Raw genomic sequence first — 50,449 nt, 5'->3', positions numbered from 1 at the left:
TTTGGTACATCGAAGGCTTTTACAACCGCCAACGGCGGCATTCGGCGATCAGTTATCAGTCGCCGGACAACTACGAGCCGCTCTTCTTCAAAAGGGCTACTTAGGGAATAAAACGTGTCCGCTATTGCGAAGACAGGTCATGCAACTCATTCATCACCTTCTACCCTAAAACTATTTGCCCAAGCAATCAGCAATGCAGCCAAGGTTAGATCATCCATCACGCCAATCACCGGCAGCCATTCAGGGATAATATCCCAAGGTGAGACGATATAAACCAAGCCAAGTCCCAAGATCAGCTTGACATAACGCGGGGTTTCCTTGGCACGAAACACAGCCCAAGCGTGTTTTGCCATCAGAACGGCGCGAGTAAAAGGATTAAGCTGTTTGATTGCCATCAGCGCACCGCCTTGGCGATAATGTCCTTGTCGAAATAGTTGAAGCTCATGCCTGCGTCCACCACGAGAGTCTGGCCGTTGATGCCTGATGAGCGCGGCGAAAGCAAGAAGGCGGCGGCATCGGCCACCTCCTCGGTGCGCAAAGCCTGTTTGCGCGGAATGGCCTGCTCGGCGAAGATGTAGGAATCAATGTAGCCGGGAATGCCTGCTGAGGCCGAGGTTTTGAGCAGGCTTGCTCCGACCGCGTTGAAGCGCACCCGTGAAAAGGCGGAGAAAGATTTGGCAAGAAAGCAGAGTGAGGAATCTAAGGCCGCTTTGACCGGAGCCATGTAACCGTAGTTCTCCGAAGCCATGCGGGTGGTGGAAATGGAGATCGTGACCATTGCGCCGTCCACGTCGAGCAGCTCTTTGAAGTGATTGGCAATGGCGATGAAGGAGAAACAGGAGATGTCTATGGCTTGCAGGAAGTCGCGCTTCACCGTGCCATGAAAGGGCTGCATTCCTTCGGAGTAATTGGCAAAGGCGATGGAATGCACAATGCCCGCAATCGGCCCGCCCACCTGCGCGGCGATTTCATCCCGCACCCGGATGATGTTCGCCTCGTCCTCTACATCGCAGCAGAACACCGGACTGGCCGGAAAGAGCTTGCGGCAAGTTGCGGCCCGCTCCTCGCTGCGCACCACATGAATCACTTCGGCTCCGGCTTCAAGCAGTGCCTTACCGACCGCGCAGGCCACCGACTTCTTGTTTGCCAGACCAAAGATGACAACCTTTTTGCCTGCCAGCTTGAGAAAATCCATCACGCACCTCTCCCTTTCAAGGCGCAGGCGAATTCCACCTGCACGGCAGTCTTGCCGCCAACCTGTACACCGCCTTTGAGAAACCAAGCCGGGCCGATTTGCTCTTTCAAGGCCGCTGTGATTTCAATCAAATCGCCGGGCCGCACCTCGCGCTTGAACTTTGCGCCAAGAATGCGGGTCAACACCGGTATGCCCTGCAAATCCTGCTTGCCGCGCAGCGTTTCGGCAATCAGCAGCGCACCGGCCTGAAAGACCGCCTCGCAAAGTAACACACCCGGCATGATGGGATAGTCAGGATAATGGCCTTTGAAGATGTCCAACTCCGCAGAGATCGTTATTTCCGCCCGGATTGCGCTTTCGGTCAGCTCCAGCACCCGGTCAAGCCAGAGAAAAGGCGGGCGGTGCGGAATCCGCGCCATGATAAAGTCCCTGTCCATCACAAGCCTCCGGTTATTTCCAAAACCGAGCCGTTGATGTAGGCGGCGTTCTTTCCGGCGAGGAAAAGCACTGCGTCTGCGACTTCTTCCGGTGTGCCGAAGCGGTTTGCAGGCACTAATTTCTTGTATTCCTTCACCTGTTCTTCAGAAAGGTCGTCAATAAAATCTGTGCTGATGAAACCGGGAGAGACGCAGTTGACGGTGATCTTCCGCTTCGCTACTTCTTTCGACAGTGACTTCATCAGCGCGACCTGTCCGGCCTTGGAGGCGGCGTAGTTCGCCTGTCCGGCAAAGCCAAGACGACCCATTGGCGAGGTAATGAAGATGATCCGCCCGTATTTCTGCTTCAGCATCAGCGGCAGGGTGAAGCGGCACATGTTATAGCCGCCGGTGAGGTTGACATCTAGCACCCGCTGCCAGTCTTCCTGCCGCATCATGGCTAAAACCGCGTCGCGGCGGATGCCCGCGTTGTTGACAAGAATGTCAATGGTGTCGAATTGCTCCTCGGTCTCGCGGCAGAAGGCTTCCACGGCCTTGCAGTCGCTGACATCCACTTTATACAGGCGCAGATGACGCTCGCCCACATCGGAATGCGCAGCAGCAAAGGCGGACGCTGCGGCCTCATCGCCGCTGTAGAGGCCAAGCACAGTTGCGCCTTGAGCGAGCAAGGCCTCGGTAATTGCTTTGCCTATGCCTTTGGTCGCGCCGGTGACAATGGCTTTTTGATTGGTGAAGGTGTTCAAGGGTGATTCTCGTAGTTGTTTTTCAGCAATGAGTTAGTTAAGCAACTGAGTGAGCTGCTTCAAAAGCACTGGAATATCTTTTTGAATCGAATCCCACACGATTTCATTTTCGACAACATCGTAACCGTGGGCGATCACGTTTCTGAAGCCGATGATTTCCCGCCAGTTGTCAATTTTGGCAAGCAGTTCGGCATCAATATTCTTGATTCGGTTTAAGGCTTCGCCGATGATTTCAAATTGCCGTTCGACCGCAGATTGCGTTTTTATATCTGCTGCGTATTCGGCTTAGGCCATGTTTTTAGTGAACTGTAGAATCAGCCGACAGGCATTGGCAGCATCTTCAAGGCAGACAGCAGGATCATGAGGTATAAACAGTTTTTATGTTTGAAAAAATGTATTCTTTGATGCGGCTATTTTTGAGGGCTTTTAGCATGACAAGATCAACAGGCCGTGAAAATAACTCTTCAAGCTCGAATTTTACGTTCATATATCGTTTGATTCCATTGGCTGCGCCCTCAAGTTCAATGAGGAAATCAACATCGCTGCTCTCGTTAAAATGCTCAGTGAGTGCGCTGCCAAAGATGCTCAGGCTTTTGACTTGGTATTTCTGGCAGATGCTGATAATTTTTCGATGATAATTTTCGATGACTAGCATGTTGTTATCTTGCAAGAGACGCTTGATTGCCGCGCCATAAAGATCATAATTTGCTCAGGTTCATCCGTAGCAGTGAATGCCGCATTTGCAACTGCAAACAGCTTGTTGCCGATGCGGAACAGGGCAGGTTCGCCCGCCCTTGAAGGATTATACGTTGACTGCTCCACACGGACTGCTTTGAAGAAAGCATATCCCTGTTTCGTTCATTTGTTACAGGTTAGATCTGCGTGCCGCATCGCCTTCTCTGCAATTTCAATTCCTGTTCGGCATATCTTCTCGTCCGGCTCGTAATCGGCGAGAATACTGCCCAGAGGATACTTTGATGGAAGATAAATAGAATTCAGAAAATCGCACTCATCGTCAGGCAGGTCAATCTCAACGCCATTTTCAAGGAGCATCTTTTTGATCTCTAAAATATCATGCGTCTTTCTGATATGGGAGGATGTTTCGACGAGAATTGCTTTCAATGCTTTTTCAACCGCCTGCTGAACATTTTGCAAACAAGGATTATACAGGCAGCTGTCCAATAGGATTTTAGCGGATTCAAAGTTCTCAGCCGCGTATTTCAGCCAAATTCTCGTTTCATTTTTCATAAATTGTCTCTCCCAACTCAATTTCATCAAGAAACAGGCCGGTTGCAGAGGTCTTCAGCGGAATCACATCAACCGGCAGCATGTTCGCTATCTCCCGCATGAGCTTTCGATATTTCAAAGCAAGCGACAGATAGCTTTCCGTGCTGTTTTGGAAGATAGCGACATCAATATCATTTGGCTCGTTTGAGCGGATAAATGAACCAAACAGAACAATTTTCTGAATTTCTTGTTCGTTGGAGAGTTGTTCTCTGATTTTGTTTTTGATCAGCTCTTTTTCTGCTCTCGATATAACCATTTTATATCTTATTCATGGAATGATTAACAATAACCTCAGCTGCGGAAGTGATAGCCGAAAAGAGCCGTTTAATATCTTTTGGAGTAATTTGGATTACATCATCTTTAAGAACACACTCATGCTTTAGTTGTCTCAATTTATTGTTTATTTTTCCTCCTTCATGAGCGAGTGAATTTCTAATCTCACGTAATATAAAAACTTCCCCATCATTCCATACTAATTTCCCTGCCTCCTCTCCAAAAACACGTTTTATATCGTTAGAAAATTTTGCACCTCTTCTGTACTCATCAAGTTTAAGCTCATTTTTTACAATTTTTACTATGAAATTATCATAAGAACTGAATCCTGAAAGATATGACACACGTTGATTGCTCCATAACGCATAGCTAAATATAGGTTTTGGCATCTTCAAAAGATTGTCCCAAATGCCATAGCTATCAATAATTATGGGTACTTTTTTGTTTATATCAAAATAATCCTGCGACATAACTACAAGCCGATCTTTAATTTTACGCGAAAGTCTGTTGCTTTTAGTTAGCTGCGGAACCTCACTGCTCAATCTTTTCATGATGGCAGACGCAAATTCAAGAAGGGTGCTCCTTGGATTTATCGACTGTACATATCCAGCATAAAACGTCTCCAACATGGTAGGCATGAGATAAGGCAATGAAGCATTATATGCTATACCTCTAAGCTCCATAAGGAGGATAAAAAAATGCTTACCAATAATCGACTCTTTGTTTAATTGATTGGCTATGTTCCCTATTCGCTCATCATCTAAATAATTTCTGTAAGAATCTAACTGGCTGTCTATATAGATCGTTCCAGCAAATTGATTATTATCGTCATTCATGGCGGTCTCAATTTAACCTGTCGTCATTAACAAAAGCTGTCCCACGCCGAAACGTGGGAACAAACTCCTCATCCCCTCACATACGCATCCGCATCATTGGCGACAATCACGCCGTAGTTGATTGCGCCCAGCCAGCCGCTCATGATGATGCCGACCGAGCCGACATGGAACAGCCCGCCCACTTCCTTGAATAAGGTGCGCGAGATGTCCAGCCCCTCGAACTTAGTGCCGAAAGAACTGCCCTTGGTGTGCAGGGTATAGCGGTGGAAAGTCTTAGGCGTGGCTGTCTCCACGGTGTCGATTTTTTCGCGGATGCCGGGAAGATAGCGTTCCAGATCAAGCAAGCTGCGTTCCGCCATCGCCACCTTGGCCTGCTTGTAGGCCGCTTCGTTAAGTCCCGCCCAATCGTCATAGTTGGCATTCATTGAAGCAACAACTGTATAATCAGGATGCTCAGGCCGGGTCTTCGGATAATACACCGAAAAGGTGCGGCTTTTGGTGTCCATCTGCCGCATTTCCTCAGAGGAGAAAACCGCAGCCGTGGAGGTGAAAAGCAGGTCGCCCACATCCGGGAAGGACTCGCCCTTGCGGATGCCGAAATACACCTGGCAGGAGGAGTTGTTCACCACCACCTTGTCGAAACGGCTGAGGAAATCGCTGCTGAATGCCTCGCGGCCCGCAAGCTGATCAATGGTGTTGGTGATGCCGGAGTTGGAAACCACGGCTTTGGCCGCAATCTCTTGCCCTTTCACCAGCACGCCGCGCACCTTACCCTTTTCGACCAAAACCCGCTCAACTTGCGCGCTGGTGCAGATGGTCACGCCGTTGGCTTGCAGATCGTCCGCCATCATCGCAATCAGTTTGTCCGTGCCGCCTTCAAAGGTGAACACGCCTTTGCTCATAAAATTCGAGAACACAATGCCATAGGTGATGGCTGGCTCATTGAGCGTGGAGCCGTTGGCGTAGGCAATCGGTTCCATTAGCAGGCGGTGGACATCAGAGCGGCCTGGAAAGAATTGCTCAAACAATTCCCGCGTGGTCATGCTCTGATCGTCATAAAAATTCATCGCTCGGACGGTGTTGAAGAAATCATCCACCACGCTGCGCTCGATCTTGAAATCCTCATGCAGAATGCGGACAAAATCGTCTTTCGAGAACGTAGTAGTGAGCGAGAACTGCGGGTTGTCAAAGACGATGTTTTTCAGCTGAACGATGGAGTCTTTGATTGCTTTCGACCAATATTTGCTGCATGTTTTTACCATGCCGTAAGGAAAGCCATGCAGCGAGACATCAAAGATATGGCCGCCGCGCTTGAACCAAGCCGCCAAACCGCCAAGCTGGAAATGCTGCTCCAGCAGCAGCACGCTGTGGCCAGCTTTCGCCAAACGGTTAGCGCAAGTCAGGCCGCCAAGGCCAGAGCCGATGACGATGATGTCGTAGCTGTTTGCAACTTTGTCAAAGGGAGTGAATTTCATGGCAGATTAAATTATGTTGTTAAATATTGTTCGAGCAGAAAAGAGGATGTGCGCTTACATCTCCTGATCATCCTTCTCAGCCCTGAATATGTCCATTTCACGTTGGAAGCAGTCCGGGCAGTAATTGTGCGAGCAGTCTATGTCCCAATGATTCTTGAAATACGATTCAACCCGCATCCACGTTTTCTTTTCGTCCTGCATCTTGCCGCAGACCGGACAAAGAAAAATCATTCGGTATAAGGCGGCTATCTCACTGATATCCTCAATCACCAGTAGGGCATGAGGATTTTCATTAAAATAAAAAGGAGAAGCCGTAACAAGCGCGAAGAGTTCCACCTTGCGCCCATCCCGGATATATTCTATTCGTGCCTTGCGGCGGACAACGCGATTGCCCAAGAATGCTTTTACAACAGAGCTTCTGATGATACAGTCCTTGCATGCAGGAGACCAGCCGCAGCCCTCCGGGACTTCGGTTGAATGAATGCAATGCAGGATTTCGCCAGCCCGCCGCCGCAAGACAGTCTCCCGCTCGGCCATGATCAACTCGGCAGCAGCCGCGTTGTAGTCATGAATCCGCACATCTCGGTCAACAACAAAGACCAGCGAGGGCAGTGCGTCAAACACTGCCCGAAGCAGAGTGCGTTCATTCATAAGCGCGAGTTGCGGATGACGAAAACGAGTTGCGTGTTAAGGCTGCCAAAGCTGGCTGTCTTGGCTTTCAGGGCGGCATTGTTCAAAGCCAGTTTACCCTCTGATGAGGCGGCTGGCAAAACGAAACTGGCAACGATTCAAGAGTTGCTCACATTCCTATAGAAGTAGGTCTGCTTGAGTGCAACGAAAGCGGACAACTCATTTCTCAAATTGTCTGATTTCGTTCTACTCAATCAGACCTACGCAAGCTGGCAAAACGAAACTGGGTAGCGATTCAAGAGTTGCTCACATTCCCATAGAAGTAGGTCTGCTTGAGTGCAACGAAAGCGGACTACTCATTTCTCAAATTGTCTGATTTCGTTCTACTCAATCAGACCTACGCAAGCTGGCAACGATTCAAGAGTTGCTCACATTCCCATAGCCTTTTTCAAACATTCCGCCGCCACATCAGTGCCGATAGTCTTTGCGCAATCTAAGGCAAATTTTCCGACGTTCTTCAGGTTTTTCAGATGCTGGAGCATGGCAGACTCATTCTGCTCGCTGGCGGCCTGCGCTGCTTTAGCAACATTCTCGGCAGCGGTTCGTTGTTCCGGGGTTTTCGCGCTGCGCTGCATCTCCTCGTGCAGGAGGGAAAGGTCTGCGGTGATTTGCTGAAAGGTGTTGCCGGAAGCAGATGCGCTTTGCCCGACCGCGCCGATTTGTCCGCCGCTGATGTAGTAATTATCTCCCATTGCCAGTCCTCTCGATGATGGAATTTTGTCGATCAGTTTGCTTTGATTCTCAATCAAACCCAGAACAGCGGCCATAAGCTGCTCCTGCCGTTCCGGCGCAATTCTGTTTTCCTCATAGCCAGCCGCAATCTGCTGCTTTGCCTTTTCCACGTGCTCAAGATGACAAACCGTGAACGTGGCGTGCGGCTGGCCGCGTTTGTCGAAACTGACCAGCTCCAGCGAAAACTCTTTATTCCGCTCATTGATGGCTTGCACCACTCGATCCATGATCAGCGGGTCAAGCGGCGTGAAACCCTGCTCGAAGATGTACTCGAAGGTGGGAAGCTGTTTGTGTAATTCCTCAAATTCTCCAGGGCGGAAATCGCGGTCAGGTGGGGTGCGCTGCTCTCCGGCTTCATCCCAATAAACATAATCGCAGCGGATGCCGTCAATAATCCAGTTTTCCCGTGCGGTGTTGTAAAGTTTTGTGCCAGTAATGTCAGCTCGGCTGAGATTGGCTTGTCGAAAATCGATTTCACGTAAGTCTAATCCGCGCAGATCAAAAGTAACAAGAATTGCACCCTTAAGATTTTTACGTTTCAAAATCTTACGTACAATTGAATCACCAAAAATAGTTTCATAGTCTTTACGGTCATAATGCCAATTCAATTCATTAATATTCAGAAAAGAAGAACCTGTCAAGATTGCACAATAAAAACGAGAATTGCCAATGTATGCTTTGTTAAATATTGCATTAGTCAAGTCTGATCCAGAAAAGTTTGTTGCAAAATTGAATTTCGAGCCTATATATTTTATATCATCCAGAAGAGCCTCTCTAAAATTAACCATTACAAGTATAGCATTTCTGAAGCTCGCTCCACGAATATCCGCTTTGCTAAAATTCGCCCCGCTTAAATTCTGCCCGTCCAGTTTGGCCCAGCGTAAATCAATATCCGCATCAGGGTTCTCCTCACGCCACTTGTTCCACGCCGCCACGCCCTGCTTGAGTATCGCCAACTGTTCTTTGTTTGCCATTTTGCACCCCAGGTGTATGGGCAAAAAATCTTTCACCCCTGCAAAATTGCCCCAGAAGTAGGTCTGCTTGAGTGCAACGAAAGCGGACAACTCATTTCTCAAATTGTCTGATTTCGTTCTACTCAATCAGACCTACGCAAGCTGCGCAATCTTTCGCACCTACCAAATTCCCCGCTTCAATCGCCTCAATTCACACTTAAATCAAGGCGATTTCAATTGAAATTGCCACGATTCACACTTGAATTGCCCTGTTTCCGCCGGAATCGGCCTGGTTTCAATTTAAATCACCTTGGTTCACACTTGAATTACCCCAATTTCAATTGAATTTGACACGATTCACGCTTCAATCGGGACGATTTCAATTGAAATCGGCTTGATTTAAACGTAACTCACCCTGATTTAAGTGTGAAACACCCTAATTTCAATTTGAATCGGAGCGATTCAAGCGTGAAACGAGGCGTTATAAATGCAATCTGCCTCGATTTAATTGCATAAAACTACAAAGAAAAATTCAAAAGATACGCTGGAAACCGCGTCGTTCATGGTCGGAACGAGCAAAAGACTGCCGCAGCTTTGCGCCGCTTATTTTAACTGCTCAAACTTGCACATCGCCATGCTCGTCAAACAAAAAGTAAACAGACAAGCAGGCCGCAATTTAACAGCACGGTCAGATAAAAAACAAAACGAAATGGCTGTTTCTTTGATTTATGCCGCAAGACCTGCTGGGCAAGCAAAGCACCTGGCCAGCCGCCAATCAGGGCAAGAAAATGCAAGGTATTTTCTGGGATCCGCCAGGAGCCTTTTGCTGCGGCTGATTTATCCTTGGCGTAGATAACAAAGGTAAGCAGACTAATAAGAAGATACCAGCCAAAGATTGCAAGAGCCATTCTGTTTAGCTCAACAAATGCTGATTAACAATCGTTACACCACTTAACATTGAACCAACTATACCGAGATAGCCTTGATCAGTGCCCGCAATAAAGAGATTCGGCCAAGGAGTTTTGCCGCTCTTAATCTTAACCGGGCTGCCATAAACAGCCCCGGCGCATTTGCCAGTGAAGCGTTCAATGGTCAGGGGCGTAAAGCTGTCTTGAAAGACCGCATCGCGGCTGTAATCACCGAGAAGCTGTTGGACCGCTGCTGCGGACTGCTGGCCACATTGCTCCTTGAGCTGGCGATATTGCTCTTCATCCGCTTGCCGCCAGAGGTCGTAATTCGCCGCATTAGTCACGCGCACCTGCACTGGACTGCCTTGTTGTTTCAAGTTCTGAAAGTTGCCAGGGAAGCAAATTACGCCCCAAGAGGGATCAATGGGTGTGATGGGCCGGTGATAGGCCAGCCGCTGATTGAGACTATAGAAAAGGATGGTCTTGCCGCTGCGTTCCGGCGGCAAGCGTAGCTCTGGCAGCAGGGTAATGCTCTCCATGAAACTCATCTTGCCGACATAGCTGTCTGTTTCTAGCGGCCAACCGCTCATCTCGACAGTGCCAGGAATGCCGACCGTGGAAAGCACCGCATCAGCAGTGATTTCTTCGCCGTTTTGCAGATGAATACCCCGCACCCGCTCGCCATCCATAAGAATACGATTTACCGGAGCGCGAAAACGGATTTCACCGCCAAAGGCTTTGTATTGCGCCAGCAGCATCTCCAGCAAATCCTTAATCGTGCCTGCGGGCCGAAAAAAACCTTCCAGAAAGACCGCCCGGAACATGATGGCAAACTGGCCGAGATCCATGTCATCTTCCTCAGCATTACCATAAACCATCAGCGGCAGCAGGAGCATGTCTTCCAGAAGTGGTTCGGCCAGCCGCTCGTGCAGGAAAGCTCGTGCCGATTGCCACGGCACTTCGGCAAAAGGATCGTAGGCCTCAATCTCCTTGATCATCACCCGAAAATGATCAGCCACTAGCGGGAAATGGGAAGCCACTTCCTCGATGAGCAAATTGAGATCGTTGGAAAAGCGGAGTGATACACCCGGAAAGATGACCTCGGATTCTAGTTGCTCGTGGACAATGAAGTCTTTGCGGGAAAGCTGAAGCTGGCGGAAGAGCCGGTTCAGCGGCGCATGTTTCACCCCTGGCGGGGCAAAGTTGGTCATGGCGTGCAGGCCGGTTTCCAGCAGATGCCCTTGGCGGCAATAATACGAATTAAGGCCGCCGGGCAGGCTGTGCTGCTCGATGATAAGGGTTTTTAGCCCGAACCGGGCCGCACGAATGCCGGAGGCCAAGCCAGACAGCCCGCCGCCGATGATGATAAGCTGCCAGTCAGCCATGATGGAGAGATGTGCAGCCGAATTGAGGGGTTTGCTGAAAAGACAGGGCTGGTCAGCCCTGCCCGCGCTCAGACATTCACATCCTTCAGCTTCGGCTCAAGGTAATTGACGCAGCTCGTCAGAGTGGCCAGTTGGGGATAATCCTCCTCCGGGATTTGGAGCTTGTGGCGCTTGCGCAGCTCCATCACGATGTCGAGAAAATCCATGGAATCCAAGTCCAACTGATCGCGCAGAGGCTTATCCTCGTCCAGATCGTCAAACTCGGCATCTTCGTCTATATTTTGAATAATATCAAGAATCAAATACTTGATTTCATCACGGGTCATGCTTCTTGCTCCTCAAAAAAAAATGCGTTAGTCGTTGTCATGGATAAAGGAAATGTGATCTTTTATTCTCTTTAACGGCTGGAAGTTACATTCAACCAATCGTTCCACCAGAATATTTTTTCAACCGTACAGATGACTGCGCCAGTTCAAGCAGATAACGGAGAGCCTTGTTCACCGCTTCGTCATTGGGAAAAGCCTGCGCTACATCAGGTTCGAGCAGGACGACGTTAGATTCTTCTTTGATTCTATGCGCGTATTTTCCCCGCACAATCTCACCAAAATCCGACCGCTTGTATTCGGGCCGCAATTCATCTACCGATTCAGCTTTCTTCATAGATTTGCCTCTCTGAATTCGTTGCCAGCCGTGCTGAAATGATGCGGATTGCATTTCCCCTGTCCGTATGCGCCACCGCAAGCAAACGGTCTTTTGAGGAAATCCCAAAAGTTATGAACCGTTCCTCGTGTTCTGAATGAGCAGGATCATGAACGGTGGCGGAAAAGGAATCACGCAATGCGCTGGATGCCTCCTCGAATGTGACACCATGCTTGCGCCGGTTTGCTGCCGCCTTATTCGGATCCCATTCAAAGTGCATTCAACCTATAATACGATATTTTTTGCAGCAGCACCGGAAAAACAAAAGGCAGGCAAGCGGCCTGCCTCCTCTGCGCATCTCCAAAGAAAAGACCTGACGCTGGTCAAAAAAACAAAAAATTTACCACAGCCCACCCTATTTTGCCACCACTCTCTTGACGATCACCACGGAATTTATCCCCACCATGCCAAAGGAGTTGTTGAGGATGGTTTCGGCGCGCGGCAGCTTCTGCGGCTCGCCAGCGACCAAACCCGGCAGGGCGCATTCCGGGTCCAGCTCATCAAGATTGATGGTCGGATGGGCCAAGCCGTCTTCAAAGGCGGGCAGATTGGCAGCCAGCTCCAGCACTCCGGCGGCCCCCATCGCATGGCCGATGATGGACTTGGTGTTGTTCACCCGTAACTTTTCACAGCCTGCAAAGACCTCGGCGATTGCCCGGCATTCCTCAATGTCGCCCTGCTTGGTACCGGTAGCGTGAGTGTTGATTAGGTCAATGTCCGCCGGGGTCATGCCAGCGCGGTCAAGGGCCAAGCGGATGCACTCGGCCTGACGCGGGCCGTAGGGCAGGACAAAATCGCGGGCATCAGAGTTCATCGCATAGCCGACAATCTCACCGTAAATCTTCGCGCCCCGCGCCTGCGCCTTGTCTAATCGCTCCAAGGTGAAAACGCAGCCACCCTCGGAAATGACAATGCCGTTTCGCTCTTGATCAAAGGGACGACTAGCCTTGGTCGGGTCGCTGTGTTCCGCCAGAGCACCTTGGGCACGGAAGCTGGCGAAGATGCCAAACGAGCCGGTGCATTCGGACAGCCCGCCGCAGAGAGCCAAGTCAATCTCGCCCAGCCGCAGCATCTGGCAGCCCTGAATCAAGGCCGCGTTGCCTGCGGCGCAAGCCGCGCCCACCGAGTAATGCGGCCCGGTGATGCCGAACTGCATGGTGATTTCCCCTGCCGGGTTGTTGAGCACGGTGCGCGGGTTGTGGTGGTGCGTCCAGTAGTCCACATTATAGCCGTACTGACCGATATTATAGACCTCGTTTTCGGTTTCCACTGTGCCGTGCTCGGTCAGGCCCATGTACACGCCGGTGCGGTCGAGACGGTATTCGGCAAAATCAATCCTGGCATCGGCCAAGGCCTCGCCCGCGCAATATACACCGAGACAGCCAGCCCGTGTGCCGCGTTTGTTGTCGCGCTTCTTTCGGTATTTCGTGTCCGGGAAATCGCAGAGTCCGGCAGGATGTACCCCCATATAGCGCAATTCCAAGGTGGAAATACCGCTACGCCCGGCCAAGACCTGTTGGCGGAACTCAACCAAGGTGCTGGCCCCGCCTGGGGCGGCCAAACCTACGCCGGTGATCACTATCCGCTGCTGCTGGAAGTTTGATATCATCGGCACGCCTCCAGCAACCGAGCCACAATGCTTGGCATCGCCCGTATTGCCTCTGGCAGCTTGTCAGCCATCGGGCCGCCTGCCTGGGCCATGTCTGGCCTGCCGCCGCCCTTGCCGCCAACTATGACCGCTGCCGCGCTAACGATCTCACCGGCCTTGATTCTGCCGGTCAAGTCCTTGCTGACCAAGGCGAGCAAGGCAACCTTGCCATCAAACTCGCCGCCGAGCAGAGCCGCGCCACTGCCCATCTTGTCGCGCACCTTATCGCCCACCTCGCGCAGAGTCTTGGGTGAATCCAACTTAAGCAAACCGCTGATTACTTTTATGCCGCCCACTTCCACTGCTCCGGCTAAAAGGCTGTCCAGATCAGCTGCCGCTGCCGACGCGCTCAATGCCGAGATTTCTTTTTCCAGCTCTTTCTGCCGCTTGAGCAAAGCCGGAACTTTGACCAGCGCATCCTCAAAAGAACCGGAAAGCAGCTTGCCCAGCTCATCTGCTTGGGCCGCCAGCTTTTGTAGCCAGTCTAAGGCCGCCTGACCGGTCACAGCCTCAATCCGGCGTACCCCGGCAGCAATGCCGGTTTCCGAGATAATCTTGAATAGACCGATGTCGCCAGTGGCGGCAGTATGGGTGCCGCCGCAGAGTTCCTTGGAAAAGCCGGGAACACTTACCACCCGCACCTCTTCGCCGTATTTCTCGCCGAAAAGGGCTGTGGCACCTTCGGCAATAGCGGCCTCCTTGGCGAGAACTGCTGTCTGCACAGGGGTGTTGCGGCGGATTTCTTTATTCACCAACTGCTCGATAGCCCGGATTTCCTCCGGCGTAACCGGCGAAAAATGGGTGAAGTCAAAGCGCAAGCGGTCGGGCCGCACTAAGGAGCCTGCCTGCTTGACATGGCTGCCGAGCAGCTCCTTCATGGCCGCGTGGAGCAGATGCGTGGCGGTGTGATTGAGGGCTGTGGCAGCGCGGCGATCATCCACCTGCAAGCTGACCTGCTGCCCAACCGTGAGTGTGCCCGCTGTGATCGTGCCGCTGTGCAAAACCAGCCCTTCAGCAGCGGCCTTGGTGAATTGCACGGCCAATGAACCGCCCGGCCAGGTGATGATACCGGTGTCGCCAACCTGACCGCCCGATTCGGCATAGAAGGGGGTCTGCGGGCAGAAAACCTGCACCTGCGCCCCAATCGTTGCCCGGCTGATTAAGCTGCCCTGATTGTCCAAAATTGCTTCAGCAACCGATTCAGCAGCGTAGGTGCCGTAGTAACCAACAAACTCGCTCTTCTTGCCCTGCTCCAGCAGGCTGATCAACCCGGCAGAGAAGTGATCCACATCCTTGCCTTTCCAGGAACGGCGGGACTGCTCGCGCTGCTCCTGCATCGCTGCCTCGAAGCCTGCGTCGTCAATCCCCAGGCCTTGCTCTAAAGCTGCATCGCGAACAATGTCTTTCGGGAAGCCATAGGTGTCATAGAGCTTGAAGATGAAATCGCCGCTGATCAGCTGCGACGCAGGCTGCTCCTCCAGCAGGCGGGCAATCTCCGCATCGAGCATAGCCAAGCCCTTATCCAAGGTCTCGCCGAAGCGACTTTCCTCATGGTCAGTCACTTTCTGTAAAAGCTGGACAGAATCGCTCAGATGCGGATAGGTATCCCGCATTGTCCGCACTATTTCGCGGCAGACCTCGCCGAAAAACAGCCCGGTCAGGCCCAGTGTCCGGCCAAAGCGGATGGCCCGGCGCATAACCCGGCGCAAGACATAGCCGCGCCCCTCGTTGGAGGGCAACACCCCGTCCGCAACGAGAAAAGCCGTGGCGCGGGCGTGGTCGGCAATGACCCGCATAGCTGCGTCGTCGCTGCGATTGGCGTGATACGTCCTGCCAGAGAGTCGCTCCACCTTGGCGATCAATGGGGCAAAGAGATCGCCGTCAAAGTTGTTGAATTTGCCTTGTAGCACCGCCGCCACCCGCTCCACACCCATTCCAGTATCAATGGAAGGCTTGGGCAGCTTGGTCAGCGTGCCGTCTGCGTCGCGGTAGAACTGCATGAAAACCAAGTTCCACAGCTCCAAGAAGCGGTCGCAGTCGCAGCCAAGGGCACAATCCGGCCTGCCGCAGCCGTGCTCCGCACCTTGGTCAATGTGAATCTCCGAGCAGGGGCCGCAGGGGCCGGTGTCGCCCATCGCCCAGAAGTTATCCTTCTCGCCTAAGCGGACAATCCGGCCTTTGGGCAGGTTGTCGATTTGTTCCCAGAGCGCCTGGGCCTCGTCATCCTCGCGGAAGATCGTCACCCAGAGCCGCTCAGGGCTGATAGCCAGCTCCTTGGTCAGAAATTCCCAGGCAAAATCGATGGCCTCTTTCTTGAAATAATCGCCAAAGGAGAAGTTGCCGAGCATCTCAAAGAAGGTATGATGCCGGGCCGTGTGGCCAACGTTTTCGAGATCGTTGTGCTTGCCGCCAGCCCGCACGCAACGCTGACAGGACACCGCGCGGCTGTAGTCGCGGTGCTCCTCGCCCATGAAAACCCGCTTGAACTGGAACATGCCCGCGTTGGTAAAGAGCAGAGTGGGGTCGTCGTGCGGCACAAGGGAGGAGGATTCGACGATAGTATGCCCTTTGCTGGCAAAATAGGAGAGAAATTTTTCTCGCAGCTGATTTCCGGTCATTCTCGTGGCGGATTGATGTATTGAAATGATTTGTAGGGGCAACCCCCTGTGGTTGCCCTGGAATATCCTGGACAACCGTCAAAACCAAAGGACAGGCACAGGGGCCTGCCCCTACTTTAAATACGGCACCATAGCCTTGAAAGCGGGTGTGCCTGCTTTCTGAAGAAAATCGTAGATGATCATCTCTGCTGGGGCCAACACCACGCCGATTTCGCGCAGCCGCTGCTGGCCATAGGCATGATTTTCCGGCGTGCGCGAGGAGATGGCATCCGCCACAACCTGCACCTCATAGCCTTCCTGGATAGCTCCAACCGCTGTTTGCCAGACGCAAATGTGGCTTTCCACCCCGCAAAGCAGCAGCGTGTGCACCGAAGCGGGTAATTCACTGAGTAACCGTTTTGTCCCCGGATTGGCTACCGCGTTGAATTCGGTTTTATCCGCGCAAGGACAGTCAGCCAGCAGCGGGGCTAGCTCTGGCACAAAAGGCCCGATACCCTTCTTGTATTGAGTGCAGGCAAGTACCGGGATATTCAAGACCGTGGCGAGACGAATCATCAGGCCAATGTTTCTACTCACCCGCGCAGCCTCGTGGATATGGGCCATCAGGCGTTCCTGGGGATCAATCACGAATAGGCAGCACTGCTGGGGCAGGAGTTTTCCGATATCCATAACGAGACTCAGGGTAAATAAATTGACTGCGCGGCCCTCTTCTTTTAGTAGGCGGCGGCAGAATTTGCAACAGAAAAACGAACAGCTGCGGCAGAGCGGGCATTTCAGCCCGCAGAATACACTATTTTTGGCAAAAGCGGAAGAGGGCAAAAAAAGCAGTTCTAGCCTGCTAGCTGCCACATCTCTGCTGGATATTTTTTACTCAGGCAAACCTGTGAGTCGGGTAAAAAGTATCCAGTTGCGGACGAAAAGGGAAAAATTCTCATTTACAACAAGAGGATAAAAACCACGGCGGAATATTCTGTTGCGGATAAGCTTAGGTAGCTCTGTGAGAACATGGCATGACATTTGCATAACGTATCCCAGTACCTCTGCCTGCCCTCAACCGAGCGACCTGCTGCCAACAACCAGTTTCGAGCCTTACGCCAATGCGTTTTTTTCATTTTCAACCAACTGTATTGCCTGAGAATACAGACTGACAGCATTTTTTGCTGCAAGGAGGAAAAATGCTCTGAAGCATCCAGCCTGTCAATCAGCCTCGAAAAGGGGATGGATGAAATGACAGATAAAAAAAGATATGTCGGCATTATATTTAGAGAAAGCCCCATGAAAGCCTACCAACTGACCGTCGAAGCCATCGCGAAAAAAACTTTGATTCCAGCTGGAGAGATCGAACAGATCCTCAGCGAAATGGCGCAGGAGATGAATATCTCGCCAATCAGTATGCTCAAAACCGTGCGCTTCCTCGGCGTGATCGATGGTCTCTGTTTAAATATTATCTCCAGGTATCATCTCAAACAGCCCAAGAAGGAGGCGCAAAACTCCTTGTCTCTGCCGCTGCTTGGGCCTTGGGAAGAAACCCACCGCCCGGACAGTGCACAGGTTGTAGAGGCGGTGCAACCTGTAGTTTTGCAACGGCACCGGGAAAGGCCAGAGTCTCCGTTGCCCACGCCGGTCGTTGCGCTGGCCAAGTCGGAGGAACGGCTTGCGCCCGCCCTGAGTTGCGGGGCACGCTTTGCCGCCACCTTGAAAAAGAATCGCCCAGGCGCGGAGAAAAAGGGGAAAAAGGCTGCGTTCAGAAAGCTACCAAGGATATCTCCTGTTGCTGCGCTGGTCACGCAGGAGGAGCAGCTTGATGCAGCATTAAGTTGCGGGGCACGCTTCGCCGCCCTTTTGCAAAAAAAGTCCCCAGGAGCAGAGAGAAAGGGTGTTGAGAAAAAGGCGACACACCTGCGCGGGCTGTATTCGGGAAAAACACTGCGTTTGCGCCACGCTTGCATGAAAACGTACCCCCTCACCCAGGATGCTGGCTCGGTAAGCAAGGAGTTTGGCTAAACCGAAAAGGAGTTGAAGTCGGCAGGAAAGGAGTTTTGCCGAATACCAAAGGAGTTCTGGTTGGCCGGAAAGGAGTCTTGCCAAGCCGGAAAGGAGTTTTGGTCGGCCAAACTCCTTTACAAGTCGGCAAGCAAGAAGTTTGGCTCGGCAACAAAGGAGTTCTGCTTGGCAGAAAAGGAGTTTTGCCGAGTAACAAAGGAGTCTGGCCAAGCCAGCAAGGAGTTTTGCCGACCTGTACAGCTTGCATACCAGGTGGCAACAGCCTGCAAGCAGGTTGCCCAGGTTGACAATTTACTTTTTTATCGAGGCAATTCAGTGGAGATACGGGCGCAGATGCTGCTGAATAAGTTGGGCTGCCAGCTGATTGCCGGCAATGTTCCAATGCGTGTCGCGCAGTCGGTAGAGCTGCTTTGTTTGCGACGCTTGGGCAAAAGCCGGGTACAGGTCAAGGAAGTTGATGTGCATTTTTTGCAAGCCAAGCGCGAGCCGTTCATTTGGCAGTAGGGTGTGCCAGCTACGTCCCTGGCCTGGCAGCTGTGCCCGCACTTGCTGCTGAAGCTGGGCATTGATCTGCACCTCATCAGGGATAACCACCACGGTTAAGGCAATACCTTTTTCCTGACAGATCTCCTGAATCTGGCCCAAAGAGTCAAGGGCCTTGTCAAACAGCGGCAGGACATCGACATTATCTGTCAGATAAACAGCACTGCGCTCCTTTTCAAGCTGCAAATAGGCTGCCGGGGCCAAGGAAGGGCAGTCGTCACAGTATGTACCTGTGCCATGCACAATCTGACCTTCATATTTGGGCTTTATTTTCCAGAAAAAATGGAACAGAGAGGCCAGATAGGAATATTCATGCCATTTTTTCTTTCTGATGTTTTCTGTAATGTCATTGCCAATAAAGAGTGAGAGCAGTACCAGGTCAGGCTGCAACTTCAGGCCTTCCTGGCGCAGCAAGGCAAGGTAGTCCTGCGGGCCTGTGCTGGGGATGCCCATGTTCAAAACCTCCACTGCCAGCCCTTCATCTTGGAGTTGAGCTTCCAGCAGGGTGAGGTAATTGTTTTTATACGGCACCGCACCGTAGGCAAAGGAGTCACCAAGGCCCAGAATACGGAAGTTTTTCTTCTTTCTCCGAGGAAACTCCGTATCTTTGAAGCCCTGCGAGTTCAGTATGAAATCAAAATCCGGGGCAAAGGGCCTGCCGCGAAAGCGATTGTACGAATCATCATAAAAAAGAAAGAGCGGTTTGAAATAATGAAAGACCCGAACCGTTGCTTCTCCGGCAAGCAGGGTGATCAGCAGCATGATCAGCAGCGAAGAGACGGTGCGGAGTAGAGGCGGTTGCATTTGTTTTTATCCAATCAGGCAGGGTAAACCTGCACGCTACTGCACCTGCTCCAAGTAATCGCCAAATTCGGCTAACACCGTCTCAATAGGGATGGCAAAGCCCAGCCCTTCAAAATCTCTGGTCAGTAATTTCATGGTATTGACCCCGATCACCTGGCCTTGCTCATTGATCAGCGGGCCACCGCTGTTGCCAGGATAAATTTGGGCATTAGTCTGGATGAAATTCTCCCGGAAGCCAGACAAAACTCCAGAGGTCACGGTATTTTTCAGGCTAAGATCAACCGGACTGCCCAAAGCAAAGACCCGCTGGCCCAGTGCCAGCTCGCTGCGGCTGCCTGGTTCGAGACGGGGTGTTCTGTATCCCTTGAGCTTGAGGAGGGCCAGATCATGGTTCTCGCTGATCTTGCTGAGTGTGGCGTAGAGCTTGGTTTCATCCGCGAGAATAACTTCAAAACTTTCCTGCTGACCCTGGAGCCGCTGCCCATCCCGGAACTGTTCAGCCTTTCTATCAACACCTTCTTTGACGCGAGAATATTCTTGCTGCGCCTGACTGTATCTTTTTTCCTCTTTCTGGAGATAACTCTCAAATTCTGCCATTTCTCTCTTTCTCAAAGCAATTTGCGGCGCGTTTCCTTGCCCGCTCCGCTCTATTTCCCGCAACAGCTTCTGATGCCGCTTAAGATCTTGCCGCTGCTGTTCATTGCTTTTTCGCCATTGTTCAAGTTCCCGCTCACGTTTGCCGATCTGCTGGTTGGCCTGGTCAAATTGTTCGCCAATTTCTTTAAAGTCTTCCTCGCTCCCTCGCACCACATGCTTGTTGGTGACAATATAGCCATCGCTGCTCAGGAGAAAACCAGAGCCAAAGCCGGTTACAGTCTTCACAGCCAGCGTGCGCAGGCTGGCTTCTTCCACTGGATTCTTTGGATTCAGCTTGTCTCGGAGTTGCGCGAACAAATCGCTGCCTGCTGGGACGGATTCCGCTGCTGTTGGGTCTTTGACATATACGATCTCTTGCACCTGACTGTCAGGAATAGAGATCGTACCGCCGTATTTTTCATAGAGAACCGTATTGCCCTCTTTCCAAACATTGTCGCTCTCTATGGTTTTGCCGTCTTTCAGATGAATTTGATGCGCGTGCAGGGATGCAGCGCAGAGCAGCATGAATGCTGCAAGAGCAGTATGCAGTTTCATCGTGGCCTCCTTCCTCCTGTTGTAGTAAGAGAGCAGTATAAAAAAAAGCGAAAACCTTGCGGCTCTCGCTTTTTTTGCTGCATCATGATCCTGAAAGAAACTCAGTTCACGCCTTCCTTGCCCTCTTCATTCTTGATCCGCGAAGGAATCGCATACATGGTCGTAGAACCGGAAGACCAGAACATCAGCTTCCCTTTCTTCGTCAGGTCATTGGCGATATTCTTAATCTCGCGCGGTTTGCGCTCTGGATCGCACTCGTAGAAGTCCTTGATGTAGAGCTGCGGCTTTGGTGCCTTAGTTGCTTTTTCAATAATTGCCGCTTCTACTTCTTCAACACTCATTGCCATGATTTCATCCCCGTTGGCAGAGTTTTTAGCAGAAACACCCGGCCTCAAACTGACCGGGTGTATGCAGTGTAAAGTCTTACTTCTTGGTGTAAGCGTCTGTTGCCTTGGTGTACTTGAACTGCGTGGTGGTTCGCCACGTGTCATAGGCCAGACGATAGTCGTCAATGGACTTGTCGGTGAACGGAATATCGCATTTCTCGAAGAACTTCTCCCAGCCAATGCGCTCTGCCCACTCGCCAATGCGCTCATACTTGCGCGCATCCTTGGCATAGACCTCGACGATCTTGCGGATCACCGAAACAGTCTCTGGCCAACGCGGCGGGGTGTTGGGCAGGAAGGGCACAACCAGCTTGGAGAACTTCGGTGCGGACTTGGAGTTGGACACCTTGCCACCAACCAGAATGGCAATGCCGTCGCCATCCGGGTCAGCCAGCGGCATGGCCGGACACATGGTGTAGCAGTTACCGCAGAACATGCAGCGCTCGGCATTAACCTGCACGGTCTTGACTTCCTGGCCGTTGACCTGGGCCTTGGCCGGCTTAATCGCGCCCAGCGGGCAGGCAGAAATGGCCAGCGGGATCTCGCAGACACCGGTGATGCGACCGTGGTCGATCATCGGCGGCTTCCGATGGATACCAAGGATGGCGATATCAGAAGCATGGACAGCACCACACATGTTCAGGCAGCAAGCCAGCGCGATACGCACCTGCGCAGGCAGGGTCATCGAGCCGAAATACTCGAACAGGTCATCCATCACGGCCTTAACCGGGCCAGAAGCGTCGGTAGCCGGGGTGTGGCAGTGTACCCAGCCTTGGGTATGGACGATATTGGTGATGGAAGCCCCGGTACCGCCGATGGGGAACTTGGTGGTGCGGCCTTTAAGGTCAGCAATCAGCGCATCACAGGCATCCTTGGAGTCAGTCATGAACTCCACGTTGTTGCGGGTGGTGAAACGCAGGAAGCCACCGCAGTACTTGTCAGCGATGTCGCACAGCTCGCGGATGTACTCGATGGAAATCAAACGCGGGGAGCCAACACGGACAGTGAAGCACTTGTCGCCGCTCTCAGCCACGTGTACTAGCACGCCCGGAGCGAGGATTTCATGGTAATCCCACTTGCCTTTGTTGGCCGCAATGACTGGCGGCAACATCTCGCTGTAGTGACGCGGCCCCAGATCGGTGATCCGGCCTTCCATGGGATTATTTGGATCGTAACCCATTTGCAGTCTCCTTATATATAAAATTTTAGATGAAATCGTTTGACTGCCCGCTTATGCGGCATGTTTATTGCGGAAGGCCACAACATCGCGCTCCCAGCCACCTTCAACCTCCTCCTCACGCCAGAAGACGTAAGGGTTGGAACGCGGCTCACGGATATGCTGCGGCATGGCCTCAACCTCCATAACCCTCAGGAAGGTGGGTAAACCAATGCGCTGCATGGTCTCGCCAACGCGCTCGCGGTTTTTGCCGACTTCCATCCACCAGTCCCAGACCTGCTCGATCACGTCAATGACGTTCTCGTACTCGTTTTCCTTGGACACCTCGATGAAAGGGATGACCATGGTGGCAAACTGCGCGCCGTCGAGGATCGGAGCCTTAGCACCAATGCAGACGGTTGCGCCCTTCTCTTTGCCGGGCTTGAGGGCGCGGGGCATAACGTTGATGCAGTGCATACAACGGGTGCATTCGGCGTTATCGATCTTCAGCTCACTGCCTTCCATCCACATGCAGCCGGTCGGGCAGAGGTCGATCACCTCTTTTCTTATGTCAAACTTGCCCCAGTCGCGGCCAGCGTGTGCGCCAGCGTTGGAGGGATAGTTGCCAGCGATGTACTCTTTCACCGCAGCCTGGTTGATGCGGATGTCATCTTTCCAAGTGCCGATCAGAGCAAAGTCGGAACGGGCAATGGAGGCCACGCAGTCGTTCGGGCAGGCGGAGAATTTGAACTTGAACTTGTAGGGGAAGGCCGGACGATGGATCTCGTCCTGATAATGCATGGTCAAGTGATGGCAGACATCCTGCGCATCGTAGCAAGCCCACTCGCAGCGTGACTCACCCAGGCAGCAGGACGGGGTACGCAGGTTAGAGCCAGAGCCACCCAGATCCTGCTCCAGATCATGGGTGAGATCCCAGAACAGCGGCTCCAAATTCTCGGTGCGGGTGCCCAAGAAAATCATGTCGCCGGTGGAGCCGTGCATGTTGGTCATGCCAGAGCCGTACTTGTCCCACAGATCCATCAAGGCGCGCAGGTTTTTGGTCGAATAATACAGACCAGAAGGCTGGGCAATGCGGACGGTGTGGAAATGCTCAACACCAGGAAAACGCTGCGGTACATCTGAATAGCGGCCAACAATACCACCACCGTAGCCAAACACGCCAACAATGCCGCCGTGCTTCCAATGGGTGATTTTGTCTTTGTAGGAAAGCTCCAGTTGGCCGAGAATATCCCAGCACTCCGGGTGTGTCTCTGCCTGGCGCTTCATGTCAGTGACGAAACTCGGCCACGGGCCTTTTTCCAGTTCGTCCAACAAAGGCGTAGCATGCTTTGCCATCAGGTGTTCCTCCTCTAATGAGAATGAGATTGAATAAAACCAAAACGGTAACTGCTATAAATTCAACAAGCGCGGCTTGCCCTTTGCCACGGGGTTGCGCATCGCCTGTGTAACGGCTGTTTTCTTGCAAGGGAACTTAAACGCATCACCTGTATTTGTCAATCAAAAAGAGCGGTGGAGCGGTCGAATCCGTTGCCTCGGCAAAACCGTTCCTGTGCGTCTCCCCTGCTTCCTTTTGTCTCCTTTTAAATGAGGTCATAACACCGGAATGGAGGAATGTCAAAAAATAAATCTTTTTTTCTCCAGATCATCGTGTTAATACAACGGGCAGGCATTCCGGCCCTTGCTGCCGGAAAGGAACTGACATGCGGAAGAAGAGAAAAGCGATAAACACTGGCGTACTTCGTGCTCCCATTGGGCAAAATAAGAGCCTATGGCAGCGGCATCTGTTGGTTGTGCTCGGCGGTCTCTGCCTACTGCTGGCCGGGCTGTTGCTCATTCTGCTTCATTTCAGACTGCTGCCACTGGATTTAGGAGTAGTCAGCAGCGAAATCCTGCTCCTGCTCGGCCTCGGGCTGATGGCTTGGAACGTTGTCCGTAGAGAAAAGGTTCAGCCAGATGTTGTGGAGCAGCTGGCCGCCGTACTCGTTGCGCCGCTGCGGGGAGAATTGGCGGTTGAACAGGAGCAACTCAAGAAGCTGGCGGAAGCAATTGCCGCGTTGCGCCAGGCTGATGTCCCGGCTCAACAGATCAATCAGGCTGTCCAGGCCTTAGCTCAGGGTAACGCGGCCCCAGCTCAGGAACTGCTGGCGCAGATCACCCAGAGCAAAGAGATGGCGGTCGAGCAGGCCCGCCAAGAAGCGATAGCAGCGGCCCGGCACGAGCAGATTTTAGCCTTCTGGGGCGACCCTGGGGCAGCAGTGGGCATTTATGAAAAAACAACGGCCCTTACCCAGGATGATCCTGACAACTGGAACCGACTGGGCTATCTCCTTCTCCGCCAAGGCAAGCTGGCGCAGGCAGAGCGCGCGTACAACAAGCTGCTCGACTTAGGCAAGCGCCGTCAAGAGAGCGAGCTGTTGGCCATTGCCTCTGGTGGTCTGGGCTTTATCCATGAATTGCGCGGCCAGCTTGACCAAGCAGAGCAAATGCACCGCATCAGCTTTGAACTGCACCAGACCTTAAACTGCCAAGAAGGCATGGCCAAGCAGTGTAGCCATCTCGGGGATGTGTATCAGGCACTCGGTAAATTTGACCGGGCAGAATGGGCGCACCGGAAAGGCCTTGAGCTGGAGCAAGCACTCGGACGCAAGGAAGGCATGGCCAACCAGTACAGCAAATTGGGCTGCCTGTGTCGGCTGCGCGGTGACTTAAACGGGGCAGAGGAGATGCACCGGAAAAGTCTCGCCCTTGAGCAGTCCCTGCAACGCGGCGAAGGCATTGCCAGTGACTATGGTAATCTGGGTAATGTCTTCTGTGCCAGTGGCGATCTCGATCAGGCCGAGCGGCTCTACAGAAAAGGTCTCGAACTCAGCGAAGTAGCAGGGATCAAAGAAATGTCAGCAGGACTCTGGCGTAATCTGGGCCTGGTTCATGAACTGCGTGGCGAGTTTGACCAGGCGCGGCTGTTCTGGTCAAACAGTCTGCAGTTGTATCAGGAGATAAATCACCCGGCTGCGGGCCTTGTGCGGCAATGGCTGAACAAGCTCGCGGTAAAAAAGAGCGAAAGTAGCGTACAAGCCAGCTCTGCAACCATTGCCAAGCAAGTCTGGTAGCGCGAAGGCTTGCATTCTGAGTTGCTTGGCCCGGTTTTTGGGGAAGCAAGGGAAGAGTCCGGCTCGTTGGCCAAGGAGTTTGGCTTGGTAAGAAAGGAGTTGAAGTCGGCAACAAAGGAGTTTTGCTTGGCCAAACTGCTTTCCTGCCGACTTGCAAAGGAGTCTGGCCGACTTCAACTCCTTTCCTACTCAGCCGGACTCCTTTTCTGCTCGGCAAAACTCCTCTTCAAGTCGGCAGAACTCCTTTGCGGCCAAGCCAAACTCCTTGCCAAGTCGGCCAGACTCCTTTGTTGCCGAGTACAACTCCTTTCTGGCTAAGCCAAACTCCTTTGTCAGCGAGCAAAAAAGGAAGGCAAAGAGGCGTTACTCGGTTAATGGGGATAACGTGACCAGCTGAACTTCCTTTGGATTTCAGAGGACTGCCGAACAACCCCGGAAAGTTTTCCGGTGAATGGGCGAGGGGCCGTATGCAGCGAGGGCGGCGCGGTGTACTTTGGTGGGATAGCCTTTGTGCTGCAACAGGCCGTACTGCGGATATTGGCTATGGTATTCGACCATCAGATGGTCACGGACTACCTTGGCAATAATCGAGGCTGCCGCGATGGATGCGCTTTTCGATTCGCCTTTGATCAAGGCCAGCTGCGGCAGATTGACCGGCACTTTGAACAGACCGTCAACCAAGAGATAATCAGGGAGATTGCCTGCGCTGTCAACGCAGTTTTCCACGGCCCGAAGCATGGCCAGGAGCGAGGCGCGGTGGATGTTCAGCTGATCAATCTCCTCGACTGAGGCAAGACCCACCCCGATTAGGGCTTCAGAGCGGCGCAGCTCTTCGTAAAGCCGCTCGCGGCGCGCTGGGGTCAGCTTTTTCGAGTCTTTCCAGCGGGAATAATCGCTCTCAGGCGGCAGAATCACGCAGCCTGCGGTCACGGGACCGGCTAAAGGGCCTCGTCCAGCCTCATCTACTCCAGCGATACGGAGTAAACCGTGTTGCCGCAACCTACATTCATGCGAAAAGGTGTCCCCGCCGGAATGCAGCGGGAACAGGAAGGCATCTTCCAAGAGGCATTAGCCCTCGGCTTGCTGGAACCGCTGGCGTTCGCCGATACGAGCGGCCTTACCACGCAGGTCGCGCAGATAGTAAAGGCGGGAACGGCGCACCTTGCCGTGTGAAACCACCTCGATCTTGTCGAGCCGGGGCGAGTGCATGGCAAAAGTCTTCTCTACACCCACGCCGTGGGAGATTTTACGGACGGTAAAGGTGGCGTTCATCATGCCGCGCTTGCGCTTCAGCACTACGCCCTGATAAATCTGCACCCGCTCCTTGTTACCCTCAATGATGCGGATATGCACCTTAACCGTGTCTCCCGGACGAAAGTCTGGGTGGTCGAACCGCATGGATTCTTGATCAATTCTGTCGATAATATTCATGATATTTGTCTTTTTACGGACGTTTGCCCGAAGGATGCCTCCACTACCATCCCTGCTGGATTGTTCATCAATGCTGCTGCAATACTTTCTTTAAATCTGATCAACCTATTCCTAGCGGCCCAACAGCCTATCCAAAATGATAGAGGCGGCAGAACGCACGGAAAGATGATTGAACTCCCCTGGCCCGAGAATGGGCGGCAGGACTGAGTCGGCTAACTCCAGCACTGCCGGAGCTAATCCCCAAGCCGTGCCCAACAGGAGCAATACGGGAATCTTTTGCTCGATAATCTCGCAGCGCAATTCAGCATAACTGATGCCACATTGCTGGCCACCGGCACTGGTAGCGATGACCTTGGGCCTGCGCCCGTGTCGCCGGGTCATTTCCATGATGACTTCTTCCAAGCTGGCGATGACCCTGATGATGGACAGGGCCGCAGCTCGGTCAGAATTGGCGACCCGACCATAGCCTTCTGTCCAATGGCCGACTATCCCGGTGGCTAAGTCCTGCTGAAGCGGATAGGGTGTCACCACCCAGTAAGTAGTGACTCCAAAAGTCTTGCCTGCTCGAGCAATATCGTGCAGATCCAAGTTGGTCACTGCCGAGCCGATAATCTCATCGTTCCGATTCACCACCGGATGATGGATTAAGGCCACATCCAGATGAAAATCAGCATCCATGCCCAGTTTTTACCTGCTGCACTTGCTCATAAAGTCCGGCTTTTTTGAGCTGCTTCTCCTCGGCAGCGGAGAATACAGCCTTGGCCAGCAGTTCAGGCCGCCGCTCTAAGGTCAGCTGCACCGACTCCAGAAAACGATGCTGTTCAATCTGGGCGTGATCGCCGCTCAACAACACTTCTGGCACCGTTAACCCGGCAAACTCGCGCGGTCGAGTGTATTGACCATGCTTGAGCAGATTGCGGCTAAAGGAATCTTTCTGCGCTGAATCCGCACAACCAAGCACTCCGGGCAGCAGTCGGGTCACAGAGTCCACGACCACTAAGGCAGCCAGCTCGCCGCCAGTGAGGATGTAATCCCCAAGGGAAAGTTCTTCATCAACATGCAGACGACAAAAACGCTCATCCACGCCTTCGTAGCGGCCACAGACCAACACCAATTTGGTCAGCCCTGCCAAGCGTTCTGCTGTCTGCTGATTGTACACCGTGCCGCGCGGCGAGAGCAGAATTACTCTTCCCAGTCCATCCTCTTCCTGCACATCGCGCAAGCAAGCGGCCAGAGGCTCTGGCTTCATCACCATGCCCTCACCGCCACCAAAAGGCCGGTCATCGGTCATGGCATGTTTGTCCTCTGCCCAGTCGCGGATGTTGTGCAGATTGACCTGAATCTGCTTGGCCTCCAAGGCCTTTCTGATGATACCTTCCTGGAGGGGTGAGGTAAATAGCCCAGGAAAGATGGTCAGAATGTCAAAACGCACGGCTTAAACGTTGATCTCCAACAGGCCGGGCGGCAGGGACATAATCACCGTATCTTCTTCAAGAGCCACGATAAACTCCGGTACCAGCGGGATCAGATATTCTTGGCCGTTGTTCTCTACCTGAGCGATGTCCTGCGCTCCGCCGAGCAATAGCCCAGTAATCCGCCCGATGAGCTGGCCATCTTCAGTCTTGACTTGTCTGCCTTCCAGATCACGGAGATAAAATTCATCATCAGCCAGCTCTGGTAGCTCTTCTGCATCAACATGGACTGCGGCATGAAGCAACTGCTCGGCCTGAGTGCGGTCAACGCATCCTGCCAGTTTGACCACAGCCCAGTCCTTATGTACTCTCGCTCGCTCGATCTTGTAGGTAACAGGGGCAACAGCTTGACCATTGATTGCCAGCTTCAGGCATTTGTAGTGCAGCAGGCCTTGTGGATCGCCAGAATAAGGGCGGATTTTTACCTCGCCCTGTATCCCATGCGCACCGCTCACTCGGCCAATGAGCACGAGGCTGTCCGCCTGGATATCTGGCTTATTCAATGATCTCTAGAAGACAATGTTTCTCTTGCTTCTCCGCTACCGCAGTTAACACGGTACGGAGAGAACGTGCAGTACGGCCCTGCTTGCCGATGATCTTGCCAAGATCCTCTTTGGCGACCTTCAGCTCCACCGTCACCATGCCATCTTCTTCGCGCTCGGCGATTTCCACCGCTGCCGGTACATCAACCAGCCGAGAGGCGATAAAAGAGACCAGCTCTTTCATGGCCTTATGCAGTCGGAGCAGCAGTCTTGCTCTTATCGATAAGGGTCTTTACGGTTTCAGAAGGCAGAGCACCTTTTCCCATCCAATCAGCGAGCTTGGCTGCGTCAATACGGATGGCCGCAGGCTCCTGCATGGGATCATAAGTGCCAACGATATCCAAAAACTTGCCATCCCGGCAGGAATGGGAATCTGCCACCACGATACGGTAAAACGGCTGCTTTTTGCGGCCCTTTCTGGTCAAGCGAATTCGTACTGCCATTATCTCTGTTCTCCTGTGGATTATGTTTGTCCGGCTGCCCGGCTCTTCTTCGCAAATCAGCGGCGCAGACCTTTGGGCAGCTTGCGTCGCTGGCCGTCTTTAACCACTGCTGCCTTGCCACTGATCTTCTTCATCATCTTCAGCATCATGGCATAGCTCTTTAGTACCCTGTTGACATCCTGAACCGAGGTGCCAGAGCCTTTGGCAATGCGGATTCTCCGGCTGGCATTGATGACCTTGTAGTTAGCCCTCTCCGTTCTGGTCATAGAAAGGATGATGGCCTCGGTCTTGAGCAGTTCCTTTTGGCTTGGCTGAGGCGCGTCTTTGAGCTGGCGGAGCTTGTTGATGCCCGGCACCATGCTCATGAGCTGCTCCATGCTGCCCATCTTTTTAATATGCTGGAGCTGCTCTAAGAAATCTTCCAGCGTAAAGGTATTCTTGCGCAGCTTTTTAGCCAACTGCTGGGCCTTCTTCTCATCAACGACCTTTTCCGCCCGCTCAATCAATGACAGCACATCACCCATGCCAAGGATGCGGGAAGCTGCCCGTTCGGGATGAAAAACCTCGAGTGCATCCAGCCCCTCGCCCACACCGACAAACTTGATTGGCCTGCCAGTGATTTGCTTGACTGAGAGAGCTGCGCCGCCACGGGCATCGCCCTCCATCTTGGTCAGGATCACGCCGCTGATCTCGAGATCAGCACTGAACTTCGCGGCCACGGTCACTGCATCCTGGCCGGTCATGGCATCAGCCACAAACAAGACTTCGGAGAGCGGCACTGCGTGGAAAATTTCTTGCAACTCGGCCATGAGTTCTTCATCAACGTGCAGACGGCCTGCGGTGTCGAGAATCACTGTGTCATACCCAGCAGCCACAGCCTGCGCCTCAGCCTGACGGGCAATATCCGCTGGCTTCTGGGCAGTGGTAGAAGCAAAGACTGGCACGCCGATCTGCTCACCCAACACATGCAGTTGCTCAATGGCTGCTGGTCGGTACACGTCCGCAGGCACGAGGAAGGGCTTGCGGCCTTTTTCCTTGAGCAGACGGGCGAGTTTGGCTGAGGTAGTGGTCTTGCCTGAGCCTTGCAGGCCAGCCATCATGATGATTACTGGCTGCCGTCCATCCAAACGCAGGTTTTCGGCATGGGTACCGAGCAGCGCAACCAGCTCCTCATAGACCACCTTGATGACCTGCTGCCCTGGAGCCAGACTGGTCAGCACTTCCCGGCCCACAGCCTTGGCCGTGACTGAAGCAACGAAGTCCTTGACTACCTGAAGATTGACATCAGCTTCAAGCAGGGCCGTGCGCACTTCCCGCATGGCCTCGGCAATATTTTCTTCTGTCAGCGTGCCGTGACCGCGCAGCCTTTTAAAGGCCGCGTCAAGGCGTTCTGCTAAATTTTCAAACATGATCAGTCAAATAAAAGAATGGCACTCCGGCATCCTGAACAGAGCTTGCGCAGAAAACAAAAATATTTACCCTATGCTCGACTTTATGTCAAGCAGGAAGAAAAAATAGCCGAATTTCATTGTTGTTCCGATTCCTGTGATCTGGCTCTGTACAGAGTCAGTCTCCTTGGATTGCCTGCACGGCTTTAGCTAATGACTCCGGGCTATCAGCCTGGACGCAAACTATCGTACTGCCCGCAGGTAGGATTTTTTTCATCATCCCTGTGAGGACAGAGCCAGGGCCAATCTCAACAAAAACTTCTACTTTGTCTTCAATCATCCGGCATATAGATTCATACCAACGTACCCGCGAAGCGATCTGCCGGGCCATGACCGCACGGATAGCTGCGGGGTCAGTTTCTGAGGCCGCCGTGACATTGAAGAGCAGCGGCACTTTGGGTACGTTGAAGCAGATTTTTTCCATGCAGGCGGCAAAATCCGGTACTGCGCCAGCGACCAGTGGACTATGATTCGCCCCTGCTACTTTCAGGGACGCGATCTTCTTTGCTCCAGCAGTTTTGCAGATTTCACTGAACCCCTCCAAGCCGTCAGTATCACCGGAAATGATAATCTGCTGCGGTGAGTTATGATTCGCCACAACTACCTTACCTTGTCCACTGTACTGGACTAATAAGCTCTCGATCTCTTCAATAGTTAGACCAAGTACAGCTCGCATTCCGCCTGGATGCGCCGCGCTTTCCCGCTCCATGAACTCGCCGCGTCGGGTGACAAGGGTAATCGTATCTTCAGCAGACAGCACCTCAGCGGCGTGCAGGGCTGAATATTCACCCAATGAATGCCCGCCGACCCAGGCTGGAATAAAATCATCAGGCAGGGCCTTTTTCAGCTGCTGCCAACAGATGAGATTGATGGCGGTTAGGGCAGGTTGGAGGTGTAAGACACGGGTCAAATCTTCCAGTGGGCCGTCGAGACAGAGTTTGCGCAACGGGAAACCTGAGAGCACTTCGGCCATATCCATCAGGGCGGCAGCATCAGGGTCAGTTTCAATAAAGGCTTTACCCATTCCAAGATATTGCGAACCTTGGCCGGGGAAGAGGATGGCGGTCTTTTTCATGGTTGTCAAAATATTGATCGATAAATGTCCTGCTGCGCACATGCCCATTAAACTCCATCGGACAAAAGTTTATAAAACATAAAGTTGCTCTTTGCAACCATATTAGGTAAACTCAACTAACAGGTCAAGTGTAGGATAAATTGACAATATTGGCAATTATCACAATTCTGCTTGCAGAGAACAGGGAAAACGAACAGCCTGGCGAGGATCACTCAAGCGTTGATGAGTCAGGAGAAATAAGCACGGAAAGAGCACTGCTCGCTGGCAAAGCAGTTTGGCTTGGCAAGAGAGGAGTTTTGCCGACTAAGCAAGGAGTTATACTCGGCAACAAAGGAGTCTGGCCGATTCGCCAAGGAGTCCTAGTAAGCCAGAAAGGAGTCTTACCGACTAGGAAAGGAGTTTTAGTCGGCCAAACTCCTTTGTTGCTCGCTAGGAAAGCAGTTTGGCTTGGCCAAAGAGGAGTTCTGCCGACTAAGCAAGGAGTTATACTCGGCAGCAAAGGAGTCTGGCCGACTACAACTCCTTGCTTACCGAGCCAAACTCCTTGGCAAACGAGCAGGAATGCAAGATATATCAGATAGTATGTGCTGTTTGTGCCGTTTTCATTTTATCTAATCTCTCTATGTCATGTTAAAGCTTGTCGTCTTTGACTGCGATGGAGTGCTCTTTGACTCCCGTGAGGCCAATCGCGTCTATTATAATCAGCTCCTGGCCCATTTCGGCTGCCCACTCATGAGCGAAGAGGACATCGGCTATGTCCACATGCACAATGTCGCCGATTCCATCCGCCATATCTTTCGCAAGCACCGTCAGATCAGCATGGAGGCGGTGAGCAGCTATGCGCAGTCGCTCGACTACACGCCCTATCTCCAGCACATGCTGATGGCCCCTGACCTGAAGCAGTTCTTGGGGATCATCACGCCACACTGTCACCGAGCTATCTCCACGAACCGCACCACCTCGATGGACTTGATCTTAGATATCTTTGGCCTCCGAGAGCACTTTGAGATGGTCATGACAGCTGCCAATGCGCCCCGGCCCAAGCCTGCTCCTGATGCCCTGTACGTGATCCTTGATCATTTTCAGCTCAAGCCAGAGGAGGCTGTCTTTATCGGTGATTCCACAGTCGATCAGGCCCACAGTGCTGCTGCCGGCGTGGACTTGATCGCCTTTGCTAACCCAGCCTTAGATGCCCGCTGGCACGTGGCGAGTTTCCTGGAAATCCTCGCTCTGCCGCCCTTCACCGCCTTGGGTCTGACCGCATGAGCACTACACACGGTGGCAATCTGAACGCCCTTGCAGGCCGACTTGGCTGCAAAGCAGAAGACATTCTTGATTTCAGTGCCAACATCAATCCGCTTGGGCCTCCAGAACAGCTTTGGCATCTGCTTGCTGCCCGGTTGCCTGATATAGTCCATTATCCTGATCCTGAGGCTGTGGAGTTGGTTAAAGCCATTTCCAACCATTACTGGATAGGCTCGAATCAGATTGTCCCAGGTAATGGTACCTCTGATTTGCTCTACGCGGCAATTCGTGCCCTGAAACCTCAGCGGGCCGTCATTCCTGTCCCGGCTTATATCGACTACCGTCATGCCTGCGAACAGGCCGGAGTAGCGGTTCTGTCGTTGCTGCTGGACGAGGAGCATGACTTCCAGCCTGATCTACACAGGATCTACAGCCTCTTGCGGCCAGGCGACCTGCTTATCCTGGGCCAACCGAACAACCCTACTGGACGGCTGAATGAGCGAAACAAGCTCTTGGCCTTAGCTGACCGCCATCCAGAGGTGCTCTTCCTCATTGATGAGGCCTTTGCTGGCTTTGTAGAGGGATATAGCTCTGTAGCCTGTGGCCGGGAAAACATCATCACGCTTTGTTCCCTGACCAAGCTCTTTGCTGTGCCTGGTCTTCGCCTCGGTTTTCTCGCTGCCGCAGAGACGCATTGCCAGAAGATTATTAAAGAGGCGATTGCGCCCTGGCCAGTTAATTCGTTAGCCCAGGCTGCTGGTGCCTTTGTCTTAGGTCAGACAGACTACATCCAGCAAAGCAAGGAAACCGTGCGCATTTGTCGCGAGAAACTGCAACACAGGTTGGCGGAAACCCTGCCCCAGGTCCGGGTGATTGAGGGTGCGGCTAATTTCCTGCTCATGCATCTGCATGGCCGGATCACGGCTGCGAAGCTGGCAGAAAAATTGCTGCGGGACTTCAAGGTAGCCATTCGGGTCTGCGCTGACTACGAGGGTCTGGATGATCAGTATTTCCGGGTCGCGGTGCGGCAGGAAGAAGAGAATGAGCAGCTGATCAACGGTCTCCAGGCGATTCTCAATCCAACAAAAAAGGTTGCCAGCAAAGCACCAGCGAAAAAGACTCCTGCCCTGATGCTGATTGGCACTGGCTCTGATGTGGGCAAGAGCGTAATAGCTGCTGGCCTCTGCCGGGTCTTATTGCAAGACGGCCTGCGAGTTGCCCCGTTCAAGGCCCAGAACATGTCGCTGAACTCCTGCGTGACCAAAGCTGGCGGCGAGATGGGGCGTGCCCAAGTAGTGCAGGCCCAGGCCTGCCGTCTTGACCCAGATGTGCGGATGAACCCAGTCTTGCTCAAGCCCTGTTCAGATGTGGGCAGCCAAATCATTGTCCTGGGCAAACCGATTGGCAATATGCGGGCCGCTGAATACATGCGCTGTAAGGAGAAGCTCTGGGCTACGGTCTGCACTGCCTATGACGAGCTGGCTGCCGAACATGACTGCATGATTCTTGAAGGCGCAGGCAGTCCAGGTGAGGTCAATCTCAAGGAACATGACATCGTTAATCTACGGATGGCGCAGTACAGCAATGCCCCTGCCTTGCTGATTGGTGACATTGACCGAGGCGGAGTCTATGCCTCGTTTATCGGGCATCTGGAAGTAATGGCCCCTTGGGAACGCAAACTGTTAGCTGGTTTTGTGATTAATCGTTTCCGGGGCGATGCCTCTCTGCTTGACGATGCGCACCGATTTATCGAGCACCGCACTGGCCGACGTGTTTTCGGTGTAATCCCCTGGCTGCTTGAGCTTGGTCTGCCGCAGGAGGATTCTGTCAGCTTCAAAGCTGGATTCTACGACCGCCCCAAACCTACTGGCGAGCATGTCGAAATAGCCTTGATTGATCTGCCGCATATCTCTAACTTCACGGATCTGGAACCGCTTCTGATTGAACCTGATGTCTGGCTGCGTACAGTCCACCATGCTGGTGAGTTAGGTCGGCCTGACTGCATTATCCTGCCTGGTTCAAAGAATGTGATTGCTGACCTTGCCTGGTTAAAGGAGAGCGGTTTAGATGCGGCTATCACCAGGCGGGCCAAGCAGGGCCGAGAGATCGTCGGTATCTGTGGCGGCTTTCAGATGCTCGGGCATGCAGTGACTGACCCGCATGGTTTGGAAGGCCAGGCAGGCAGTAACAGCAAGGGCCTTGCGCTGCTCAATCTGAACACCGAGTTGGCTGCTGACAAGACCCTCACCCGCAGGCAAGGAACGCATCTGCCTTCAGGAATGCCGGTGCAGGGCTATGAGATCCATCATGGCCGCAGTGACACAGGCGCAGCAGCCCTGCTCGCCTTTGATGGTGGTGAAGTCTGTGGTTGCTCAGACCGCAGCGGTACCATCTGGGGCAGTTATCTGCATGGCATCTTTGATAGCGACCCCTTTCGCCGTTGGTTCATCAACCGGTTACGGGCAGGCAAAGGGCTGCGACCGTATAGCGGCGAGAAGGTACTATACGATCTCGAGCCAGCCTTAGACCGATTAGCCGAGGTCCTGCGCTGGAATTTAGATATGAAGGCGGTATATCGTTTGCTGCGCGTGTGAAAGCCGTTGGGTCACTCTGACTGCATCGCCTGCGCACCTGCATTATTTATTGGGTAGATACTGTTGTCCGTGTCAGGCCGCATGCACGAACATTTTTCCTGAATTAAGGATACCGATGGCGACATGTACGAGATCTGCGCATCCAAGTCCTGGGATGCTGTGCTGCTTTTTCAGGGTGAGGTCGCTGTCGGTTTTACGTTGGATTTCCGCGTCGATACTGCTGATTTCCTGCTCAAGATACGCGAGATGCCGCTCAATGCCGACTCGAATGCTGCTGCGGGCATCGCGCAGGCGGTTCATCTCCTGAGTCCTCATGCGCTCCAGCGCGTCGCGGCGGGTGACAAGGGAGCGAAGTTCCTTGAGTTCTGGCGGAGGCGGCTCCCAGAGCTGCGGCCTTCGTTCCGCACAGAAACGGGCGATGAGCCGGGCATCTTTTTTGTCCGTTTTGGTGCGATTCAGGACAGCGGAGCCAAACACGCTGATCTGGGCCGGATTAACTACGCTGACGGCATGACCGGCTTCTGTCAGGAATTCTACGGCGGATTCCCAATAGAATCCAGTTGCCTCCATGCAGGCGTGCACTGTTCCCGCGCCATGTTGACCCAGCCAGGCGGCAAGCACTGCAAAACCTTCCGGCGTGTTCGGCACAACCTTGCTTCTGAATTTTCCGTTCGGAAGCATCAGGGCGATGTCCAGCTTGGCCTTGGCAACGTCAATACCGAGAATATACTGGTGATTCATGATAAACTCCCTGCAAACTTAACCTTGCGAATGCGGGCTGCCGACTCTGTCGGGCCATTGATACTGTTCAAATTCCAGCAGGAAAAACAGGAAAGGCCGGTGCATTATCTACATTACGAACTCTTGGGTCCAAGGGACGAAACGGCATCCGGCTCTCCTTACTTCAGGATGGATTATGGTAACCCATCCTAATCTCATAATACAAGGGGCGATTTTCTTTGCCCCTACGAGATGGACAACCTGTCGTAGGGTAAGGGAATCATTTTATGATGCTCCAGCGATATCCATCAGCCTGCCGCTGTATTCCTCCATAGTCATTGATTTTTGGAGACGGGAATTTGGCCTGCGGGATAAGCACCAGAAGCCGACATAAATTGGTGGGCAAGCAAAAGGACACTTGCCCATCCTACGGTGCTATAACGCACAAACAAAAAGCGATGCCGCCCAACCGGACAGCATCGCTTTCTCATTTCACCGCCAAATTGCTGAATCAGGCCGCCAACGCCTTGTCCAAGGTCTTGGTCACCTTGTCCGTGATCAGCCCGTCAATATGCTCGCGCGTCCAGATGGCATCTTTACGCACCGCCTTGCTTGCATTGCCGAAGCTGACCCGCACTGCTTGGCTGGAGACTGCGGCCAAGGCCTTCTCCAGTCGTTCGCGCAGCTCGTCCTGAGACAAGCCCTCCACCTTGCCCAGCGGCCCCAGCTCCCGAATCTGCTCGGTGAAGCGGGTGATCAGCTTGACAAAGCGGGGAGCCTCGGCAGCCGAGGCCCATTCCAAATCATAGCGCTCCTTCCTGATGCCGACATCTGCCAGCACCTTTCTGACCAGCGCATCCACACCCATCGCGTCGTAATTACCAACCTGGTAATGGCATTCTCCGGGTTGTCACCCGCCGGTGAAGATGCCGTCTGCGCCTTCAATAAAACCGCGCAGGATGAAGGCTGGGTCAACGCGGCCTGTGCACATCACCCGGATGGTGCGCAGGTTGGGCGGATACTGGAAGCGGGACACGCCCGCCGCGTCCGCTGCCGCGTAGCAGCACCAGTTGCAGAGGAAGCCCAGAATCTTGGGATTGAACTCGCTCATGTTATATATACCTCGAAAGGGTTGATTCGCCGCAGGGCGGTTCGCGAACCGCCCCTCCACATCATGCCGGAACTGGCTCTTTTGCCTTAACCGTTGCCCCGCCAAAGGCCGCGATCTGATCCATGATCTGCTTGTTGGTGAAGCCGCCCATCGCGATGGCAAAGGTTGGGCAATGGCTGGAACAGATGCCGCAGGCCTTGCAGGAGGCGGCAATGGTGCGCGCTCTGCGCTTGCCATCTTCAGCCTTGATCATCTCGATGGAGCCAAAGGGGCAGAGGCTGGCGCAGAGGCCGCAGCCGATGCACTTGTCCTGCTCGACCACAGAGACAATGGGATCCACCGTGACTGAGCCTTTGACCAAGGGAATAGCCGCCTTGGCCGCTGCCGCCTGCGCTTGGGCGATGGTCTCATCGACCGGCTTAGGGCCATGCGCCGCGCCGCAGACGTAGATGCCGGAAACCGGCAGCTCCACGGGCCGCAGCTTGACGTGCGCCTCCAAGAAGAAACGGTCAGCGGTCAGCGGCACCTTGAGCAGCTTGCTCAGTTCTTCGGTGCCGTCCGGGACAATGCCGACCGATAGGGTAACCAGCTCTGGGGCCATATCCAGCTCCTCTTGCAGCAGCGGGTCGAAGAAGCGAACATGGGCTTTGCCGTCCTGCTCGAAGACCTGCGGCTTGCGCTCCAGCTCGTAGGGAATAAAGATCACGCCCTTGAGCCGGGCCTCGCGGTAGGCATCCTCGGCGTAACCGTAGGTGCGCATGTCGCGGTAAAGGACGACCAGTTGACTGGCCGGATTCAGCTCCTTGATCCGCAGGGCATTGCGCACCGCTTGGGTGCAGCAGGTTTTCGAGCAGTAATTCAGCCCGTCGCCGCGTGAGCCAGCGCATTGAATCATCACCACTGAGGCCGGGGCCGCGCCTGCGGCCAGCCGCTGGCCCAGCTCGCTCTGGGTGAGGACACTGCTGTGTTCGTCGAGCAGATACCCGGCAGGCCGGTTTTCATGGCCGCCGGTGGAGATGATCATCACCCCGTGGTCAACCGTGTGCTGCTTGTTCTCCGCACCTTCGCTGATCACAGAGGAGAAGTTGCCGATAAAGCCGGAGAACTCGGTCAGTTCGGCGTTGGTCAGGACATCAACTAGCGCGTTGCCCTTGACCTCAGCGGCCATCTGCTCCAGATACGGCGAGTGGCCGCCCAAGATCGGCCCTTTCTCGACCAGCACCGAGGGGAAGCCTTGCTTGGCCAGCGTCAGAGCGGCAGTCATGCCAGCAATGCCGCCGCCGATGATTAAGGCGCGGCGCGTGACCGGCACGCGCTGCTCCGGCAGGGGCTTCATGCCTCTGGCTTTAGCAACAGCCATCCGCACCAAGTCTTTCGACTTGTCCGTGGCCGCCGCAGGCTCTCCGGCGTGCACCCAAGAGCATTGATCGCGGATGTTGACCATCTCGATCAGGCAGCGGTTGAGGCCCGCGTCGCGCAGGGTTTCCTGGAAAAGCGGCTCATGGGTGCGCGGTGAGCAGGCGGCGATCACCACCCGGTTCAGGCGATGCTCGATGATCCGCTCCTTGAGGGTCTGCACTGCGTCCGCCGAGCAGGAGTAGAGCGAGTCGGTGTGATAGACCACGCCCTCCATGCCCTCAACCGAGTTCTCAACCTTGTTGACATTCACCACCGAGGCGATGTTGATGCCGCAGCGGCAGACAAACACGCCGATGCGCACTTCCTCTTCCATCGGCTTTTCCTCAGGATAGGACTTGTGAACAATGCCCATGCCGCGCTGCTGCTCCAGCATCCCGGCGGCAATACCTGCGGCAGCGGAAGCCTGGGTGACGGATTCAGGAATATCCTTCGGCCCTTGGAAGGCTCCAGCGACTATCACGCCCTCAACCTGGGTCTTGAGCGGGGCCAGCGTCTCAGTCCGGGCAAAGCCGTACTGATTGAGGGCGATGCCAGTGATGTCGGCAATCTTTTGCCCATCTTTTGGTGCTTCCAGGCCAACCGAGAGGACAACCAGATCAACGCCCTTGAAAGCGTGGCCGCCATCCAAGGTGGAATAGGTGAGCTGGAGACGGTTCTCCCACGGCGTGACCCCGGCCACCTTGGCCCGGATAAACTTGATCCCCATGCTCTCCGCCCGCTGCCGGGCCTTGTCAAACTCCTTGCCCTGGGTGCGGATGTCCATGTAATAGATGCTGATCTCCACCGAGGGATCGTGCTCCTTGGCCACCATCGCCTCTTTGATGGCATACATGCAGCAGACCGAGGAGCAGTAGCCGTTGTCGCAGCCTAAATCTCTTGACCCCACGCACTGGATAAAGGCGATGGAGTGCGGATGCCGCCCGTCGGAGAAGCATTTCATCTCGCCGAGGAACGGCCCGGAGGCGGTGGTCATCCGCTCGAACTCCACCGAGGTGACGACATCAGGATGCTGGCCGTAAGAGAACTTGGACAGCGTCTCAGCATTGATCCTGCCGAATCCCGGCGAAAGCACCACCGCGCCGACATGCAGCTCGAATTCCTCCGCCTGCTGGCTGAAATCAATGGCGTGACTCTGGCAGACTGGCACGCAGATTTGACAGGTGCCGTGCTGCACATGCAGGCAGGTCGCCGGATCAATGTAATAGGTGGCAGGCACAGCCTGCGCGTAATCAATGTGGATCGGGCGGGTCAGGGCCAGCCCTTCGTTGTAGTCATCAACCAAGTGTTTCGGGCAGTATTGGGTGCAAAGCCCGCAGGCCGTGCATTTGGCCGCCTCAATGTAGCGGGGCCGCTGCCGCACTTTGACCGTGAAACTGCCCGGCTTTCCGTCCAATGCCAGCAAATCGGCATTGGTGATCATCTCGATGTTAGGAGACCGACCGGCCTCCACCAATTTTGGCGCGAGAATTCAGAGAGAGCAGTCGTTGGTTGGAAAAGTTTTGTCCAACTGCGACATTACCCCGCCGATCACCGGGGCTTTGTCGAGCAGATAGACGTAATATCCCAGCTCAGTCAGGTCAAGGGCAGCCTGTATGCCAGCGATGCCGCCGCCGACCACCATCACTGATCCGGCCCTGTGTTGCAGTGCTTTTCCCATTGCAGTCTCCAGTATTTTAATTGATTGGATAATTATCTATTTATCATAATGATAACGGCATTGCGCGATGATCAGGTTGCCGTCTTGGATAGTGTATACAAGCCTGTGCTCATCGTTGATTCTTCTGCTCCAGAATCCACTCCATTCATGCTTCAACAGCTCTGGCTTGCCTATACCAGAAAAAGGATTCCTCAAGATGTCTTTGATCAGTGCGTTGATGCGCTTCAGTATCTGTTTGTCATTTCCCTGCCAATACAGATAATCTTCCCACGCCTGTTCATGCCAATTAATCATTGAGCAACTCATGCGCTTCGTATTTGCCAGACTGGATATCTTGCACCGCCTTATCAAGGCGTTCTTTATTCATCGCAGATTGCGCAAGATACTCTGTTTCGCTGTATGCGCTGGCATGGTCTATCCGATCTTGCAGAGTCTCAATAATGAATTCTTCCGCTGTTTGACAGAATGATTTTGCAATATCATGTATTCTATTTGTCAAATTGTCAGGAATATTTACGGTCAACATCTTACCCCTCTCTCCTTTGTCGTTTTGTTCGTAAATGTTCACTGAGAAATTTTTGTTGCTCTGGAAACGAGTCGTGTTTACCGGAAAAGAAGTCGTGTCCATCCAAAAACGAGTGCTGTTTATCCGTAAAGGAATCTTGTTAGCCAGGAAACGGGTCTTGTTTAACAGCGAAGAAGTTTTGTTCGTCTGGGAAGAAGTCTTGTTAAACAGCAAATGAATATTGATAGATCGGAAACGAGTTGTAGCTAACCAAACTCCTTTGCGGTTAAACAGGAAAGAAGTTTGGTTAAACAAAACTTCTCTTCCGCCGAGTAGGATTCCCTTCTTGTCTGGTCAAACTTCTTTGCGAACGAGCGGTGATCTTTCCTCGCCTATCTTTGAGCATATCTTCAGCAGTCTTTAGAAATTCGTTACAGACCGCGCAAGATACTCTGTTTCACTGTATGCGCTGGCATGATCTATCCGATCTTGCAGAGTCTAAAGAATAAATTCCTCCGCTGTCTGACATTTTCGTACCTGAAGTTGGGCAACAAAAGTTACCCAACCTGCCGAGCTATTTTGTCGGTTTGGAAGCAGGTTTCTCCGATGCAGGTTTCTCCGATGCAGGTGGCTTTGTTGGTGGTTTAGGCGTAGGAGTATTTGTCACAGGAAGTCCTCTCCCAGACTCAAAATCTGAACGTTGTTTCTTAGACATAAAAACTCCTTTATGCTGAGATATTATGATATGTTTTAGTTAGATATAGATCAGCTTTTCTTTCTGCTTCAGAAAGAATTTTTTTATTTTCTGGCAACACAATGTTTTTTAAACAGTTCTGTTCTGCCAAGAGAGATTCCTCTTTCAAACTAATATACAGTTCATGGATTTCCTCTTCTGTCAGCTTACCTTCAGCAACCGCAAACCAGCCCTTTTCACACTTCAGGGAAATATTTTGAAACTTATCAGTTAATTCTGATATTGCTTTTACTCTTTGCTTATGGGGCAAAAAAGGCTTTATCGCAGTAATAACTTGAGATAAGGCTATAATTGCCGACCACACCAAAGGATATTTTTGCCAAATAGCCCATGCAGCAATACTCGTTGATGATGTTACTGCTAAAAAAATATCTACACGCTTATCCCAACGGTCAGCATGTTCCGCATAACCTTGCAGATAAATTATATGTGTTTTTAATTCTTTGAGCTGCGCCCAATACTTATCTTGATATACGCTCATGTTACTGATGCTATTCCTGCACTGTAGATGTTTGCCCACAGTGCAGGGAAAAATTAGTTAGCCGCTTACTTCACCGGCTTCCACTCCTTCAGGAACGCAGGCAAATGTCCTGCTTCACGCGGGCCGATGGTGATGGTCCAGTCCGGCAGCTCTTCTTCCAGCTCGCCCTTGATTGTGGCGAGATAGCCCGGAATGATCAGCTCGCGGTGCTTAACCTTGTCGGCAATGCCGGACTTCTTGACAAAGGCCGCGATCAGGTCTGCGCCGAACTTGCCCGCCGCCCACGCGGTGAGCACGGACAGACCCTCCGTATCCTTGATCAGCAGCCAGCTCGGCACCTTGGAGCCTTCGATCTCGCCGGAAACAATGAAATACGTCAGCGAGAAGTTGCAGGTGATCAGCACCGGCGAATTCTCGTCCGGCCCGGTGATCGGGTAGATGTCCTCGGCCACGACCATTGGCCGCTGCGGGTCGGTGAAGATGTTGAGCTGCTCCAGCAGGAGCGGGAAGAGCACGTCGCCCTGGATGTCGGAGAACACGGCGATTGCCGCATACTTGGCCATCAGCACCGAGCCGATCATCGCCTCCATCATCAGGTCGTCGCACATCTCGCAGGGGAAGGCGATGACCGGAAAACCGAGGGCTTTGAACTTCTCCTTCACGGCGGAGCGGCGGGCAACCACGCTGTCCTCGAAGGCACCGCGCAAGGTTCTCGCGCCGCTGTCAAGCACCATGTCCTTGACCCCGGCAGCGATCAGCTTATTGACCAGATCAACGAGATCGCTCAGGTTCTTGCCCTTCACGCCGATGGGACAGCCAGTCTCTTTGGCCAAGGCGGCAAAGGCATCGGCATTCTCGGCAGTTGCGCCGTAGAGCAGCGGCTTGTTGTCACCGCAAACAGCGGCAGCAGCCTTGAGCGCATTCACATCGCCGCTCATCAGGATGATGGCCTGCTTGGGCGCGGCAGCCATGACCTTTTTGGCCATATCAGCCAGCGAAACGCCGCCCGCATCTTTAATCGCCACGAGATTGTTGCGCATCATCACCCCGACGCGCTCATACTCCAAGGTCGCGGCCCGCTTCAGCTTACCGTCAACCGAAGCTGCATCCTCGTTCGTGCTGATCAGCACGGCAAGGCCGGTCTTGTTTTCAAAGCGCTTCTCATGCCGGAACTGGCAGGTCTCGCCGCCTGCGGTGAACGCCGCCTCGCCGCTGCCAATTTTCACTGTGCGGATGGGCGGTGCCGATGCCTCGCCAATAGTGGCCTTGGCCTCCTCGCTCACGTCAACACATGCCACGATTTCAGCCTGACCTGCCGCCACTTTCATGGCAAAGGCCAGACAGGTGGGGATGCCGCACTTGCCGCAGTTGGTCTTGGGCAGCATCTTGAGAATCTGGATACCGGTTAATGCCATTTTATCCTCCTGGTCAAAAAATCAGAATCAGAACACCGGGAACACGATTCGCTGTATCCCGGCTGCTGGTGCTTTGTTATTTAATCGCTTACTCGTAATGGCTCCACATGCGATACACTTTGATCAGTTTCTCATCTTCAAAAACTTCATAGACCAAGCGATGCTGCTTGTTGATACGCCTGCTGATCAAACCGTTCATGTTGCCTTTCAAAAATTCATATTCCGGCGGATACTGCAATGGATTTTGCTGAATGATCTCTATCAGTTTCAGAACCTTCTCTTTCAGCCCGCTGGATGCCAACCTTTTAGCATCCTTTTGGGCTTGCGTCATGAACTTGACGGTGTACATCACCACTCCAGCTTATCGAGTGTGACACCATTGCAATCCGGCTCTCTTCTGGCCTCTTGAATGCTGTGAACCATCCCGTTTATCGATCTCAAATATTCATCATCGCTGACATACTCTGACTGATCCAATATTTTTATTTCATTATTAAAATGCTTCAGTAGCCATAAAAACTTCTCGACAATGCCGTCGTCTATTCGCAATGTGACTGTTTTCATGTTGTCCTCTTTTGCCAGGCGGATTGCGTTGTCATATCGCACCTCGCTGCAATGCTGCCTTGGCCTCGCAAAACAGCCAATTCAGCACCTCAAAGACCTTTTGCAGATTTTCCGTGGCAGATATCTGTGTCGGATCTTTTGTGAAGATATTCTTCTCCAATTTGCCGAACTCCCACGCCTTACCAGTGGTGACAACGCCGTAGCACATCTTCGCCCCTTGCAGCGATGCCGCATACATTTCGGCCAAGGTCTGCGCCCAGCCTTCGTTCCACTTTTCCTGCTTTGCTTCCATCACGCAAAGCGGCGGCACAGCCATGACACCATGCTTGGTTTTCGGCGCAATCAAGTAATCCGGCTCGCCGACTAAATCCTGTTCTTTATCCACATTGAAGGAAATATGCGACCAAACAAGAAGATGTCGGTGCTGCTCCGCCACTGCGTCTAAAATATGGCTGATGATATGCTCGCAGATGGCGAACTCGTTAATAAAATAGGCATCCTCGCGCAGCTTTTCTGCTATGCGGGAGAAGATAAGCTCAGGAACCTGTATTTCCTTTGTTGCTGCAAACTGCTCCGTTCGCACTTCAATATCAAACTTCTGGCTTACTTCGCCAACGGATTTGAATGAGCTGTAGGGCATTATCTGGTTACTCCTTTAGAAGGATAAACAATGCCTCTCTGTTAATCTCAGACAATGCTGTTACAGCCTTAATAAGACATGCTGCTGTGGTATTCGCTTGATTTAAAAAAATATCTGAAAGAATAGGGTAGCGCATTAAACTTTTCAACTCTGAGTATTTTGAAGGATTTGTGTGGCATACAGTTCCGTAAAGCAACAAATCTAATGCCTCTCTATTAGTATACCTCTTCTCAGTTTCATTTATAATGAATGTAACAGAGATACTGCTGTCAAGATACTCATTCAGCTCAGACCTTATCTCTTGAAATTTCTTTCTGAAAGGTTCCAACTTAGATTATTTTTCATATATCTTGGCTATATTGTTTATTGACAATCTATCGTTGTCTTGCAAAAACATTCTCAGGACAGCATATGCCGCGACAACAGATTCTCCCTCAGCTCCAACCAAGACTGAATCAACTTTTCTCCCTATTTTAAACTCAGCGATAAAACCAGATTCATTCCGAAGCATTGAATCTGAAAAACTTGATCTTAATAAAAATTGTGCTTTTTCGTTGAACAGCGTAAGATTTTCAATTGTATCAGGATTCATTGTATAAAACACAGTCTAATGATAAACTTGGGAATCAAGATAGAGAGTGCTTCCGTGTCTGCTTCCGAGTTTGCATCAGACAACTAAAATCGCCCCATCTACATTTCTACCTCCGAGCGGGAGGAATGTCACATTTCTTTCATAAAAATAGGCATCCCTTAGTTTTTATTCATATATCAGAGGGTACGCGCCCAACGTCGCTTCTCGAAAGCCCCCGCTCTTTTTTTGAGAGGAGACCATCTTTTTTGAATAGAGCCTATCCTTTTTTGAATAACATAACATCCGTTCAAAAGAGAGCTGCCTCGATTCAAAACAGAAGCCATCCTCTTCAAAATCGAACAAGCTCACTTCACCACCGAAGGTCAGCAAGGGACAGCCAAACAGCTCCGCCCCTTGCATAGCCTTCGGAATCAGCTCATCGCTGCTTCCATCTCCAACGCAGGATGGCCCTTTTCTTTCATGAAGGCCAAGATTTCCGCCTCGGTGGTGCCCTGCTCCTCGGTGGCGATCATGTCGTACAGCTCCGGCATCCCCATGTCCGCGCAGGCGGCCCGCAGCTTGTCGCTGATCTCCTCCTTCATCATCTTGGGCATCCAGACCATCCGCTTCAGACCGCCCTCAGCCTTGAAGAGCTTCTTGCTGGTCATGAAGTGCTTGGACACGCCCATGAAGCCGGGGGTCTGCATACCGCCGCCCGCCATGCCCGCGAGCGTGGTGAACTTCATGCCGGACGGAGTCATGCCCATGTAGTCGCGGTTGACGACCATGATGCCGTTGCACTGGGGCAGCATGGCGGCGATGGCCTCAAAGCAGCCGCAGGCGGTCATCGGATTGTTCATCAGCGAGTAGCAGCTGACCTCGGTGACTGCGCCGCGTGAAGCTTGGTTGACAAACTCGTTGATGCCGGTGAAATATCCGTTGTCAGTGTCGGTGCATTCGCCTTTGGGAATTGGCTGGTTTGGGCCAGTGGGGTTGATTTGGAACGAAGCCTTGCCGTCCAGCCAGTTGTAGGCCCCGCACATGCCGATGCGCTCCGGCGTAATCACGCAGACATGGCTCGGCGCAAAGGACTGGCAGAGGGTGCAGGAGTAGAAGACTTCCTCGGTCTCGTCGGTCATCGCGCCAAGGCGAAGGTCGCGCTCGGTATAAACATGCTTGGCCAAGGCCATCACTTCCTCAACCTTCTCCTGCACGGTGTAGATTTTCACCTGCACCTTGTCGAGGATTGCGCCGAACTCCTGATGCAGCTTGCCGTGCAGCACCTTGCCGATGTGCTTGAAGGAGAAGCCTTTCTCGACCGCGCCCTTGCCGATGCGCACCCACATGATGTTGCGCTGACCAATGTGCATGATGCCTTGCACGTAGTTGATCAGGTGATGGAACTGGCGCTCCAAAATTGGCTCAAAGTCAGACTGCATCTCGCGGCCAGCCACTTCAACCAGAATAGCGATGGGCAGGTTTTGGCCCTGCTTGATGTCGCTGATGTCCGGGCCTTCGAGAATCACTTTGCCGTCCTCAACCTCGTCCATCTCCTTGGAGATCAAGACTTCCACGCCGGTGGTCCGCCCGCCGCCGCACTCCATGAACAGATCATCCTTGCGGATGCGCTCGCCCTCAAAGGCCGGGCCGAACGACATGGGGATGTCAATCTTGTTGACGCTGACCTTGAGGCCGCGCACCTCGATGGCTTTCTGGACAATCTCCTCGTGCGGCACGTTGGAGACCACGTGCTCGTAGGTGCAGATGCCTGTTGGCAATACCTGCGGGATGTCGTAGTCAGAAATGGTCGGGAAGCCCCAGTTGATTGCGCCTGCCGCGTTGGCGTACCACTCGTCGCTGACCGGGCCAAAGGCCATGACAAAGGCGAAGGTGCGGTTCTTGTTGTAAATCAGGTTGGCGCGGTAATCGCCGGGCTTCACGCCGCCGAAAGCCAAGGCCACGCGGCAGGCAAAGCCGATGGCAAAGACCACTGAAGTGTAGGACTTGCCAAAAGGCACGAGGCGCGTGTTCCAGCCGACCTGCACGCCGTTCTCCTTGAGCAGCTCGGCCATGTTTTTGCCCTTGGAGTGATCGTGCATGAAGATGTAAAGATTCTTCTCTTGCAGCTCCAAGGCAATCTTGGATGCCATCGCTTTATCCTCCGGCGAGCCGACGATGGCCGCGAAGCCCGGTGCGGTGCCGTCAACAAACTCCACGCCGCGCTTGCGGAATATCACGTCGTCCGCCGCGCCCAGCCAGAGATTTTCTTGCGTAGGCTCTTCGCTTTTGGTGTAGAAGTTCGGCTCGTTGAGATAACGAATGGCTTCGTACATCTCCTCAGCAAAATAGGTGGCCATGCCCGCGTCCAGCGCAGGCGCGAGATACGGCAGCCAGATATTGTCGCTGACTATCGCGGGCAGCAGCGTGCGGCATTCTTGGAAAATTGCCTTCATGTCGCCCAGCTTCTCCACCTTCGCGCCGAGCATCGAATAAATGATCGGCAGATAATAGGCAGTGTTGGGGAAGGAAACTTCGTGCTCAGGCCCGAACTTTTTCAGAGCCTCCTCGTAGCTGGCTTCCGCCATGTCCACGATCTTATGGGCACCGCGTATGGCTGCGGAACAGATGATTTTCGACATTGAAACTAACTCCCTTTGCGGTTCTCAGAGGTTCAATTCGTTCCGTGCCGATCAGCCGATCAGCCCGTTGATCAGGGACTTGGTCATGTTGACCGCCTTGGGATGACGCATGATCAGCACCTCGCCGCCCGCCATCAACATGCAGGAGGCAGTGACCGCCTCCATCATGATGCCGCGCCGCTCTTGGTCGCCGAGCATCGCATCGCTGGGCAGGCCGACCTCCTTGGTCTTCCAGACTTCGCGGCCCAAGTTGCAGATGAGCGGCACTTGCAGCTTCTCGTCTTTCTGGGTGAGAGCGGCGAGGCGGATGCGCTCCATGACCGAGTAGGTGTACTCAATGCCGTAGCCGAGCGCACCGACCGAGGGATCCATCAGCACGGTGTCAAGACCCACGCCGAGGTTCTCCAGCAGGATGTTGAGCTGCTTGGCAAGGTTCACGTCAATCGGCGAAGCAGCCACCACTGGGTAGCGGAAGGCCATTGCGGTCGCGCCGATGGAGCGGTAGTTGCTGTCCTCCAGCGGGGCAAGGCAGACCTTCTTGTCGCCAATCATCGAGGTGACTTCGCGCAGCGTCTCGGTGTCCTTGTCCGCATTGCCGCAGCCCCAGACAATCACCGGCACGTCAATAGCCTGAATCACCTTGGCCGCATCTTGCGCCGCATCCTTGGCCGAACGGTTCGCGCCGTTGGGATCAGTGCCAGCCAGCCAGATGTTGATCGCGTCAGCCTTATAGACATCCACGCACTTGCGCGCCCAAGCCACCGGGTCGCCCATCACGTCCTCGAAATGCCTGCTCAGTGTGGCGGGCCAGTTGTCCGGGCGGATGTCCATCACTTCCATCGCGATCAGCGGCTTGTTCTTCATCGCCCCTTCAAAGAGATGGAAAGGCAGAGAGGTCGAGCCGCCCACGGTCACGGTCTTATTGCCGCTGCCAAGGGTCACTTCGCGGATTGCACCGGAATAATTGACCTTGTAGCTGGAGGCAGGCACCTTGGCGGCGCGTTCCGCAAAGGGGGCCTCGCCGGTTGCTAATGCCGGAGCCGCAAAGTCAGCCGAAGCAGCAGCCGGAGCGGGCTTAACTGCTGCCGCAGCTTTCGCGGCTGCTTCGGCATCAGCTTTAGCCTTGGCCTCTGCTTCCGCCTTCAGTTTGGCTTCCGCATCTGCCTTGGCCTTTGCCTCGGCTTCAGCCTTCGTTTTGGCCGCAGCCTCTTCCTTGGCTTTTGTCTCTGCCGCCGCTTTTGTAGCTGCATCCGCTTCGGCTTTCAATTTGGCCTCTGCTGCCGCCTTGGCTGCCGAGTCATCCACAACCGGAGCTGCCGGAGCGACCGGCGCAGCCACAGGAGCCGCAACTGGCTTCTTGGCGCAGCATTCCGGCTCGCGTTTGAGGACAGCCTCAGCCCTGGCAAAGTTCATCAGGGCTTCAAACTGGTCATCGCTCAGGCCGTAGGCGCTCTTCAACGCCTTCAGGCCGATGCTGACCGACTCCAACGCCATCACGCGCTCTTTCTCATTCATCTCATGCTCTCCCGCATCGTCAGCCGCTGCTGCGGCAGGTTTAATCTCTTCCGCCGCCTGGGGCCGGACAGCGGCGGAGCTGGCCTTGAGGGCCTCCGCTTCGGCACGGGCTGCGGCTATAATCTTCTCGGCTTCGGCTTTGGCCTGATTGAGCAGCTCATCAGCCGCCGCGCCGCGCACCTCGATGGTCTCGGCAACAGGGGCCGCACTCTCTTTGACAGGCTGAACAGCGGCGGCATCCTCAGCAAAGGTCGGACGGGGCAGCAGACCGGCCTTCTCGCAGATTTCACCGACCGCCTCCTCCCACTCAATCGCCATGACATGGACACCAGCCACGCCCGGAATCTCCTTGACCTGATTGATGATATCGACGCAGATATTGATGCCTTCCTGCTTCTGGTTCTTCGCGCCCTTCATCCGCTCGATCACCGCGTCGGTCACATCCATGCCCGGCACCGAGCTTTTCATGTAGCGGGCCATGCCCAAGGACTTGGGCGGGGTCACACCGGCGAGGATGTAGGCCTTCTCGGTCAGGCCAAGGTCACTGGCCTGCCTCATGAACTCCGCAAACTTCTCGACGTTGTAGATGATCTGGGTTTGGATGAAGTCCGCGCCATTGGCGATCTTCTTGCCCATGCGCACGGCCCGGAACTCGAATGGCCAAGCGAAGGGGTTGGCCGCCGCGCCGAGGAAAAGCTCCGGGGCCTTGCCCTTCAGCTCCTCGCCGCACTGGAACTTCTTCGCGTCGCGCAAGTCCCGCATCATGCCGAGCATCTGGATCGAGTCCATGTCGAACACGCCCTTGGAGCCGGGATGATTGCCGAACTTTTGGTGGTCGCCCGTCAAACAGAGGAGGTTCTTCAGCCCCAAGGCGGCAGCCGCCAGCATGTCGGACTGCATCGCGATCCGGTTGCGGTCGCGGCAGGTCATCTGGATGACCGGCTCCACGCCCTCAGCCTGGGTCAGCAGGCCCGCGCCGATGGACGACATGCGCACAATGGCGGTCTGGCAGTCGGTGATGTTGACCGCATCCACCTTGCCCTTGAGCAGCCTCGCCTTGGCGCGGACCACCTCCGGGTCACTGTTCTTCGGCGGCCCCAGCTCGCCCGTGACG

Annotated in this window: 54 protein-coding genes; 7 read left to right on the top strand and 47 right to left on the bottom strand. The window is 53.5% G+C overall.

The features are described from left to right. Window positions 1-146: 146 nt before the first annotated feature. The 20 genes from ACNKIB_RS08000 to ACNKIB_RS07905 all read right to left on the bottom strand — a co-directional run bounded on the left by ACNKIB_RS08000 (window position 147) and on the right by ACNKIB_RS07905 (window position 16,548). The gene (locus ACNKIB_RS08000) at window positions 147-395 is read right to left on the bottom strand and encodes a YkvA family protein (protein WP_417910025.1); all 249 of its coding nucleotides are present in this window, start codon (window positions 393-395) and stop codon (window positions 147-149) included. Beyond that, window positions 395-1,195 carry an enoyl-ACP reductase FabI gene (locus ACNKIB_RS07995; RefSeq protein ID WP_417910024.1) on the bottom strand — a complete coding sequence of 267 codons (801 nt, stop codon included), beginning with the start codon at window positions 1,193-1,195 and terminating at the stop codon, window positions 395-397. Before ACNKIB_RS07995 ends, ACNKIB_RS08000 begins: the two co-directional genes overlap by 1 nt. Beyond that, window positions 1,195-1,632, bottom strand: coding sequence for a 3-hydroxyacyl-ACP dehydratase FabZ family protein (locus ACNKIB_RS07990; protein WP_417910023.1), 438 nt, complete (start codon window positions 1,630-1,632; stop codon window positions 1,195-1,197). The genes ACNKIB_RS07995 and ACNKIB_RS07990 overlap by 1 nt, the downstream gene beginning before the upstream one ends. Continuing rightward, entirely contained in the window at window positions 1,632-2,375 is a 744-nt protein-coding gene (locus ACNKIB_RS07985) for an SDR family oxidoreductase (RefSeq protein WP_417910022.1), read from the bottom strand. Before ACNKIB_RS07985 ends, ACNKIB_RS07990 begins: the two co-directional genes overlap by 1 nt. Window positions 2,376-2,408: 33 nt before the next feature. After that, window positions 2,409-2,603 carry a DUF86 domain-containing protein gene (locus tag ACNKIB_RS07980; protein ID WP_417910026.1) on the bottom strand — a complete coding sequence of 65 codons (195 nt, stop codon included), beginning with the start codon at window positions 2,601-2,603 and terminating at the stop codon, window positions 2,409-2,411. A 130-nt stretch (window positions 2,604-2,733) separates the two neighbouring features. Further along, complete coding sequence (locus ACNKIB_RS07975; protein WP_417910021.1) at window positions 2,734-3,030, bottom strand: nucleotidyltransferase family protein; 297 nt, start codon at window positions 3,028-3,030, stop codon at window positions 2,734-2,736. A 203-nt stretch (window positions 3,031-3,233) separates the two neighbouring features. Beyond that, on the bottom strand, window positions 3,234-3,623 hold the full coding sequence (locus ACNKIB_RS07970; protein WP_417910020.1) for a HEPN domain-containing protein: 390 nt from the start codon (window positions 3,621-3,623) through the stop codon (window positions 3,234-3,236). Beyond that, complete coding sequence (locus ACNKIB_RS07965) at window positions 3,613-3,918, bottom strand: nucleotidyltransferase domain-containing protein (RefSeq protein WP_417910019.1); 306 nt, start codon at window positions 3,916-3,918, stop codon at window positions 3,613-3,615. The genes ACNKIB_RS07970 and ACNKIB_RS07965 overlap by 11 nt, the downstream gene beginning before the upstream one ends. 1 nt (window position 3,919) lies before the next feature. Beyond that, entirely contained in the window at window positions 3,920-4,771 is an 852-nt protein-coding gene (locus ACNKIB_RS07960; protein ID WP_417910018.1) for a hypothetical protein, read from the bottom strand. Window positions 4,772-4,839: 68 nt separating this feature from the next. Further along, window positions 4,840-6,246: a phytoene desaturase family protein gene (locus ACNKIB_RS07955; RefSeq protein WP_417910017.1), complete on the bottom strand. Its 1,407-nt coding sequence runs from the start codon at window positions 6,244-6,246 to the stop codon at window positions 4,840-4,842. 54 nt (window positions 6,247-6,300) lie between these two features. Next, entirely contained in the window at window positions 6,301-6,897 is a 597-nt protein-coding gene (locus ACNKIB_RS07950) for a PAS domain-containing protein (RefSeq protein ID WP_417910016.1), read from the bottom strand. A 407-nt stretch (window positions 6,898-7,304) separates the two neighbouring features. Continuing rightward, window positions 7,305-8,744: a pentapeptide repeat-containing protein gene (locus ACNKIB_RS07945; RefSeq protein ID WP_417910015.1), complete on the bottom strand. Its 1,440-nt coding sequence runs from the start codon at window positions 8,742-8,744 to the stop codon at window positions 7,305-7,307. Window positions 8,745-9,262: 518 nt separating this feature from the next. Further along, window positions 9,263-9,529, bottom strand: a complete 267-nt coding sequence (locus ACNKIB_RS07940; protein ID WP_417910014.1) for a DUF1294 domain-containing protein — start codon at window positions 9,527-9,529, stop codon at window positions 9,263-9,265. A gap of 5 nt (window positions 9,530-9,534) precedes the next feature. Then, window positions 9,535-10,914 carry a phytoene desaturase family protein gene (locus tag ACNKIB_RS07935; protein ID WP_417910013.1) on the bottom strand — a complete coding sequence of 460 codons (1,380 nt, stop codon included), beginning with the start codon at window positions 10,912-10,914 and terminating at the stop codon, window positions 9,535-9,537. 68 nt (window positions 10,915-10,982) lie between these two features. Next, a complete protein-coding gene (locus ACNKIB_RS07930; RefSeq protein ID WP_417910012.1) occupies window positions 10,983-11,240 on the bottom strand; it encodes an acyl carrier protein in 258 nt (85 codons plus the stop codon). Between the two features lie 91 nt (window positions 11,241-11,331). Further along, the gene (locus ACNKIB_RS07925; protein ID WP_417910011.1) at window positions 11,332-11,574 is read right to left on the bottom strand and encodes a hypothetical protein; all 243 of its coding nucleotides are present in this window, start codon (window positions 11,572-11,574) and stop codon (window positions 11,332-11,334) included. Further along, window positions 11,561-11,833, bottom strand: a complete 273-nt coding sequence (locus tag ACNKIB_RS07920) for a BrnT family toxin (RefSeq protein WP_417910010.1) — start codon at window positions 11,831-11,833, stop codon at window positions 11,561-11,563. Before ACNKIB_RS07920 ends, ACNKIB_RS07925 begins: the two co-directional genes overlap by 14 nt. Before the next feature lie 135 nt (window positions 11,834-11,968). Continuing rightward, window positions 11,969-13,222 (bottom strand): beta-ketoacyl-[acyl-carrier-protein] synthase family protein, encoded by a 1,254-nt coding sequence (locus ACNKIB_RS07915; protein ID WP_417910009.1) that lies wholly within the window; start codon window positions 13,220-13,222, stop codon window positions 11,969-11,971. Continuing rightward, a complete protein-coding gene (alaS, locus tag ACNKIB_RS07910; RefSeq protein WP_417910008.1) occupies window positions 13,219-15,879 on the bottom strand; it encodes an alanine--tRNA ligase in 2,661 nt (886 codons plus the stop codon). Before alaS ends, ACNKIB_RS07915 begins: the two co-directional genes overlap by 4 nt. Window positions 15,880-15,990: 111 nt before the next feature. After that, window positions 15,991-16,548, bottom strand: a complete 558-nt coding sequence (locus ACNKIB_RS07905) for an isochorismatase family protein (protein WP_417910007.1) — start codon at window positions 16,546-16,548, stop codon at window positions 15,991-15,993. Between the two features lie 64 nt (window positions 16,549-16,612). Between ACNKIB_RS07905 and ACNKIB_RS07900 the strand changes: the two genes are divergently transcribed. Together ACNKIB_RS07900 and ACNKIB_RS07895 are read left to right on the top strand one after the other, a co-directional pair. Further along, window positions 16,613-16,831: a hypothetical protein gene (locus tag ACNKIB_RS07900; protein ID WP_417910006.1), complete on the top strand. Its 219-nt coding sequence runs from the start codon at window positions 16,613-16,615 to the stop codon at window positions 16,829-16,831. A 323-nt stretch (window positions 16,832-17,154) separates the two neighbouring features. Further along, window positions 17,155-17,883, top strand: coding sequence for a hypothetical protein (locus ACNKIB_RS07895; protein ID WP_417910005.1), 729 nt, complete (start codon window positions 17,155-17,157; stop codon window positions 17,881-17,883). A gap of 312 nt (window positions 17,884-18,195) precedes the next feature. Here the strand turns inward: ACNKIB_RS07895 and ACNKIB_RS07890 are convergent, their stop codons facing one another. The 5 genes from ACNKIB_RS07890 to dsrA all read right to left on the bottom strand — a co-directional run bounded on the left by ACNKIB_RS07890 (window position 18,196) and on the right by dsrA (window position 23,319). Further along, window positions 18,196-19,230, bottom strand: coding sequence for an alginate O-acetyltransferase AlgX-related protein (locus tag ACNKIB_RS07890; protein WP_417910004.1), 1,035 nt, complete (start codon window positions 19,228-19,230; stop codon window positions 18,196-18,198). 36 nt (window positions 19,231-19,266) lie between these two features. Continuing rightward, window positions 19,267-20,421 (bottom strand): trypsin-like peptidase domain-containing protein, encoded by a 1,155-nt coding sequence (locus ACNKIB_RS07885; RefSeq protein ID WP_417910003.1) that lies wholly within the window; start codon window positions 20,419-20,421, stop codon window positions 19,267-19,269. A gap of 101 nt (window positions 20,422-20,522) precedes the next feature. Continuing rightward, entirely contained in the window at window positions 20,523-20,768 is a 246-nt protein-coding gene (locus ACNKIB_RS07880; RefSeq protein WP_417910002.1) for a dissimilatory sulfite reductase D family protein, read from the bottom strand. Between the two features lie 76 nt (window positions 20,769-20,844). Next, complete coding sequence (gene dsrB, locus ACNKIB_RS07875) at window positions 20,845-21,987, bottom strand: dissimilatory-type sulfite reductase subunit beta (RefSeq protein WP_417910001.1); 1,143 nt, start codon at window positions 21,985-21,987, stop codon at window positions 20,845-20,847. A gap of 51 nt (window positions 21,988-22,038) precedes the next feature. Next, window positions 22,039-23,319 carry a dissimilatory-type sulfite reductase subunit alpha gene (gene dsrA, locus ACNKIB_RS07870; protein ID WP_417910000.1) on the bottom strand — a complete coding sequence of 427 codons (1,281 nt, stop codon included), beginning with the start codon at window positions 23,317-23,319 and terminating at the stop codon, window positions 22,039-22,041. A 365-nt stretch (window positions 23,320-23,684) separates the two neighbouring features. Between dsrA and ACNKIB_RS07865 the strand changes: the two genes are divergently transcribed. Together ACNKIB_RS07865 and ACNKIB_RS07860 are read left to right on the top strand one after the other, a co-directional pair. Next, window positions 23,685-25,094 (top strand): tetratricopeptide repeat protein, encoded by a 1,410-nt coding sequence (locus tag ACNKIB_RS07865; RefSeq protein ID WP_417909999.1) that lies wholly within the window; start codon window positions 23,685-23,687, stop codon window positions 25,092-25,094. Between the two features lie 9 nt (window positions 25,095-25,103). Further along, entirely contained in the window at window positions 25,104-25,412 is a 309-nt protein-coding gene (locus ACNKIB_RS07860) for a hypothetical protein (protein WP_417909998.1), read from the top strand. 93 nt (window positions 25,413-25,505) lie between these two features. Here ACNKIB_RS07860 and ACNKIB_RS07855 read toward each other — a convergent pair whose 3' ends face one another. The 9 genes from ACNKIB_RS07855 to fabD all read right to left on the bottom strand — a co-directional run bounded on the left by ACNKIB_RS07855 (window position 25,506) and on the right by fabD (window position 31,547). After that, window positions 25,506-26,156, bottom strand: coding sequence for a ribonuclease HII (locus ACNKIB_RS07855; RefSeq protein WP_417909997.1), 651 nt, complete (start codon window positions 26,154-26,156; stop codon window positions 25,506-25,508). 6 nt (window positions 26,157-26,162) lie between these two features. Beyond that, on the bottom strand, window positions 26,163-26,525 hold the full coding sequence (gene rplS, locus ACNKIB_RS07850) for a 50S ribosomal protein L19 (protein WP_417909996.1): 363 nt from the start codon (window positions 26,523-26,525) through the stop codon (window positions 26,163-26,165). A gap of 111 nt (window positions 26,526-26,636) precedes the next feature. Continuing rightward, window positions 26,637-27,203, bottom strand: a complete 567-nt coding sequence (locus ACNKIB_RS07845; protein ID WP_417909995.1) for an RNA methyltransferase — start codon at window positions 27,201-27,203, stop codon at window positions 26,637-26,639. Further along, window positions 27,193-27,957, bottom strand: a complete 765-nt coding sequence (gene trmD / locus ACNKIB_RS07840) for a tRNA (guanosine(37)-N1)-methyltransferase TrmD (RefSeq protein WP_417909994.1) — start codon at window positions 27,955-27,957, stop codon at window positions 27,193-27,195. Before trmD ends, ACNKIB_RS07845 begins: the two co-directional genes overlap by 11 nt. Window positions 27,958-27,960: 3 nt before the next feature. Beyond that, window positions 27,961-28,500: a ribosome maturation factor RimM gene (rimM, locus tag ACNKIB_RS07835; RefSeq protein ID WP_417909993.1), complete on the bottom strand. Its 540-nt coding sequence runs from the start codon at window positions 28,498-28,500 to the stop codon at window positions 27,961-27,963. Further along, a complete protein-coding gene (locus tag ACNKIB_RS07830) occupies window positions 28,493-28,723 on the bottom strand; it encodes a KH domain-containing protein (RefSeq protein WP_417909992.1) in 231 nt (76 codons plus the stop codon). The genes rimM and ACNKIB_RS07830 overlap by 8 nt, the downstream gene beginning before the upstream one ends. Window positions 28,724-28,727: 4 nt before the next feature. Next, entirely contained in the window at window positions 28,728-28,982 is a 255-nt protein-coding gene (rpsP, locus tag ACNKIB_RS07825; RefSeq protein ID WP_417909991.1) for a 30S ribosomal protein S16, read from the bottom strand. Between the two features lie 56 nt (window positions 28,983-29,038). Beyond that, a complete protein-coding gene (gene ffh, locus ACNKIB_RS07820; RefSeq protein WP_417909990.1) occupies window positions 29,039-30,391 on the bottom strand; it encodes a signal recognition particle protein in 1,353 nt (450 codons plus the stop codon). A gap of 157 nt (window positions 30,392-30,548) precedes the next feature. Then, window positions 30,549-31,547, bottom strand: a complete 999-nt coding sequence (fabD, locus tag ACNKIB_RS07815) for an ACP S-malonyltransferase (protein ID WP_417909989.1) — start codon at window positions 31,545-31,547, stop codon at window positions 30,549-30,551. A 405-nt stretch (window positions 31,548-31,952) separates the two neighbouring features. On the opposite strand from fabD, the gene ACNKIB_RS07810 reads away from it, so the two are divergent. Genes ACNKIB_RS07810 through ACNKIB_RS07800 form a run of 3 tightly spaced genes read left to right on the top strand, consistent with a single transcriptional unit; the run spans window position 31,953 to window position 35,344 of the window. Next, on the top strand, window positions 31,953-32,120 hold the full coding sequence (locus ACNKIB_RS07810; protein ID WP_417909988.1) for a hypothetical protein: 168 nt from the start codon (window positions 31,953-31,955) through the stop codon (window positions 32,118-32,120). A 12-nt stretch (window positions 32,121-32,132) separates the two neighbouring features. Beyond that, window positions 32,133-32,771, top strand: coding sequence for an HAD family hydrolase (locus tag ACNKIB_RS07805; RefSeq protein ID WP_417909987.1), 639 nt, complete (start codon window positions 32,133-32,135; stop codon window positions 32,769-32,771). Continuing rightward, entirely contained in the window at window positions 32,768-35,344 is a 2,577-nt protein-coding gene (locus ACNKIB_RS07800; RefSeq protein WP_417909986.1) for a cobyric acid synthase, read from the top strand. Before ACNKIB_RS07805 ends, ACNKIB_RS07800 begins: the two co-directional genes overlap by 4 nt. A 72-nt stretch (window positions 35,345-35,416) precedes the next feature. On the opposite strand, the gene ACNKIB_RS07795 is transcribed toward ACNKIB_RS07800, so the two are convergent. The 13 genes from ACNKIB_RS07795 to ACNKIB_RS07735 all read right to left on the bottom strand — a co-directional run. Next, window positions 35,417-36,085 carry an IS110 family transposase gene (locus ACNKIB_RS07795; protein WP_417909985.1) on the bottom strand — a complete coding sequence of 223 codons (669 nt, stop codon included), beginning with the start codon at window positions 36,083-36,085 and terminating at the stop codon, window positions 35,417-35,419. Between the two features lie 490 nt (window positions 36,086-36,575). Beyond that, window positions 36,576-37,175, bottom strand: coding sequence for a hydrogenase iron-sulfur subunit (locus ACNKIB_RS07790; RefSeq protein ID WP_417909984.1), 600 nt, complete (start codon window positions 37,173-37,175; stop codon window positions 36,576-36,578). Window positions 37,176-37,236: 61 nt separating this feature from the next. Then, entirely contained in the window at window positions 37,237-40,251 is a 3,015-nt protein-coding gene (locus tag ACNKIB_RS07785; RefSeq protein ID WP_417909983.1) for an FAD-dependent oxidoreductase, read from the bottom strand. Window positions 40,252-40,287: 36 nt separating this feature from the next. Next, entirely contained in the window at window positions 40,288-40,545 is a 258-nt protein-coding gene (locus ACNKIB_RS07780) for a Txe/YoeB family addiction module toxin (RefSeq protein WP_417909982.1), read from the bottom strand. Continuing rightward, window positions 40,538-41,071 (bottom strand): hypothetical protein, encoded by a 534-nt coding sequence (locus ACNKIB_RS07775; RefSeq protein WP_417909981.1) that lies wholly within the window; start codon window positions 41,069-41,071, stop codon window positions 40,538-40,540. The genes ACNKIB_RS07780 and ACNKIB_RS07775 overlap by 8 nt, the downstream gene beginning before the upstream one ends. 410 nt (window positions 41,072-41,481) lie before the next feature. Further along, the gene (locus ACNKIB_RS07770) at window positions 41,482-41,991 is read right to left on the bottom strand and encodes a hypothetical protein (RefSeq protein ID WP_417909980.1); all 510 of its coding nucleotides are present in this window, start codon (window positions 41,989-41,991) and stop codon (window positions 41,482-41,484) included. 65 nt (window positions 41,992-42,056) lie between these two features. Beyond that, window positions 42,057-43,406 carry an acetyl-CoA decarbonylase/synthase complex subunit gamma gene (gene acsC / locus ACNKIB_RS07765; RefSeq protein ID WP_417909979.1) on the bottom strand — a complete coding sequence of 450 codons (1,350 nt, stop codon included), beginning with the start codon at window positions 43,404-43,406 and terminating at the stop codon, window positions 42,057-42,059. An 88-nt stretch (window positions 43,407-43,494) separates the two neighbouring features. Continuing rightward, a complete protein-coding gene (locus tag ACNKIB_RS07760; protein ID WP_417909978.1) occupies window positions 43,495-43,755 on the bottom strand; it encodes a Txe/YoeB family addiction module toxin in 261 nt (86 codons plus the stop codon). Beyond that, window positions 43,755-43,970: a hypothetical protein gene (locus tag ACNKIB_RS07755; RefSeq protein ID WP_417909977.1), complete on the bottom strand. Its 216-nt coding sequence runs from the start codon at window positions 43,968-43,970 to the stop codon at window positions 43,755-43,757. The genes ACNKIB_RS07760 and ACNKIB_RS07755 overlap by 1 nt, the downstream gene beginning before the upstream one ends. Before the next feature lie 31 nt (window positions 43,971-44,001). Then, window positions 44,002-44,610 (bottom strand): hypothetical protein, encoded by a 609-nt coding sequence (locus tag ACNKIB_RS07750; RefSeq protein ID WP_417909976.1) that lies wholly within the window; start codon window positions 44,608-44,610, stop codon window positions 44,002-44,004. A 334-nt stretch (window positions 44,611-44,944) separates the two neighbouring features. Next, window positions 44,945-45,202: a hypothetical protein gene (locus ACNKIB_RS07745; RefSeq protein WP_417909975.1), complete on the bottom strand. Its 258-nt coding sequence runs from the start codon at window positions 45,200-45,202 to the stop codon at window positions 44,945-44,947. A 410-nt stretch (window positions 45,203-45,612) separates the two neighbouring features. Next, window positions 45,613-47,820 carry an acetyl-CoA decarbonylase/synthase complex subunit alpha/beta gene (gene acsB, locus ACNKIB_RS07740; RefSeq protein ID WP_417909974.1) on the bottom strand — a complete coding sequence of 736 codons (2,208 nt, stop codon included), beginning with the start codon at window positions 47,818-47,820 and terminating at the stop codon, window positions 45,613-45,615. A 51-nt stretch (window positions 47,821-47,871) separates the two neighbouring features. Continuing rightward, the coding region (locus tag ACNKIB_RS07735; RefSeq protein ID WP_417909973.1) for an acetyl-CoA decarbonylase/synthase complex subunit delta at window positions 47,872-50,449 on the bottom strand (2,578 nt) is incomplete at its 5' end.

Origin of the sequence: Candidatus Electronema sp. PJ (assembly GCF_048287395.1) — a bacterium.
Classification (GTDB): domain Bacteria; phylum Desulfobacterota; class Desulfobulbia; order Desulfobulbales; family Desulfobulbaceae; genus Electronema.
This window is presented reverse-complemented; position numbering and strand designations above follow the sequence as displayed.

Coding starts and splice junctions, on each gene's coding strand:
- ACNKIB_RS08000 (WP_417910025.1), bottom strand. CDS start 395: ATGGCAATCAAACAGCTTAATCCTTTTACTCGCGCCGTTCTGATGGCA.
- ACNKIB_RS07995 (WP_417910024.1), bottom strand. CDS start 1,195: ATGGATTTTCTCAAGCTGGCAGGCAAAAAGGTTGTCATCTTTGGTCTG.
- ACNKIB_RS07990 (WP_417910023.1), bottom strand. CDS start 1,632: ATGGACAGGGACTTTATCATGGCGCGGATTCCGCACCGCCCGCCTTTT.
- ACNKIB_RS07975 (WP_417910021.1), bottom strand. CDS start 3,030: ATGCTAGTCATCGAAAATTATCATCGAAAAATTATCAGCATCTGCCAG.
- ACNKIB_RS07970 (WP_417910020.1), bottom strand. CDS start 3,623: ATGAAAAATGAAACGAGAATTTGGCTGAAATACGCGGCTGAGAACTTT.
- ACNKIB_RS07965 (WP_417910019.1), bottom strand. CDS start 3,918: ATGGTTATATCGAGAGCAGAAAAAGAGCTGATCAAAAACAAAATCAGA.
- ACNKIB_RS07960 (WP_417910018.1), bottom strand. CDS start 4,771: ATGAATGACGATAATAATCAATTTGCTGGAACGATCTATATAGACAGC.
- ACNKIB_RS07955 (WP_417910017.1), bottom strand. CDS start 6,246: ATGAAATTCACTCCCTTTGACAAAGTTGCAAACAGCTACGACATCATC.
- ACNKIB_RS07950 (WP_417910016.1), bottom strand. CDS start 6,897: ATGAATGAACGCACTCTGCTTCGGGCAGTGTTTGACGCACTGCCCTCG.
- ACNKIB_RS07940 (WP_417910014.1), bottom strand. CDS start 9,529: ATGGCTCTTGCAATCTTTGGCTGGTATCTTCTTATTAGTCTGCTTACC.
- ACNKIB_RS07935 (WP_417910013.1), bottom strand. CDS start 10,914: ATGGCTGACTGGCAGCTTATCATCATCGGCGGCGGGCTGTCTGGCTTG.
- ACNKIB_RS07930 (WP_417910012.1), bottom strand. CDS start 11,240: ATGACCCGTGATGAAATCAAGTATTTGATTCTTGATATTATTCAAAAT.
- ACNKIB_RS07925 (WP_417910011.1), bottom strand. CDS start 11,574: ATGAAGAAAGCTGAATCGGTAGATGAATTGCGGCCCGAATACAAGCGG.
- ACNKIB_RS07920 (WP_417910010.1), bottom strand. CDS start 11,833: ATGCACTTTGAATGGGATCCGAATAAGGCGGCAGCAAACCGGCGCAAG.
- ACNKIB_RS07915 (WP_417910009.1), bottom strand. CDS start 13,222: ATGATATCAAACTTCCAGCAGCAGCGGATAGTGATCACCGGCGTAGGT.
- alaS (WP_417910008.1), bottom strand. CDS start 15,879: ATGACCGGAAATCAGCTGCGAGAAAAATTTCTCTCCTATTTTGCCAGC.
- ACNKIB_RS07905 (WP_417910007.1), bottom strand. CDS start 16,548: ATGGATATCGGAAAACTCCTGCCCCAGCAGTGCTGCCTATTCGTGATT.
- ACNKIB_RS07895 (WP_417910005.1), top strand. CDS start 17,155: ATGAAAGCCTACCAACTGACCGTCGAAGCCATCGCGAAAAAAACTTTG.
- ACNKIB_RS07890 (WP_417910004.1), bottom strand. CDS start 19,230: ATGCAACCGCCTCTACTCCGCACCGTCTCTTCGCTGCTGATCATGCTG.
- ACNKIB_RS07885 (WP_417910003.1), bottom strand. CDS start 20,421: ATGAAACTGCATACTGCTCTTGCAGCATTCATGCTGCTCTGCGCTGCA.
- ACNKIB_RS07880 (WP_417910002.1), bottom strand. CDS start 20,768: ATGGCAATGAGTGTTGAAGAAGTAGAAGCGGCAATTATTGAAAAAGCA.
- dsrB (WP_417910001.1), bottom strand. CDS start 21,987: ATGGGTTACGATCCAAATAATCCCATGGAAGGCCGGATCACCGATCTG.
- dsrA (WP_417910000.1), bottom strand. CDS start 23,319: ATGGCAAAGCATGCTACGCCTTTGTTGGACGAACTGGAAAAAGGCCCG.
- ACNKIB_RS07865 (WP_417909999.1), top strand. CDS start 23,685: ATGCGGAAGAAGAGAAAAGCGATAAACACTGGCGTACTTCGTGCTCCC.
- rplS (WP_417909996.1), bottom strand. CDS start 26,525: ATGAATATTATCGACAGAATTGATCAAGAATCCATGCGGTTCGACCAC.
- ACNKIB_RS07845 (WP_417909995.1), bottom strand. CDS start 27,203: ATGGATGCTGATTTTCATCTGGATGTGGCCTTAATCCATCATCCGGTG.
- ACNKIB_RS07830 (WP_417909992.1), bottom strand. CDS start 28,723: ATGAAAGAGCTGGTCTCTTTTATCGCCTCTCGGCTGGTTGATGTACCG.
- rpsP (WP_417909991.1), bottom strand. CDS start 28,982: ATGGCAGTACGAATTCGCTTGACCAGAAAGGGCCGCAAAAAGCAGCCG.
- ffh (WP_417909990.1), bottom strand. CDS start 30,391: ATGTTTGAAAATTTAGCAGAACGCCTTGACGCGGCCTTTAAAAGGCTG.
- fabD (WP_417909989.1), bottom strand. CDS start 31,547: ATGTGCGCAGCAGGACATTTATCGATCAATATTTTGACAACCATGAAA.
- ACNKIB_RS07805 (WP_417909987.1), top strand. CDS start 32,133: ATGTTAAAGCTTGTCGTCTTTGACTGCGATGGAGTGCTCTTTGACTCC.
- ACNKIB_RS07800 (WP_417909986.1), top strand. CDS start 32,768: ATGAGCACTACACACGGTGGCAATCTGAACGCCCTTGCAGGCCGACTT.
- ACNKIB_RS07795 (WP_417909985.1), bottom strand. CDS start 36,085: ATGAATCACCAGTATATTCTCGGTATTGACGTTGCCAAGGCCAAGCTG.
- ACNKIB_RS07780 (WP_417909982.1), bottom strand. CDS start 40,545: ATGATTAATTGGCATGAACAGGCGTGGGAAGATTATCTGTATTGGCAG.
- ACNKIB_RS07770 (WP_417909980.1), bottom strand. CDS start 41,991: ATGAGCGTATATCAAGATAAGTATTGGGCGCAGCTCAAAGAATTAAAA.
- acsC (WP_417909979.1), bottom strand. CDS start 43,406: ATGGCATTAACCGGTATCCAGATTCTCAAGATGCTGCCCAAGACCAAC.
- ACNKIB_RS07760 (WP_417909978.1), bottom strand. CDS start 43,755: ATGTACACCGTCAAGTTCATGACGCAAGCCCAAAAGGATGCTAAAAGG.
- ACNKIB_RS07755 (WP_417909977.1), bottom strand. CDS start 43,970: ATGAAAACAGTCACATTGCGAATAGACGACGGCATTGTCGAGAAGTTT.
- ACNKIB_RS07750 (WP_417909976.1), bottom strand. CDS start 44,610: ATGCCCTACAGCTCATTCAAATCCGTTGGCGAAGTAAGCCAGAAGTTT.
- ACNKIB_RS07745 (WP_417909975.1), bottom strand. CDS start 45,202: ATGAATCCTGATACAATTGAAAATCTTACGCTGTTCAACGAAAAAGCA.
- acsB (WP_417909974.1), bottom strand. CDS start 47,820: ATGTCGAAAATCATCTGTTCCGCAGCCATACGCGGTGCCCATAAGATC.